The organism is Planococcus sp. FY231025, from assembly GCF_052078085.1.
Taxonomy (GTDB): Bacteria; Bacillota; Bacilli; order Bacillales_A; family Planococcaceae; genus Planococcus.
Map to the genome: position 1 here is coordinate 230687 of NZ_JBQJJG010000001.1, position 57671 is coordinate 288357.

The window sequence follows — 57671 nt, forward strand, 5'->3', positions numbered from 1 at the left end:
ACGCCGCGCGCCAGGAAGGCCGAGAACTGACCGCGGGTCGTTTTCGCATACGGCTTGAACGTGCCATCCGAGTAGCCGGCTGCGATGTTCGCATCCGCCACGATGCTGACTGGGTAGTAAGCGCGCATGTTCGGGTTCACATCTTTGAATGAGTTCATCCCCATTTCAAGGGAAGGGAAGACGTTCGCCAAGATGATTGCCATATCCCCACGCGTAATCGGCGCATACGGCTTGAAGGTACCATCCGAATAGCCGTTGATAAATCCTTCATCTCTCGCGGCTGCAATATAGCCGCTCGACTTCATGCCTTTTGTGACATCCGAGAATCCGCTCGCACGCTGTGTGCCGTCTAACTCAAACAATTTGCCGATCATGATCGCCGCTTCTGCGCGCGTCACGATTTTATCCGGTTGGAACGTACCGTCCGGGTAGCCCGAAACAGCTCCCCATTCCATCAAATACGAAATTTCTTCATAAAAACCGTGGCTTTTCGGCAAGTCGCTCGCCGCAGAAGCCGGGGCTGCCAATAAACCCAGTGCCAGGACCGTGCCTGACAACGCTGTAACCCATTTCACAAAAAATCATTCCTTTTCTATTGTAAATAAATTCCTCTAAACAATTTACCACAAAAGGAAAAATATACAATAGTATTTGTAACATTCCTGTAACAAAAGAAAACCCCTGCAGCCAAACCTGCAGGGGGGTTACCGCCTTTATTCAACTCCAACCAGCACCATACCGACCGCGCCATTCTTATCAACCGTCTTCACGTTGCCGAAGCCCGGAACCATATAATACTTGAAGCTCTCCACTTCGAACTCTGCATTGTCCGGCACGGTTACCTCCACCGCATTTGTGAACGTCCGATACGGCGTCACGACGCGGACATTCACGCCGGTGATCTGGGCAGGGGGCTGGAAGAAACTATCCGTGTTGAATTTCGTCCCAACTTTCACTGGATAGACAAGGTCAGTGAAAAACTCCGAACGCGGATAGCCGATGCCGTAAACTTCATACGACTCGAGCTCCAGGTAATAATCCTGCTGGCCTTTTGCGTGGTCCACCGACCAGACAAAGCCGAGCGGTTCGTTCATATAAGTCGGCACGTTCACGTACGTATGCTTTTGCGTGATGTTGCCCGCATATTGGTACGTATAGGCTTTCGTCTTGTCGCGCAAATACGTGCCCGCCATATGCGTGTCATTCTTGAACTTCGGCTCGAGGCCGCGCGCGAGGAACGCCGAGAACTGGCCGCGCGTCGTTGAAGCCATCGGCCGGAACGTCCGGTCCTTGTAGCCCGCGGCAATATTCGCACCCAGCACCTGATAAATCGCATCGTGCGCTTTCATATTCGTCGACACGTCCCTAAATTGGCCGGGTCCGAAGATCGGCGTTGCGAATACCCGTGACAGGATGATTGCCATGTCGCCGCGCGTGATCGGCGCATACGGACGGAACGTGCCGTCCCCGTAGCCGCTGATGATGCGCGCTTCCTGGGCGGCCGCGATGAAGCCGCTCGCTTTCTGGCCCTTTGTCACATCCGTGAACTTCGTCGCACGCTGCGTGCCGTCGAAGCCTTTCAGCTTGCCGATCATGATCGCCGCTTCCGCACGTGTCACGATCCGGTCGGGCTGCACCGTGCCGTCAGGATAGCCGGACACCACCCCTTTGCCAAGCAGATACGTCATCTCTTCGTAAAACCCGTGGCTGGGCGGCAAGTCGGTCGCTGCAAGGGCGGGGGAGGCGAGAAGCGTGAGCGCCAGCAGCACGGCCGATAAAGCGGAGAACTTTTTCACAAGCATCATCCCTTCGCGGTTTATACCAAAAACTTATCATATCCGCGAAATTATACAATAGCCAAACGGAATAAAATCTGATAATTCTCGCAAATAAATGCGAATTCACCATTTATCCCATGTAAAACCCATAATTTCTAAAAAACTTCCAAAAAGGTCTAGTCGATAAATACTGTTTAGGGTATACTTGGTGTAACTTATTTCCCTCGAATTTCGGTTCAAACCATAAAAAACAAAAAGAGAGTAGGTCGAAACGACTATGATGGACTTCGAAGGCTATAAAAATCAGTTGGAAAAACGATATAACCGTGATATGCGCGAGATCCTCCACGACATCTACATCGCCCGCGACATGGGGCCGTCCGTCGGCGCGAAGCACCTCGGCATCCCGCGCCAGGTCTTCCTTTATTACCGGAACCTTTACAACTTGAAAGAACTCAAGCACAAATTGGCTGCCCAGAACGAAATAGGCGTCGAACAATAAAAAAATGGCCGCGGCATCTGCCGCGGCCATTCTCTTTTATAGTCCGGAAGCTTTGCTGAGCAAGGCTTTTTTCCGTTCTGCTTTGCGTGCTTCGTATTCAGAAACGAACGACTCCGCATGCGATTCCGCAAGACCGTTCGCTTTCAATTCGTTCTTCAATGAACCAATCACCGCGTAGAACACGGTATCCGTGCGGTTTTCAAGCTCCGTCGCTGCACTTACATACTTATTATAGAAGTAAGCGTAATTGATGCTTTCGCCAGCCGCTTTTTTCTGTGCGTATTCCGTCTGCGCCGCGCCGATCAAGCCGCCGATGCGCGAAGACGCTTGGCCTTCGATGTCCGCTAGTGTCGGTTCGTACTTCTGTTTGATCGAAGCCACCGTCACGCCGGCTTCAGCAGGCGCTTTGCCGCCCGTTGATCCAGAACCGGAAGATCCGTTGCCCGAAGAGCCGCTGCCCGATGAACCTGATCCAGCTGATCCGCCCGTAGCTGAACCGTTAGAGCCCGTTGTGCCGGACGCTTTGTCCGTGCTGCTTCCATTTGAAGAAGAGCCTGCCGTGCCGGAAGTCGTCGTTGCTGATCCGCTAGCTGTGCTGCCAGAAGAGGCAGCCGACTCGCTTGAACCTGAAGTTGAACCGGAACCGGAAGCTGAGCCTTCAGTTGTACCGGCCGCAGCCGATCCGTCAGCTGAAGCACCGTCTCCAGAAGCTGTCGTGCCTGAAGCCGCCTCACCGGATGCTTCACCATTCGCCGTATTGCCGTCCGCATCCTCGACGACTTTGCCGTCCTTATCAACGATGATCACCGAGCCGTCCGGCAATTCCACTTCGTATTCCTCTTCGATCACTTTATCCACATTCTCATCCGCCGTCTCATATTCCTTGAACTGGAATATATACACGAGGTAACCCGCGACGCTCAAGAAGACGATGCCCAAAACCAATATAATTTTCTTCCAGTGCTTTTTCATTCAATAAAACCCTCCCAAAATAAAATCTTCTTCTTACAATAGCACAAAAACTTCTACTTTTATACAGATAAATTTATTATTACTAATATTTTACAATATTTTCTATTGTCGTAACAATCGCTATCAGCTACAATAAATAAATGCGCTCTTTGTATTTTTAAAATATATCATGCAATTCTTTGGGGATATAAAGTAGCAATTTTAATATTATATTTCTATTTATAAAGAAGTCGAACCAGCGAAGGCGCGCAAACGGGCTAGGCAATAAAATGGCCCAAAAGCAGTTTGGGCCATTTTATTTGCGACGAAGCTAGCGCAGCGATGCAGGAGCAGAAGGTTTTCGCTAAGAGACGAGTGATCTTCTCGGCTAATTGTGGGAGCCATGCCCAAAGCGCCAAAGCGGCTTCACAGATTCCGTTCCCGCATGCACAATCGCCGGGAGTATTATATAATTCACTTAACTGTTCCAACCCATTGGCACTTCCGGACGGAAGGCCATTCCCAATAAATCCAAGCAAAATCCCGATTATACGGAGGAGACCCCGATGATTGACACACACGCACATATCCTGCCAGGCCTCGACGACGGCGCCCAGACAATGGCTGAAACCATCGCATTGCTCGAAAAAGCGGTAAGCGAACAGATCACCGACATCATCGCCACACCGCATGGCTACCACCCAAACTTCAAAACCGACCTGGCGCTCATGCAGCAGCAACTGAAAACGGTCCAGGACTACATCACCGAACAAGGAATGCCGCTCAACATCCACGCCGGCATGGAATGCCGCCTGTCCGAGAACTTGCCCGAACGTTTGGCAAAAGGGGAGGCCCTCACCTTAGCCGGCTCGCGCTACGTCCTGTTAGAACTGCCATCATCCGGCATCCCGGCCTATACCGTGCCAATCATCCAACAATTGATCAGCGCCAACTACGTGCCGATCATCGCGCACGCCGAACGCAATCAGGGCATCATCGAAAAACCGGAGCGCCTCCGCAAGCTTCTCCTGCACGGCGCGCTTGCCCAAGTCACCGCAGGTTCTGTCGCCGGCAGCTTCGGCAAAGCCATCCAGAAAACCGCCATGACGCTCATCGAAGCCAACCTGATCCACGTCTACGGTTCCGACGTCCACAACATGGAAGTCCGCCCGTTCAAGTTTAACGACGGCCTCGACTATCTCGAAAAAAAGAACAGACACGAAATCGTCGACCTGCTCCTCGAAAACAACGAGCGCATCATCCAGAACCGCCACCTCATCGTCCTGGAACCTCAGGACATCCCAAAACCGAAATGGTGGAACGTCTTCGCTTAAGAATGGAATAAAACCTACAAGGCCATCCAATCTCACATTGGATGGCTTTGTTTTGTGTGGATAGCAGGAGAGTGTCAAAAGAAATTCTTAGGAGTATCGATTAAACTTCTGATAATGTCGATTAAATTTTCCGAAGCATTCATGGCGCATCACTAAGAACATCGATAAAAATCTCTAAAACGTAGATAGAAACCCCGAAAACACCGATAGAAACCGCCGAAACGTCGATAGAAACGCCTACAACCGCCGATAGAAACCCCAACAAACAAAGATAGAACCCTCCCAAATGCCAAAAGCAATAATGCCCTTTGGTATTTCGCCAAGGCGAAATGCGCTGTTGCACTTAAGGAGCCTTCCGCCGTGCGGAAGGCTCTTCATATCAACGCCCTTGAACTTAACGTCTTGGGGCGGAACTAAAAATATTTGCTCTTGAAAGCCCAATCGTATATGTAATATCCTGGATAGTTCATGTTAAAATACAAACAGCTCGTATGGTGCGATCACCTATAAAAGAGCCTATACACAAATAAAACTTACGGGGGCCCACCAGTGTTCACAATCGATCAATATATCGGCACCATCCAATCCAATCTGCAAAAACATTCAAATGAACTAACAAGCAACCTGAAAAGAGTCGTTGCCTACAAATTCTCACCAGCTATCGATCTGCTCGATTTCACCGCATCTATCGAACCGACAAATTTCGAACTATCCATCCGTATGTTCTCGATGGACCAGAACGCCAACGAAGTCTTCCATGAAGAGAACAACCCGAAACTATTCGCTGGAAGCGAAGAAGTGCTCCCAGAAATTCTGTATCAAGAATTAGATAATAGCCAGAGAGAAGCTTTCTTCGACTTCTATGAAGAACATGAAATGGAGATCCTTGAACAAGAGCAGAAAACATTCGCCAATTGGTTCAGCTCTTGCTGGAAAGAAGCAGGGGGAGACCATTTGGAACTGCCAGCTTACTTGGTGTTGCCAGAAGAATCGAATTCCTATGATCTGAAAAAGAGCGAATGGGTCGACGAAGAAGAAAAATGGACTTGAATCATTCCATATTAGCTTTGAGTTTTATGCTCAATCAATTCGAAAGAGACTTCCAATGTTGGAAGTCTCTTTTGGTTTTTCGTTCTGTCATTGCGACTCGGATAAAACTTATGCAACAAAGGGGGGAGATGAATGTCAAGCTTACTTAAAGTAGCCCTTCCTATTTTAAGAGACTTTCGTTTATACGCACAAAAAAACCGCCCTTCAGGGCGGCTATAAAGACCATTATTCCAATTCACTAACAAGCGCCTCAACCTCAGCCAAGTGCTCATCAATGTTCTCAGGCGTCACATACACCCCGAAATCCTCCGGCACATCCGCCGACTCGCCTTGTTCCACGCGCGCCGCAATCAGATCGCCGACCTCCGGGTAAAAGTGATGCCCGTCAAAATAATTCGTTATATCATTCGTCACGGTGTTGGGGTACATGAAGTTCCACACACCGCCGTACACATCCACCAAATCGCGGAGCCACGTCTCGTACTCGTCATACAGCCCAGTCGAATCCAGCGACTTGAACAGCTCGCTTGAAATCGGCGTCGTGTACACGACTTTCTCCGCTTCAGGATGCGTATCCCGCACTTTCGTCATGACTTCCTTGTACTTCGGAAAATACGTATAGCGCTCGCCGTAGAACGTCGACTCGAACTTACGGATCTTGCTCTCCGTCAGCTTCAGCGTCTCTTCTTCGTTATAACGCTTCGCAAATGCATTGCCTTCGCGGTTATACAACCGGTCTGCCGTAATCTCGTCTTCGCGCGACAGCTCGAAGTTCTCATACGACGTCTTCAGCACATCAAACGACAACAGGTTCTTGCTGCGGTAGAACGGCTCCGTCACGCGCGCCACGTGGTTCAAAATCGAACGCGGCGCTTCGGCTTCCTGCGTGCTCGACTTGAAGAAGTCGACACCCAGCACCACACGCTCGTAATCCGGATTCTCCTCAAACGCAAAACTCAGCATCGTCTGATACTCGCGCATCGACAAATTCGCAACCGAGTAATTATAGACGTTCCAGTCCGAAAACGCATCCGTATGGATATACGTGCTCCGGCTCGAGCCGATCAAGAGCGTATCTGCATCCTTCGGCACATAGATCTGGTTCGCCGTCTTCTGCTCACGCTCATCGGTCACGACTTGGACGTCGTTGAACTCGTGCGCGTGGCTGTAATGCCATAGCGGGTCGATCCAGTAATTGAATCCGGCCACCGCCGCCGTCAACGTGGCGAAAATCGCCATGACGGTAAGGGAATATGATTTATCGCTCATGGGATCTCCTCCTAGAAGTTGAAGTACAGGAACTCGCTCACTTGCTGCAGCTGCATGACGCTATAGAACAACAGCGCTGCCGCAAACACAGCCATGGCTAAATTCCGTTTCGTTTCGTACATGATCTCGGTCGAGTTTTTCGCGAACCAGGCGATCAATAGACCGATGACCAGTGTCACCAAAAGCTCCACCGAATGCGCCTGGAACGGGAAGCTCGTGAACCAGCTCTTGTCCAGCTCCGTGAACACACGTGCCAATCCGCCAGGGAGCCCGATGCCGTTGAACCCGAGCATCGCCTTCAATACCGCAATCGCGTCGCCGAAGCTCAACGCGCGGAAGAACACCCACGCGAAGTGGACAAACAAGAACGTTACAATCCAAGCCAAAATCGAATTCATCTTAAATCCGGCCAGTTTCCAGTAGCGGCAGATGATGCTCGCCAGCCCGTGCATGACGCCCCAGATCAGGAACGTCCACCCGGCGCCGTGCCAGATGCCCGACACCAGGAAGATGATGAAGATGTTGACGTAAGTCCGCACTTTCCCTTTGCGGTTCCCGCCGAGCGGGATGTAAATATACGTCGTCAAAAAATGCGACAGTGTGATATGCCAGCGGCGCCAGAAATCCTGGATGTCGCGCGCTTTATATGGCGAGTTGAAGTTCAAAGGCAGTCGGATGTTGAACAGCAAAGCCAACCCGATCGCCATATCCGAATACCCGCTGAAATCGAAGTACAGCTGCAGTGTATACGACAGCGTCGTAATCCAACTGTCGACGAACGACAGCGAACCGACATCGTTATAGCCGGCGTTCGCCCATTCCGCGAACGTATCGGCAATCGCCACTTTCTTGAACAAGCCGATCGCGAAGATCAAAAGCCCTTGTGAAATATGCTCGTAATTGATGCGGTACGACCGTTTGTCGCTGAACTGTTCCATCACCTGGCCGTGGTGGACGATCGGCCCCGCAATCAATTGCGGGAAGAACGATACGAACAGCCCGTAGTTCAAGAAATTGTATTCCTTCGTCTCCAAGCGGTACGAGTCGACCAAATAGGCAATCTGCTGGAACGTATAGAACGAAATTGCTAATGGCAACAAAATATCCTTCAGCACAAACTCTGAGCCGAACACTACGTTTATGTTCTCGACAAAGAAATCATAGTACTTGTAATAGCCGAGCAGCGCGACGTTGAAGACGATCCCGACAGTGAGGATTGCTTTTCGGAACGATTTCGCCCGGTCCTTGCCGAGGAACATGCCAATCGTGTAGTTGATGACCATCGACATAAGGATCAGCGGCAGGTAGGCCGGATTCCAGTAGCCGTAGAAAAACAGCGAAGCGACCAAAAGCCATGTCTTAGCAAATGGGATATGTATGCGGCCGAGCAGGTAATACAAAATCCAGACAATCGGCAGGAACAGGAAGATGAATTCAAACGAGTTAAATATCATGGTGGAACCCCTTTAAAAGATGGAATGTGGAACCAGAGCGGTCACTCAGCGCATTTCGCTGAGGCCGATGATCGATACGCCAAGCATGATGAAGCAGACGCCGGCGATTTTCCACACCGTGATCGTTTCACCGAAAATGAAGAATGCGCCGACGACCGCGATGACGTACGCGCTCGACTGGAGCGGATACGCGACGCTGAGCGGCACTTTGGTCAGGATGAACAGCCAAAGGATGGTGGCGAGTCCGTACATCGACAGCCCCGTCAGGATATACGGCGAGAAGAACATCTTCACGACCGACAGGACAGATGAGAACGCGTCCGACTGTTTTTCCATGCCGACTTTCCAAAGAAACTGGCCGGCGACCAGGATAAGTGTATTTGCGAATACCAATAAAAGATGCGTAACATTCATGAGTTAATTTTCCTCTTTCCGGTAATTCTTAAGTTCGCGCTGCAAGAACGCGACTTCCTGCACCAGGATGCGTGTGCGGCGCTCCTGCTTCGACAATAGCGCGGTGTGGTAGATAAGTAGGCTCAGTACCACCAAAAAGGCCAGCAGGAAAATGAGCGACGGCATATAGGCGATGCCGATCAGATGCGACAGCCGGTTCAAGTACGGCAAGGCGATTGCCATGACAACGCCGATCCCGGAGAACAGGAGCCACATGAACGCGTACTGGTCCGTAAGTTTATTTTTAGCCGTCATCGCGACGACCACCCCAAGGAAAAACAGCGCGGCGGCGAGGACGATGAAGTGTATAATATCCATGCTTACAAAAAGCCCCTTCCTATATATATGAACGAATCAGCGAAAAGAAAGTTACTTTCGCCATGTAGTAGATCGATTTCACCGGCGTGATCGACGACGCACCGCCTTGGCGGGCGTTCATTTCGACTTTCGTCTCTTCGACTGTGAATCGTTTGCGCGCGAGCTTGACGATCACTTCGACTTCCGGGTAATCAACCGGATAGTCATTTGCGAACCACTCGATGACGCGGCGGTTGACGATGCGGTAGCCGGACGTCGGGTCCGTGATGTGGACACGCGAAATCATCCGCAGCAGGTAATTGAAATACAGGATGCCCGTACGGCGCGTCAAACTGCCTTTGTAATTCGATTTTTCTAGGAAACGCGAGCCGATCAGCATGTCGACATTGCGCCGCTTCATCTCGGACACCAAATGATGCAGGTCTTCCGGGTCGTGCTGGCCGTCGGCGTCAAGCTGGATCGCGTAGTCATAGCCGTGCTGCGCTGCGTAGCGGTAGCCCGTCTGCACTGCGCCGCCAATCCCCAGGTTCACGGGAAGCGTCACGTGCGAAAAATTATGCTGTTCCAGGATCTCTTTTGTCCGGTCGGTGGAGCCGTCATTCACTACGACATAATCGTATTCGGCGAACTGCTCCAATTGCTTGACGGTGTCAACGATCGCCTGCTCCTCGTTATACGCCGGAACGATGATCAATATATTAGAAGTCATTACAGAAAAGCCCCTTTACCATAGTACGTACATTATAGAACGCTTGGGCATGGAAGTCATGCCAATATATCATTATAAGCTATTTTCCCGGCGTATGCGATAGACCGGCAGTTCAGAAAAATGCGCATTTTAATAAAAAACTGTGCTTCGTGAAGCGGTTTGCTTCAAGTGATATCGCCTGTAGCGAAAGAGGCAGGAGGGTGTAATGATTATTTAAAGATAGCGTGCAGCTAGAACTGTCTTTCAAATGAAGGGATAAAAACAGGAAATAGGACGGGGAAGGCGGTGCTAAATCGACTCAGCCTCACGGCCGAGTAAAACGAAAACCAGCAGATATAAATAAAAGATTGCAGAGAACCTTTCAGCGCCGGCGCGCCAAGGGCGAGGCGAAGCAAAGCAAGAAGACAGGCGGTCTATGCCTGGCTTCTTGCGAAAGCCCCGCCCAAAGAGCCGAAGCGGCCAATTAACCCTACATTAATTCAATGAAAAGAACTAACTTAAATAAATAATAAATTATTGATGACTTCAATAACTATACATATTCTTTAGTAGACTTAACTAGTCATAAAATCCTGTTCTAATAGTATAATCCTGTTTTTTTGCCAATTCAGGAATAACTATCTATACTTTTTTCCAAATTAAACCTCATTATCCAAAGAACTTCATGTTATACTGAGATAAACATTTAAGCCCAAAAGGAGTTTTCACGACACATGGAAGAGACCATCTCGCTACAGGAATTGTTCACCACGCTGAAAAAACGGCTCGGCCTGATTGCCATTTTGACCGTTCTCGCTGTCATCATTGCCGGTGTCATCAGCTACACCCTCTTGACTCCGATCTACGAAACATCGACGCAGATCCTCGTCAACCAGGAGAAAGTGGAAGCGTCGCAAGTGATCAACCAGAACATCCAAGCCGACCTTCAATTGATCAATACATATTCCGTCATCATTAAAAGCCCGGCCATCCTAGATCAGGTCGCTCAACAGCTTGACCTCGACTTGACTGCGGACCAATTGAACCAGAAAATTACCGTCTCGAACGCTGAGAACTCACAAGTCGTCAACGTTGCTGTTCAGGACGAAGATCCGGCAGTAGCGGTCGATATCGCGAACACTACGGCGAACGTCTTCCAGACTGAAATCACTGAACTGATGAACGTCGACAACGTCTCGATCCTGTCGCCGGCCGTGTTGAAAGACAACCCGGTACCGGTCGCACCGAACCCGATGCTGAATATGGCGATTGCCGCCGTTGTCGGTTTGATGCTTGGCGTTGGCATCGCGTTCCTGCTTGAATATCTTGACACTTCTATTAAGAACGACCAAGACATCGAAGACGTCCTCGGCGTACCGGTCCTTGGCGTCATCTCGCCGATCCAGGAAGAGACGAACATCCAGAAAGCAGCAAGCAACACCACACCTAGAAGAAGGGGAGCGTAGTCGATGGCACGAAAGAAAAAAGTACTCCAGGAAACCGCCCGCAAAGTGGTTACATATACCAACCCGCGTTCGTACGTTGCGGAACAATTCCGTACGCTGCGCACGAACATCAACTTCTCGTCCGCTGACGGCGACATCCGTTCGCTCGTCGTGACGTCCGCTGCCCCTTCTGAAGGGAAGTCGACTGCGTCTGCGAACCTCGCAGTCGTATTCGCCCAGGAAGGCAAGCGCGTCCTGCTCGTTGACGGCGGCATGCGCAAACCGACGACGCATTACACATTCCACATGGGGAACTCCCAAGGATTGTCGAGCGTCCTGACGCGCCAGACGTCGATTGAAGACGCCATCCGTCCGACAGTTGTCGAAAACCTCGACTTACTCACATGCGGCCCGATCCCGCCGAACCCGGCAGAGCTGCTCGCATCAAAATCGATGGACGCGCTCATCGGCGAACTAAAAGACCGCTACGATTTAGTCATCTTCGACGCACCGCCTGTTCTATCGGTTACCGACGGACAGATCCTCGCGAATAAATGTGAAGGCACCATCCTGGTGGTCAATTCCGGCACAACTGAAAAAGAGATGGCACTTAAGGCGAAGGAAGCGATTACATCGTCGAACAGCCGCCTGATCGGAGCTGTCTTGAACAACTTCATCCTGCCAAAAGATAATTACTACTACCAATACTATGGAGCCGAAAAGTAAAAGGGGCCTTCCCTTTTTGCTTTTCTTTTTTTGCCGATTTGCGAAAACGAGGACTTTTTACATACCATCTATTGAATTCATTAATGTTATACAAAAATACTAGGTCTTATTCATGGTTTTCGTGATGATTGCCTGCACACTAAGTCCTTCACTATCTAAAACCTACATAAAAAGTATTTTTTTGCCGAAAAAAGTCTATCTTTGCCATATATTAGTATGTTAAAATAGGTGTATTAGTCAATTGTCCTATGACAAAAGACCTTATATCCCTGGAAAGGAATGACCCCATTGTCTCTTAGAAAGCGCATATCCTTATTATTCGGGGTCGATTCGCTGATTGTCTTCTTCTCTATCTTCATCGGCTATTTCATTCTCCATCCGTGGACCAATCCGTTCGAGAGCAAGTTTCTCCTGGTGTGTGCCACTGTCATCTTCATTGCACACCATGCATTCTCACTTTATTACGGCTTGTACCGGAGAGTCTGGGAATACGCCTCCATCGGCGAATTGACCTCCATCTTTAAAGCAGTATCGTTCTCCGTCTTCACACTCGGTATCGTGCAGTTTTTAGTATTCGGCGACGTTCTATTCCGTGCACTCGCAATCACCTGGATGTTGCACCTGTTGCTAATCGGCGGATCGCGCCTATCATGGCGTTTATTCCGCGACACGATCACCGGCAAAAAGGCGCCGGAACAGAAACGCACGATGATTATCGGAGCGGGGCAGGCCGGCACGCTTGTCGCGCGCCAGCTCCTGCATAATGCGGACCGTGGGCTGCTTCCAGTCTCGTTTATCGACGACGACCGCCACAAGCGCGGCCTCGAGATTCACGGCATTCGCGTGCACGGCAGCACTGATAACATTGCGGAACTTGTCAAAGAGCACCGCATCGAAAACATCATCATAGCTATTCCGTCGCTCACCAAAGTGCGGACGGCGGAACTCATACAGGCATGTATGGACCTCGGCGTCCGCACACAAACCATCCCGCTCATCGAAGACATCATGACCGGCAAGTTGTCCGTCAGCGACATCCAAGACGTCAAGATCGAAGACCTCCTTGGCCGCGACGAAGTGCAACTCGATATGAATAAAATCAAAGACCAGCTGACCGGCAAGACAGTCCTCGTCACTGGCGCCGGCGGCTCGATTGGTTCGGAAATCTCGCGGCAGATCATGCGCTTCGGTCCGAAAAAGCTCTTGCTCCTTGGACATGGCGAAAACTCGATCTACACAATCGATATGGAACTGCGCAAGACGGTCGCAGAAGGCACCGAACTCATCCCAATCATTGCAGACGTCCAGGACTACGACCGCATCATCAACGTTATGAATGAACATCGGCCGGACGTTGTCTACCACGCAGCGGCGCACAAACATGTACCGCTCATGGAAATCAATCCAACTGAAGCCGTTAAGAACAACATCCACGGCACGAAGAACGTCGCAAATGCCGCGCATATTACAGGCGTGAAGAACTTCGTCTTGGTATCGACAGATAAAGCAGTCAACCCGCCGAACGTCATGGGCGCATCCAAACGCTTCGCCGAGATGATTGTTCAGAACTTGGCGAAACGGAGCGATACGAAGTTTGTTGCGGTCCGTTTCGGAAATGTACTTGGATCACGTGGTTCTGTTATCCCACTATTTAAAGGTCAGATTGCAGTAGGTGGACCTATTACGGTGACCGATCCAGAAATGACACGTTACTTTATGACAATTCCGGAAGCATCCCGTTTAGTAATACAAGCAGGATCCCTTGCAAGAGGCGGGGAAGTGTTCGTCCTTGATATGGGCGAGCCTGTAAAGATTGTGGATCTTGCGAAAAACTTGATCCGGCTTTCCGGTTTCTCAGAAGATGATATTGAAATCAAATACTCCGGCATTCGTCCTGGAGAGAAGTTATACGAAGAACTACTGAATGAAGATGAAATCCAAGCGGAACAGGTTTTTCCTAAGATATATATTGGAAAAGCCAATCCGATTAGTGAGTTAGAATTGTTTTATACGTTAGAGAAGCTGCCGGAGATGCCGAACGAAGAAATTAAAAAGGTTTTGGTAGCTCTTGCAAATCGGAAGAATGTTGGCGAGAAAATGCTGGTAAGTACCATGTGATTGATCCAACATTCTTTTCCATTTCATTTTGTACATCCGTAAACTAAGCAACTTTAATGATCGTTCAGAACCTGGCGAAGCGCAGCGATACAAAATTTGTTGCCGTGCGTTTCGGGAATGTACTAGGTTCACGAGGTTCGGTAATTCCATTGTTTAAGAAACAAATCGCAGTGGGTGGACCGATTACAGTGACAGATCCAGAAATGACACGTTATTTTATGACAATCCCTGAAGCATCGCGCTTGGTCATTCAGGCAGGATCGCTTGCAAGAGGCGGAGAAGTGTTCGTCCTCGATATGGGTGAACCGGTGAAGATTGTCGATCTTGCGAAGAACTTGATTCGGTTATCTGGGTATACGGAAGATGAGATTGTAATAAAGTATTCAAGCATACGTCCTGGTGAGAAATTGTTTGAAGAGCTGTTAAATGAAGATGAAATCCAAAATAAGCAAGTGTTTCCGAAGATTTATATTGGGAAAGCGAACCCGGCTAGTGAGTTGGAATTGATGTATGTGTTGGAGAAGCTGCCTGAAATGACCAATGAAGAAATTAAGCAGACACTAGTAGGGTTGGCTAATCGAATAATGTAGAAGCTTCTACTTTTTTAGTTAGCAATATATAATTCTTTATAAAATTTTGTTAGAAAGGTGATGCTTATGTTATCAATGGTTAAAAGGGTGATTACTTTTTCAATAGACCTAACCACTCTAATAGTTTTAGGAGGGGTTCTAGCTTTTCTTAAAACAAATATATTCTTTTCTAAAATTCAACCTTTTAAGAAAGATAACCAAGAATTCGGTACTTGAAATTTTCATACTGGGTGTTCACTTGCTCAAATGGATTTGACTAACATAATTTGAAAAACTAAATCAATTTATATTATTTCATTTTATTCATCTATGAGAGATTAACGGTAGCAGTAAAATTGCTGAAAATTTATATTTTAGCTGTAGATGCAATTGTTCCTGAAACTGAACTTATTAAAACATCGGAAGTAAAACAAGTGACAGATTATTTTTTATCAATGATAATATAAAGTTCTCTTAAAAAACTGTAATAATATTATTTGTAGGTAGTAGTGTCTTAAGTATATTTACGCAAAGAAGGAATTGATTTGAAACTTATTAAAAAATTGTTCTCCTTTTCTATAGGCAGCTTATTAGCTGCAATGATAGGAATTATTAGTATTCCAATTTTAACAAGGATTATTGAACCCGCTGAATACGGTGTAGCAACCATTTTTCTAACAATAGGATCTTTATTAGGAATAATTACGGTTTTTGGTCTTGATCAAGCATTTGTACGTTTTTTTTATACTTCTAGAAAAAAAAACCTACTAAAAAAAACCTTTTTTATATCTATTATGATACTAGGGTTTTTAAATCTTCTTTTAAACTTGTTTGAAGGAGAAATATCGAATTATGTATCACCTCAGGGAAACTATGCTTTTCTGTTTTCGCTTTATGTATTTAGTTATGTTTTATTCCGTTTCTCTAATTTAATTCTTAGAATGTTGCAGTTTGGTTATCGGTATTCATTAATATTAGCATTACAAAAGTTTTTAGAATTTGTGTTTATAATTAATTTCGCTTTTTTTGTTTCACCTTCACATTATTCAATTTTATTTGGTAGTATCACTACTATGTTAGTGTTATCAATAATTTCCTTAGGGCTGTCTAAATCATTTTGGTTAATTGATGATAAAGAACTTGAAAAAAAACAATCGGTTGATTTAGTAAGGTATTCTTTGCCTTTAATGTTGTCTACACTAATGGCCTTGCTATTTCAATCCTTTGATAAATTCTTTTTGAATTATTGGGGCTCAAGCGAGGAGTTAGGTATTTACTCTGCAGGATTTAAATTAATTGCAGTTCTAAATATATTGCAGACTTCATTTGCAACTTTTTGGGCACCAGTAAGTTTGGAACAATATAAAAATGAACCAAATAATCGAAAATTTTTTAGTGATATATCTAAAATTATGACTATAGTAATGATTACGGTAGCGATTCTAGTAATTCTTCTTAAGGATATACTAGTACTGTTCTTAGGAGCTGAATACAAAAATGCATCTTCAGTTATACCGGCTTTAGTACTTATGCCAATTATGTATACAATGTCAGAGACTACAGTACAAGGTATTAATTTTTCATTAAAAACCCATATACATATTTTGGTGACAGGTATTGCATTATTTATAAATGTAATTTTAAGTATTATTTTAATTCCTAAATTTGGAATGGAAGGAGCAGCGTTATCCGTTGGACTTGCCTATACTTCGTTTTATTTTAGTCGGACATATTTCGGATTAAAATATTTCAATTTCGACATTAAATTCAAGCAAACATTCACAATAATAAGTTTATTGATAATGTGGATAATTTTTGATCTTTGGATAAATAGTGATTATCTACAATGGTTAGGCGCTGCTTTTCTGTTATTTTTATTACAAAAATTATTTAAAGAAGAAATAGTTACTGCGATAAACTTTGTGAACAAAAATATAAAAAGTATTAAAGAAATATGATACCCCATTGTGTTCAATTAATTGCAATTGAAAAAGTTAAAAAAATTTTAGGAGTTAAGAAATTGGAAATACTATTGATTTCAAATCTATATCCTTCCCAAGAAAATTTAGCTGAGGACAAGAATACTAAAGCTTTGTATAACATCTTTAGAAAAATGGACGAGCTTCAAAAAATTAAAATAGAAGTAACAAGACCTTTAATGATGCCTATAGAATATAAAAAATATTTGCAAATGAATAAATCAAAAAAGCAATCAATTTGTATCAATAATACTAGAGTTCATTTACTACCTTTTTGGAAGATACCAAAAACGAATTACTACTTTCATAAAAATTTAGCGCATAAAATTCTAGAAAGAACATCTCTTACCAACATTAATGTAGTAATTGCACATAGATTACACTGTGCTAAAGTAGGGTTAGAAATTTCAAAAAAGAATAAGATACCATTAATAATCGGCCTACACCAATCGGATATTAGAATTTTAAGGAATAATAAAAAATCCTTATATTATACAGACGTATTAAAAGCAGGAATAAAGATTGGATGTAGATCTTACAGTATATATTATGAAATGTGTAAATTATTCCCGGAATACAAAGATAAGTTTTTTTTACTTTTATCTGGTATAGATAAAAAGAGAATACTACCACTCCAAGTTTTTAAAAGTAAACAACTTTCGTGGAAAAACCATAAAAGGAAAATTAAGTTTATTACAGTTGCTTCATTAATTACTTTAAAAAATATTGATATTAATTTAAAAGCTCTATCTAAAATTGAAAAAACAATAGATTGGGAGTATAAAATCTTAGGAGAAGGAAAAGAATTAGAAGCACTTAAAATGTTATCTAGTGAATTAGGAATTACCGATAAAGTGTTTTTTTTAGGGCATCAAAACACAGAAAAAGTTTATAAAGAATTAGAAGGATCAGATATTTTTATAATGGTTAGTGAACCAGAAAGTTTTGGTTTAGTTTACTTAGAAGCCATGGCTAAAGGGTGTATTACAATAGGAGCTTTTAACAATGGAATTGATGGAATAGTAAAAAATAGAGTCAATGGATTCCTATGTATACCAAGAGACGTTGAAAGTTTAAATAGAATTTTAAATGAAATCTTTAGTATGAATTCTTTGGAGATGGAAAATTTAATATCTTTCATGCATAAAACTATATCAAATTATACAGAAGAAGAAACAGTAGACAAATATCACAGATTACTCTCTGATTCAATTCATAATTAGAAAATAAGGTGGCTATAATGGAGATAATCGGAACTTCAAGAATAAATAAGATAGTCGAAGAAATAGTGGATAGTGAGGTGAATTCAGGAAATGAACATAGTGAAAAAATATATATAAACTTTGGTTTAAATCTAATTTCAAAAAAAGGTTTAAAAGTCTTTTTAAAATCTGTGTTTTTTAGGAAAAAGCTTATAGTACATTGGATTGGCAGTGACATTTATTATATAAGTGCGGGCGGGAAAAAAATTACTTTCAAAAGAAAATTACTTCAAGTAGTAAATAAATTTTTTCATATTACTAATTGGGCGGCAGCTCCTCATGTAAAAGATGAGTTAGAAGCAATAGGAATAAAGTCGGAAGTTGTTTATCTACCAACAAGGTTAATAAAGGAAGTAGAGATAAAGCCTTTACCAAAAGAGTTTTCTTTAGTGACATACTTACCGAATGAAAGACACGAGTTTTATGGCTCAAAGATTATTTTCGAATTTGCTAAAAGAAACCCTCATATGAAATTACAGATTGTCGCTAATAATGGCGAGAATATGCCTTTACTTAATAATGTTATTTACCATGGGTGGGTTAGTGAAGAAGAAATGAATCAAATTTATGAAGATTCTAATGGCGTAATAAGAATCCCAATTCATGATGCAATGGCTGGAACAGTGTTAGAGGGCGTGTTAAGAGGGCGGTATGCTATTTGGACTTATCAATCACCCTATACAATTCAAGCAAATAATTTAATTGAATTGGAAGCTGCAGTTGAAAAAATCTTGAATTTAAAAAGTCCAAATTTTAGTGGAGCTGAATTTATTCAAGAAAATTATTCATATAAAAAACTGAGAGAAGAGTTTCTATTTCATTTGAGTAATATTAAAAAATGAAATTTTAATAATTTACAAAGAGGAGAATTAGGATGTTAAAAGAAAAAAACAATTTCTATAAAGACGTAAAAGTATCTGTTATTGGATTAGGGTATGTGGGTCTTCCTTTAGCAGTGGAATTAGCAAAAAAATATGATGTAGTTGGTTTTGATACAAATCAAAGTAAATTGGATCAATATTTAAGTGGAAGAGATGTTACTGATGAGGTGGGAGATGAAGCACTAAAAAATTCAACAGTAATATTTACTTCTCAAGAGGATATGCTTAAAAATTGTAATTTTCATATTATAGCGGTACCAACTCCCATTAATAGCGATAAAACACCGAATTTAGACCCTGTAATTGGAGCAAGCAAGATTGTAGGTAGAAATTTGCAAAAGAATTCAATTGTAGTTTATGAATCAACTGTTTACCCTGGAACTACTGAAGAGATATGTTTACCTATTTTAGAAGAAGAGTCTAACTTAGTTTTTGGTAAGGACTTTACAATTGGTTACTCCCCTGAGCGTATAAATCCAGGTGATAAAGTTCATAGATTAACTAATATAGTAAAAATAGTTTCTGGATCAGACGAAGTTACTTTAGAAAAAGTAGCAAGTTTATATGAATCAATCATAGAAGCTGGTGTCCACAGAGCTCCAAGTATCAAAGTAGCAGAAGCAGCTAAGGTTATTGAAAATTCTCAACGCGATATAAATATCGCGTTTATGAACGAACTTTCCATGGTTTTCAATAAAATGGATATAGAAACTGGAGCAGTCTTAGAAGCTGCAAATACAAAATGGAATTTCCTGAATTTCACACCTGGTCTTGTTGGCGGGCATTGTATCGGAGTGGATCCATATTATTTTGTTTATAAGGCAGAGCAGTTAGGTTATCACTCACAAATCATCTTAGCGGGTAGAAAAATTAATGATAATATGGGAAAATATGTAGCTGAAAATTTGATAAAAAAATTAATCAAATCAGGTAACCCAATTAAAGGAGCAAAAGTAGCGATATTAGGAATAGCCTTTAAAGAAAATTGTGGAGACGTTAGAAATTCTAAAATTATTGATATTATTAACGAATTAAAAGAATACAACGTAGAAGTTGTGGTACATGATCCATTGGTTTCTGCAAGCGAAGTAAATAGAGAATATAACCTAAATATTGTTTCTAAAGAAGAACTGCGTCAAGTTGATGCAGTAGTTCTGGCAGTACCTCATAAGGAGTTTATTGAGAATTATAGTATCAATGATTTTAACGGATTTTATAATGGAAAGGAAAAAATAATTATTGACGTTAAAGGCGTTCTTAATAAATCAGAGTATCAAAAAGAAAATTATGTTCATTGGAGTTTATAAAGAAACTATATGGAGATGAATAATTTTGAAACTACTACATATATGTTCATACTATATAGGAAATAAATTATATAGTAATTTATTTAACGAAATTTATAAAGAAGGAGTTTCACAAGAAATCTATATACCCATTAAAAATGAAATGATGATTGGGAAAAATAAGCTAAACCTAGATGGAAATATTAGTTTTCATTATGAGAAGATATTAACTCCTTGCGATCGCATACTCTACATGAAGAAGATAAAAAAACAATGTTTGAATATTGAAAAGAAATTAAATATCGAAAAAGATATAGACTTTATACATGCACACACTGTTTATAGTGATGGGGGAACTGCATATTTACTTAATCAAAAATATGGGAAAAAATATATTGTCAATGTAAGAAATACTGATATTAATATTTTTTGGAAATATGGCTTGCATCTTAGAAAGTTTATGATTGAAGTGTTGTTAAAAGCAGAAGGTATTATATTTTTATCTCCTGCTTATATGGATAAAACGATGGAATTACTTCCTAAACATATAGTTAATAAAATTGAGTATAAGTGTAAAGTAATACCAAATGGAATTGACCAATTTTGGTTAGACACAAAAGAACCAGAATTTACATTGAAAAATTTTAATCCTATAAAACTTATATATATTGGTGCACTTAATAAGAATAAGAATATAGAAGCAATTTTAAAGGTTTGTTCTTTATTAAAACAAAGAAAGATAAATGTCTCGTTGAACATTGTAGGATCTGGGGATTATGAATTTAAATTGAAAGAAATGGTAAAAAGCTTAGAGATTCAAAAACAAGTTAAATTTCATGGATTTAATGAAAATAAAACATATTTAAAAGAGTTAATGGATAAGAGTGATATCTTCATTATGCCTTCTATAAAAGAAACTTTTGGATTAGTATATATTGAAGCGATGAGTAGGGGATTGCCAGTAATTTATTCAGAATCTCAAGCTATTGACGGTTATTTCCCAGATGGAAGTATTGGTTATGCAGTTGAACCATTCAATATAAAGATGATTGCAAACAGAATAATAAAAGTACAAGAAAACTATACTCAACTTTCGAAGAATTGTCTTTTTTATAGTAAAAAATTTAATTGGAAGAATGTAAAGAATGAATACATAAATATGTATAATAGCAATTCTTTCAAACTGTCTTCCTCGAAGGGAAGTTTTCTTTCTTGAATATTTGGATCTTAAAACATGGGGAACAACTTCCTTTAAATGAAAAAAGTAGAGTTTATAGGATGGGTATGATTGCATTTGCTTGTATAAATAGAGAGGATTCAGTCACCTGGTGGACCTCTAATTTCAATCATGCTTTGAAAAATTTTGAAGAAATTAGTAGTATTTCTAACAAAGATATAAATTTTATATTTCTTAATGGAAATACTTATTCTAAGAATTTAAGTATTAAAAGAGTCATAAATCATCATAAAATCGGAAAACAGTTAGAAGAAAGAATGAAATTATCGGAAAATCAGCCAGATATAATAATTTCTTCAATGCCAACTATAGATTTCGCTTATAAAGCGGTGAAATTTGGTATAGAAAATAATATTCCAGTAATAATAGATGTAAGAGATCTATGGCCGGATGTTTTTAAAGATTTAATTCCTATATCCTTTTTCCGTAAAGAAATTTTTTTTAGAAGTTTTAATGTCAAACTTAAATGGATATTCCAAAATGCTACAGCAATAACTGCTATAACAGAAAAATATTTAGAATGGTCCCTAGAAAAGGGTGAATTAATTTATAACACTGAGAAACATAAAGTTTTTCCAATCGGTTATCCTAAAGTTATAAATACAGATGCAAAGAATCCTTTAGAAGAAAAATATTTTAATCTAGTTTTTGTAGGTACAATAGGTATACATTTTGATTTGGAAACAATTATGGAAGTAGCTAAAAAAACGGGAGATAAAAAAATTAGGTATTACTTCATTGGAGATGGGGACAAAAGACAAGATTTAGAAAAACGGTATCCATTGTCAAACGTTTATTTTACGGGATGGTTAGACGGTAAAACATTAGCAAGCTATTTGAAATACGCAAATATTGGAATTGCACCTTATAAAAATACTAAAAATTTCTTAATGAATATTCCAAATAAATTTTACGAGTATATGGCCAATGGTTTGCCAGTCCTCTCTTGTCTGCCTGGCCCTTCTTCTGACTTAATAGAAAAGCACAACATTGGTTTAGTTTATAAAGAAAAAGATGTGATGGGCCTTTATAATTGCGTAATAAAATTATACGAAAGTAAAGACATATACAATCAAATTTCTATGAATGCAAAAAGAACTTTTGATGAAAACTTTTCTTCAAACGTAATATATTCTGATTATCATGATTTAATAAAAAATATTGTAAATGAAAAAAAATTAGCATACAAAGGTGTTCTAAATGAATCAAACGAATAACTGGAGTTTCTCATGAAAAGAGCTTTTGATATTGTTATAAGTTTTATCTTGTTAGTTTCTCTTTCGCCAATTATTATTTTAACTGAATTTCTTATATTAATTTATATAGGTAGACCGGTGCTTTTTAAACAACAGAGGCCTGGCATAAATGGAATTCCTTTTTATCTTTACAAATTCCGATCAATGAATGATGAGCGGGACGAAAACGGTAATTTACTTTCCGATGATGTTCGTTTGACTTCGTTAGGCAAGGTTATTAGGAAGTTAAGCCTGGATGAATTGCCCCAGTTATGGAATGTCTTTAAAGGAGACATGAGTTTTGTAGGTCCACGTCCTCTATTAATGGAATATATTAGTCTATATAATGAGACTCAAATGCGTCGTCATGAAGTACCTCCTGGCATTACCGGATGGGCTCAAGTTAACGGGAGAAACACCATCACATGGGAGAAGAAGTTTGAGTATGATGTCTGGTATGTGGATAATCAATCTTTTCTGTTGGATATGAAGATTTTAATCATGACTGTCATGAAGGTGTTTAAGTCAGAAGGCATTTCTCAAGATGGTCAGGCAACAATGACGAAGTTTAAAGGAAATTCAACATCCAGGAGGCCCTAAAGTGAATATTATATTAATAGGAGATAGCGGGCATGCAAGAGTGATTGCAGACAATGTTACTTCAAATGGAGATAACGTTATAGCACGTCTAGATGACAAATATGCCGAATTGTTTCAAGAAGATGGATGCTGGCTTGGGCCAGTTTCTGAAGTTAAAGGGTTGATTGAAAAAGAAAAGGCCAAAGTCGTCATTGCCATTGGATCCAATGCAATTCGAAAGAAGATTGTGGACCGTCTCGCTTTAGATGACGATCAATATGCAACAATCATCCATAAAGAATCCATCGTCAGTCCAAGTGCTAAGATCGGCCATGGAACAGTTGTAATGCCAGGAGTTATTGTGAATGCCGCTGCTACTATCGGCAATCACACCATCTTGAATACACGTCTTGTCATTGAGCATGACTGTATCGTTGGTGATTATGCCCACGTTTCTCCTGGTGCTATGATAACCGGTGGAGTTAAGATCGGTGAAGGGGTTCATATTGGCGCGGGTGCCACTGTCATTCCGACGAAAGTGATTGGCCAGTGGAGCGTAGTTGGTGCAGGATCCGTTGTAATTGATAACGTGGATGAGCATTCGACTGCAGTAGGTGTCCCTGCACGTACGATTAAAACGGAACAGAACGCGGCGAAAACCATAAACCGATAAATTGGGAGCGAGTGCGATAATGACAGAACGAATTTTCTTATCTTCTCCGCATATGAGCGGGAAAGAACAGTCTTATATAGAATATGCATTTGAAACAAATTGGATTGCACCGCTTGGGCCGAATGTTGATGGTTTTGAGCAGGAGATTGCTGACTATGTAAAAATGACTGATGCAGCAGCCACCAGTTCAGGAACCGCAGCACTTCACTTGGCATTGGAACTATTAGATGTCCAAAAAGGTGATATGGTATTTTGTTCTACATTAACTTTTATCGCAAGTGCGAATCCGATTCTATATATGGGAGCAATGCCAGTCTTTATCGATTCAGAAGAAAAGACTTGGAACATGTCGCCCGTTGCTTTGGAAAGAGCATTGAAGGATGCTAAGCAAAGGGGCAAATTGCCAAAAGCTGTTATAATTGTGAACTTATACGGGCAAAGCGCCTTGATGGATGAATTGGTTGATTTATGTGATGAATACGGAGTTCCAATCGTAGAAGATGCAGCAGAATCATTGGGTACTTTTTACAAAGGCCAACCAAGTGGATCATTTGGTAAGTTTGGAGTCTTCTCGTTTAATGGCAACAAAATCATTACCACTTCAGGTGGTGGAATGCTTGTATCGAATGATATAGAAGCATTGAAACAGGCAAGATTCCTCGCTACTCAAGCGAGAGACGCTGCTGTTCATTACCAGCACAGCACCATGGGATATAACTATCGTTTAAGTAACATCCTTGCAGGGGTGGGCCGTGCCCAACTTGAGGTGTTGGATGAACGGGTTAATGCAAGAAGAGCAGTCTTTAACCGTTACGTAGAAGCTTTTGGCAGTGTAGAAGGAATCGACTTTATGCCGGAACTTGAAAACACATACGGCAACCGTTGGCTTACGACTTTGACGTTGAATCCAGAAAAAATCACCACAACTCCATATGAGTTGATTGAAGCGCTGGGCAAAGAAAATATCGAAGCCCGTCCTGTTTGGAAACCTCTGCACTTACAGCCATTATTTGAAGGCAGCGCTTTCTATGCGCATAGTGAAGATAATGTAGTAAGTGAGCGCTTGTTTGAACAAGGTATTTGCTTGCCGAGTGGATCCAATATGACGGTTGAACAACAGCAACGAGTAATTGATAAAGTGATTGCAGTTTTAGGCATAGAGAAATATGCATATCATTCTGCTGAGTAAAATGTAAAATAGGAAGGCGTCTTTCATTTAGTCATTCATCGGCTGATTGAAAGACGCTTTTTTTCTTTATATTATTTAATATTCAGATACTTTAACTTCTTTTTAACCTGCTGCGATTAGGATGGAATTATCATATAAAAATTCTATTTATATCAATCCACTCTATAGCAGAAAAGAGGGCATACTATTGGAAAACTTATTTATCGATCAAGATTATTCTTATATAGATGAAACTAGAATCGATGGGAATGTTAAAGCCTTTGAATTTAATCATTCTAAGGGTAGAATTAAACATCAATTTTTCAAAAAAGAAATTCCCGTAAAAATTGATGGGAAGACATATTATGATTTAACTACACCATTTCACTATGGCGGCCCGAAAATCTCGGATTGTAATGAAGAAGATAAATGGGAACTAGTAGATGAGTTTCAGCGTGCTTTTCAAGTTTATTGTGAAGAGAATAATATCATAAGTGAGTTGGTATATTTTAATTCGGTATTCTCGAATATGGTTGATTTTGTTTGTTGCTATGAAGTAGAGTGCATCGAAGAAACTACTGATAGTACTAATATATGTACTGGAAAAAAGATTTGGAATTCACAACTTTACGAGAATGCTTGTATTGCGATGAAAGTAGGTTTAGATGGAGATTTTTTTCCGGCTTATCGTAGAAAAAAATTTTTTTAGCAGTAAATGGAAGAAAGTAAAAAGAACTTAAAATTTATTGAGATTTAATAATCTGTATAAAATCAGAATAATTAGACTAATTATTGATGCTAGTGACATCTATTTAAGTAATCATTATTTTTAATTAACTGATAGGCGATTACTAAACTAACTATTATTGCTAAAAACAAAATTCTTAATATCCATTTTTCATAATTATTCCTCATTTCTTTTTTAAAAACATGTTACTTTATTAAGAATTTGTCAAGGTAGAAGGTACAAGAGACTCACGCTACTATACCGGTTCTACAAGGAGTAGTTAGAGTCGCATGGATTTTGAGATACTTATAAATGATATATCTTTAAATATTGTAACTATACCAGCAAATAACTATAAAGATGTAGCAATTAACAGTTCTGTTTATTATAGTAGGAAAGAATATGATGAGCCCCATGTTACATTGCGCGGTGGCGTTTTATTCATTTGTCGGATCAATGCTGCTGGTATGGTTACAATGAGGTTAATTAAAGTCACAACTAAAGCAATAGATGTTGGGACTATAGAATAGAAATTTAAAAGCGTGAGTAACTTGTAAATATTTTCTTTTTTCATTGTATTGTTTTGACCATTGGTTTAGTGTAGATTAAGAATAATCAATCGTAAAAGAGGTTTAATTCAATGGTCAAAACAGAAAAGTATCAAATTCTTACTATGGCGTTTTTTATCGCTGTATTATTGCTTGTCATATCACTATATGATTTAAAAATATCTTTCTTAGTTATAGGGGGGGTAGCAGCAATTTTATTATATTTCTTTTTTTTAACTGGAAAAATTAACTCAGTATCATATCTCTACATAATGATTCCTTTCATTATCTTATCGCCCATTATACCTTTACCGGGACTACCGGCTGTAAAGCTTGACGATTTATGGTTAGCTTTTGGAGCGTTGATCTTTTTAACTATGCTCAGTCTGAAGAAAGATAAGAACTTCACTTTTCAATTACCGATATTTGCTAGGTTATATTTATTATTTATAGGTTGGATTGCAATATCAATTTTGATTACAAGTTTTCAATCACCTGAATTATATTCTCACAGAGATTGGCTGGAAGTTTATAAAAATGTGAAATTATTGCTTATTCTTTTGGTTGCAGTAAATATTAAAATGGCGGTTCCTGAAAAACAAAAATCTTTAAAGATTATTTTAAGTTCCATTCTTATATCAGCGATTTTTGGAATACTGCAGTTTTTTAATGTATTAGCAATTAATACTTGGCTAACTCCTTATTTCGTTTCTAATATAGACAAATACGGCACAGAAACACTTAGCAGAGTAGTCGGAACGTTTGGAAATCCTAATATATTTGCTGCAGCTCTATTAGTTGGGATTGCTTTAAGCTACAGTCAGTTCTTTAGCAGTTACAAAAAACGCTACCTTGTTTTATTAACCTTCTTTTTTGTAGTAATGACATTTACTATGTCTCGAACTATCTTAATTGCAACTATCGTTTTAATCTTATTCCTATCGCTTTTTATTTTTATTAAGTCAAAACGAAAAAAAACATTTCTTAAATCATTATTTTTTGTTCCCCTGATAATGATTGTTGGATTGCAATTTGCACCGGACCGATTCTTTTTCAGGATTGGTGGTTTAGATGACTTATCAACAGATAGTAGTTTCCAAACACGCCTTCAAATCTGGGGAAATATCTTTAACGATTATACTAGAGATCACATTCTTTTAGGGATGGGACCAGCAAGCAAGTTAAACATCACATTTGATAATGAGTGGTTGTTAATATTAACTACTTATGGTGTTGTTGGTACGTTCTTATTATTGTGCTTCTTTATCGCTATGTATCACAGATTAGGAAAAATGAATAGCTCTGAAATAAACTTTCAAAATAATACAGTACAAGGATTGCTGATTGTATTTGCGGGGGCTATGATTTCAATGTCAGTCTTCCAACAATTGCAGTTAATGCCTCTAATAATTCTTGTAGTAGGAATCATTGTTAGCAAATCTGGCAATAATAATGAAGATACCTCAAGAGTTGCAGCTATTGAAAGGCAACAAAAGAGGAATATGAAAAATTCTCTAATTCCGAAAAACTTTAACAAGATTTAATTTCAAAAGTATTTAAACTTTTTTTGAAGATTTTCTTAAGAAAGAATAAAAAAATGAGAGGATTAGAATATTAATATTTTATCGTACAAAAAAAACAACCTCATTAAACAGGTTGTTTTTTGCGGATTTTATTTCTTTCTTTTTTCTAAAGTTACTTACAAAAGCTGCGGTGTTGTAGCCGATTTCACTTGAAGGTAATTCAATATACTTGTGATGTAAGTAAGAAGCTAACCTAATGATAAGGAAAACCATGGTAATCAACAAGTATGGGTTTGGAATAATAGTATAAAATACTGTAATTAGTATCTAACCAATGACTGCATGGATAACATACATTGGATAACTTATATTTGCAAAGAAATTGAGCAAAGGATTATACGAAAGCTTGTCTCTTAGCAAATAGAAGATGGAAAATATTCCTAAAACTAACACATAATTTACAGAATAAGAAGAGAAGGAATCAGGAATTCTTAAATACATATTTGAAATAGTTAAAGCAAGTAAAAAGAAAACCATAGTAATAAATTTGACTGATTTCTAGTTTGATTTGAAGTAGTTATAATAACAAATTCCAATCATCATAAACGTAAGGTATATAGCAGAATTCGATAATACAGATAAAATTTGAGTGATGTAAACATTTATGGAATCTGAAGTGAAACTAAATAAAAGAGAACTGGTAAATAACAAAGAGGATGAGATTATCAGTGCTTTGCTACTTCTGATACCGAAGAATATCGAGAGGATCGCTATTAAGAAATAAAACTTAAATTCCATTTCTAAAGTCCAGTTGATACCATCAATCGTCAGTAAACCTGTCCAATCTCTTAGTAAAGAGAGATTAGCAATAAAGTCTACAACCGTATAAGGGAATTTCAAATTGTTTACTCTTGAATAAATCAATACAGTCAGTGTAGTTAAAATCAAACCTACAGCATATGGCGGCAGCACTCTAAAGAAGCGCTTAATTAAAAATTCGATTTTCCCTGAATTTGCTAACGAAAAAGGGATTACAAAGCCACTAATTATAAAAAACAAAGATACTCCGACAGCACCAAGGTTTATATTCAATCCTTCTAAAAAACTAGATATGTCTAAAATGAACAAATTAGAACTGAAACTAGTCTGATTTACATTTGCCAATTCGATGAGCCTATCGTGCTTGGACCAAAAAAGGTCGAAGTAATGAAAATAAACAATGATAAGACAGGCAACCCCCCTTAGCATTTGAGCGAACCATATCTTATCTTTTTTACTGTTTGACAATACAGAAAAGCTGAACCCTTTGTGGTGGTCACCATGAACAATCAGGACCTGAAATGGGATTATAAACGAATAGAAGAAGACCCGTTCGAATACATCATGCCTTATGTTGAAGCGAACTACCATGTATCGGATGAGCCCGCGGGCCGTGCTTATGCTGGGTTATCGATGGGTGGAATGACCGCTAACCGGATGTACTTCAATCATGCGGATGACTTTGCGTATTTTGGCATTTGGAGTTATGCCGTAACAGGGGATGAACTGAGCAACATCGGAACATACCGTAACCTGGACAATCCTTCCGTCATGGTAGGCGTCGGTATTTGGGATTACTTGATCGAACCTGTGCAAAATCTTCATACTGCGCTGAATGAAGAGGGGATTGAACACGCCTATGTTGAAGTTCCTGCTGCGCATGACTGGAAAGCTTGGCATCTGCTCTATGCTACTTTTGTAGAGAATCATCTGTGGAAGAAGGAGAAAGGGAAAGGAAAGAACAAAAAAGAGAAAGTAAATTGAGTCACACCTGCAGGCTGCACTTAGAAACCTCAATGTTCCTTGTCTAAAGAAGCCTTTTCAGCAGACACCAACTGCTTGAGGAAAGGCTTCTTTGGCTTTTTCAAGATCAGCAATGTTATTGTCGAAATATTCTTTTCAAATATGCAATATATTGTGTTAGAGTAAGGAAATACTAAATTAAGAAGGTGACATCTATGGCTAGAAGCAACATCGAAGAATTGGAAAGAAACACAACGTTGTCGAAAGTATCTGTGGAAGAGATTATGGTGGCAAATCAGGCGCTTAAAGATGTCGTGATCAAAACGCCGCTGCAGCGGAACGACCTTCTTTCTGCCAGATACGGCTGCAACGTCTATTTGAAACGGGAAGATTTGCAAGTGGTGCGCTCGTTCAAGCTGCGTGGCGCTTATAACTTCATCCGCAGTCTGACGCTCGAAGAACGGAAAAAAGGAATCGTTTGTGCGAGCGCCGGCAACCATGCCCAAGGTGTTGCGTATTCTTGCTTTGCGCTGGGAATCGAAGGGAAGATTTTCATGCCGCTGACCACGCCTAGCCAAAAAGTTTCCCAAGTAAAGCGCTTTGGCGGCGAGTATGTATCGGTGGTGCTCACAGGTGACACGTTCGATGATTCCTATACAGCGGCTATGGAATACTGTACAGCCGAGGAAAAGGTCTTTGTCCATCCGTTTGACAACAAACTGGTTGTTGCCGGCCAAGGCACCGTTGCCGTGGAGATCTTGAACGACATGCAGGAGCCTGCGGATTATGTGTTTTGTGCGATCGGCGGCGGCGGATTGGCGTCCGGCATCGGAACGTATTTAAAAGGAATCAGCCCTTCTACGAAACTGATCGGCGTGGAGCCGGCGGGAGCTGCCTCTATGAAGGCATCGCTCGACCATGGCAAAGTGACCCGGCTCGATTCGATTGATACATTTGTAGATGGCGCAGCTGTCAAGCAGGTCGGTGAGTTGCCGGTGGAGATCTGCAGTGGCGTTTTAGATGATATCGCCCTTGTGCCAGAAGGGAAAGTTTGCACGACCATTCTTCAATTGTATAACGAAAATGCGATTGTCGCGGAACCGGCGGGGGCATTGTCGGTGGCCGCGCTGGATTTCTATCAGGAAGAAATCAAAAGGAAAAACGTAGTCTGTGTCATCAGCGGCGGCAACAATGATATCGAGCGGATGCAGGAAATCAAAGAGAAATCGCTGATCTATGAAGGACTGAAGCATTACTTCATCGTCACCTTTCCCCAGCGTGCCGGCGCGTTGCGCAAATTTATGGACCAGGTGTTGGGGGAGCAGGACGATATCACGCATTTCGAATACACCAAACGGACCAACCGCGAAGCCGGCCCTGTTATCGTGGGGATCGAACTGAAGTGCCGGGAAGACTATGCGCCCCTTTTAAAACGGATGAATGAAAACGGATTTCCGTATAAGGAAATCAATAATGACCCAACGTTGTTCAACTTGCTGATTTGAAAGTAAGTCATCTTCAAGTGATAGTGATATAGCATATGATTTGAACAAAAGGCATTTCCGGCTCCTTAGAGGGGTTCAGGAAATACCTTTCTTTATGTTCTGTTCCAATGCTCCCTTACACCTGCTTCAAGTTTTCTTCATATTTTTTAAGGAATTTCTTAATTCAAGTTTAAAGTATCTTTCCCAAGGGAAACATTTCATATACTGAAATATTATAGGGGGAAAGAAGTTGAATCGTTTTTTACAAGGAGTCGCTGATTTCTCGGCATGGTTATGGGGCATCCCGCTCATCACGATGTTGCTGTTATCAGGTCTTTACATGACATTTAAACTTGGATTTTTTCAATTCCGTTATTTTGGCTATATCGTCGGACAGACGTTCGGCAGTGTGTTCAAGAAACCGAAAGGGGAGGGGACGGTTACGCCGTTTCAGGCGCTGACGTCTGCTCTTTCTTCCACGATTGGCGCAGCGAATATTGTCGGTGTGCCGGCGGCGATCATGTTCGGCGGGCCCGGCGCGGTGTTCTGGATGTGGGTCATTGCGCTGATCGGCATGGCGCTCAAATTCGCTGAAAGCGTACTCGCTGTTGAATACCGCGAGAAAAATGCCAAAGGGGAGTTTGTCGGCGGGCCGATGTATTACATGACAAAGGGCTTGAACTTGAAATGGCTTGGCGTCTGGTTTTCATTCGCGTTGATGATCGAATTGATTCCGAGCATCATGGTGCAGGGGAATTCCATCGCCCGCACGGTGGAAACGACATTCGCGATTCCTGCCCTTTGGACGGGCATTGCAACCGCTGTGCTGATTTCAGTTGTCGTCTTCGGCGGCATCCAGCGGATCGGCAAGGTGACGGAGATTTTCGTTCCGTTCATGGCGTTGTTCTATGTCGGTGGCGCAGTCGTAATTCTCGTGATGAACGTCAGCGCAGTGCCGGAATTCTTCAAGCTGATTTTCAGCAACGCCTTTTCTCCGGCGCCTGTCATGGGCGGATTTGCCGGTGCAGCGATTGTCGAAGTGATCCGCTGGGGCTTTGCCCGCGGACTTTATTCCAATGAGGCAGGGCTTGGGACAGCACCGATTGCCCACGCAGCGGCCATGACAGACCATCCCGTGAGACAAGGGTTCTGGGCCGTCATCGGCGTGGTCGTCGATACGCTGATTGTCTGTACTGCGACCGCTTTTGTGATTTTGTCATCTGGTGTTTGGACGGGCGAAGGGGCAATGGACAATTCGTCTGCGTTGACGAGCCTGGCATTTGAATCCTATTTCGGTGAATTCGGTGCAATTCTTGTCACCATCGCCTTGATATTCTTTGTCCTCTCAACGATCCTGGTCGTTGTGTTCTACGGTGCCAAGCAGGCAGAGTTCCTGTTCGGCACAAAAGCTTCTCACGGCATGCAGGTGGTTTATATCCTTGCTGTCATCTTCGGAGCTGTCGGTGCAGCCGAAGTGATTTGGGGCTTCCTCGACATCATGCTCGCGGCGATCCTCATTCCGAACGTCATCGCCATCCTGCTGCTGAGCGGGAAAGTGAAGGCGCTGACGACCGAGTTTTTCACATCGGAAGAGTATTATAAGAAAGACCAGAAAAAGAAGAGACGGAAAAAAGCGAGAAAAGCAGCGAGAGAGGGTTATGAATATTAACGCGATCCCAGCTGAATAAAAAGTATGAAAGCCTTGAACTCCCGAGTAGGAGGGTTCAAGGCTTATTTTGTGTCAGGAACCTGAGAGATTCATCGTTTTCGGATGAGTGCGAGGAGGGGAGCGGTTTCCATCGGAAAATAGCGCTGCTGATGGAAGGGGGGGACATGACAGTGTCTCTTCCCGTTTAAGGCTCGATTTAAAAGGCATTTTATGAGCATGTTTCCAGTCGGTTAGGGAATAAGAAAAGAAGAGGATGCATCGTAGCTATGCAGACAATTCGATTGTGGAAAGAGGGATAGGATGGATTTAAATACACAAGCGATTGAAGATTTGGTTAGTGCGGAGGAGTTAAGCGCAGTGAAGGAGTACTTCGAAACCAATGAGTCTGGAATACTGAATGAACTTGCTGAAATCGATCAGCACATCGCATTACGTCCTTTAGCGATCATCTTCGAGGAGCCGGACGGAGAACTCCAGAAGCGTTACCAAGCGATGAGTTTTTCGAAAGAGGCCAAAGAAGATGGAAGTGAAGGAGTAGTTGTTGAGCTGGTAAAATAAGTAGAGTGAAGAGCGTCCGTTGGGACGCTCTTTCTTATTTGCTATAATATGGAATAAAAGAGGTGAGTGTAGATGAAGAATAAACTGCTAACCTGGTTTTTAGTCATTTCATTAATGGCTAACGGGTGGTTTCTCTATAAGTGGCAGAAGGCGGAGGATATATATGAAGGGAAATTGGCTGCTAACCTTGAACAAACTACCCGTAATGCCGGATTTATGATGGGGGTGAGTCCGGCACAGATTTCAGCTGACCCTACATATATTAAGCTTAAACTGGAGGCGCTATCAGATGCCTTCGCAGCCGCTTCTGATATGTCGCATCCCGAGATGGACGTTTCGGTTGAGGAAACCGACTTCCAGTATTTTTGGGGCGCCCATCTCATCCTTGAACGGAACTACTTGCCGATCATTGAAAAGCTGCAGTATACGGATCAACCTCTTTCTATAGATGATCAAGAAAAACTGATGCAGCTTAAAACTAGTTTATTCGAATCCGGTTTGATTGGTGAATATGAACATCCAAGCGCCACGGATTCCTATATGCGGGCGGTTAAAGAATTCCTGAGGTTAGAAGGCGCCCTTACTGATGATGGGAATCTTAAACTATAAGCGAGCTGCTTCCTTCATGGGTAACAAAGAAGAACTCTAAACTAGAAAAAAGGGAGAATTGTTTGCGTGCCTGGCACGCAAACAATTCTCATTATTAAACAAAATTTTAAAATGAAATAAAAGGAAATAAAAAAGGTCTTAAAACCTATTCTACTTTTACCTTCTCGGAGTAAAATAGAATTAGTGAAAGAAAGGTTTTTCTAGATGCCGAAAGCAAGGGCAACGTAAACGCCATTCTTCATTTCAATAAAGGCAAAGCTTTCGAAAGAAAGTGACGCAAAGTCTCAGGCCTAAAGCCTTGTGCTACGGCGGCTGGACTGCTGAAGAATGATGAATGAAAACTTTCCCGGTTGATTTCTTAATTCTTCTGATTCAAATACAAATTTGATTTGGGAGGTTTTATTTTGGTTAAGGGTAAAAAGAAGATGCAGCGTTATTTCGCGGTGGGGTTGGTGTCGACGGTAACTGCGTTCGGTTTGGGCTCGACCCTCGTTTTCGCAGACGGGCACGAGGCAGAAGAGCAGGAAGCAGTAGAGACTGAAGGGATTGAAACGCCTGACGAAGTTGAAACGGACGAACCTGCCCAGCTGCCGGGGGACTGGTTCTATTTTATTAAAAAGCTGCAAGAGAATGTGCAGCTTGCGTTGACGTTCGATGACGTGAAGGAAGCTGAACTCTTTGCTTCATTTGTGGAAGAGCGGATTCAAGAAGCCGAGGCTTTGTTTGCCCAAGGCGAAGTAGAGCTCGCAGTTGAAACGCTGGAACGGGCGATTGCCCAGCAAGAGGAAGCGTTAAAGGCGTATGAAGAGGCAGCACCAGAAGAATCAGCTGCTGATGAAGAAAGCGCAGAAGATGAGGCTGGTGATGAGCCGGCAGATCCAGAGGCAGAAGAAGGCGAAGCTGCTGAGGAATCCGAGGAGGCACCGGTCGACGAAAACCGTGCGGCATTGGAAGCAAAATTCAGTTCCAACCTTCTGGCATTGCAAGCTGCACTCGAGAAAGTGGAGAATCCGCAGGCCAAAGAAGCACTGGCGAAAAATGTGGTGAAGGCCCAGGAACGCTTGGAACGTAAAATTGATAAGAAATTGGCGAAGCTTGAAGAATCTGACGGAGAAGAAGCTCCAGAGGAAGAAGAAGCGACAGAGGAAGAAACAACTGAAACAGAAACAGAAACAGGAGATGTCATCACAGAAGGCCCTGAGGAAGAAGCTGCCGATTCGGCCGAGCCGGAGGTAGTAAAAACAGAAGAAGGTGAAAGCTTCTCGGTAATGGGCACAGCTACAAAGAAAAATGTATCCGCTGAAAAACCAGCACAACCCATTGTAAAAAATGAGACAACGAAGAAAGCAGAGCCGAAAGCAGCTCCGCCAGTGAAAAAGGCAGAACCAAAAGCGGCTCCACCAGTAAAGAAGGCGGAACCGAAAGCCGCTCCACCGGTGAAGAAAGCGGAACCGAAAGCGGCTCCTCCGGTGAAGAAAGCAGAACCGAAAGCGGCAGCGCCAGTGAAGAAAGCAGAACCGAAAGCCGCTCCGCCTGAGAAGAAAGCAGAACCGAAGGCAGCTCCGCCGGTGAAGCAAGCAGAACCGAAAGCCGCTCAACCCGAAAAGAAAGCAGAGCCAAAAGCAGGTAAACCCGAGAAGCAAGAGTCACAGGACAAAGGGAAAAGTCCTAAGGATTGATTGAGGGTTTGTAAGACGAAAAATTCAATTGATAGAACATGCAGCCCTTAGCCGGGAAACCGGCTAGAGGGCTTTTTCTTTGTTGGCGCATGTAATCCAATGTTCGAAAATTTGCTGGCATAGAGTCAGGCTCTCCTGCTGGTGCTCACTTTATTTATTTTAGGTAGAAAAAAATTAACTTCCTTTTAACCTTGTTTCTATAGATTGAAAATTAAAGGGAAAGTTTTCCTATTTATTTCGGCTCGGAAAATTAAATAGGACAAGAGAAGCTTTTGGTGTGGTCGCAGATTGGTAGAAACAAGAAAGCCGGCAGAAGAAATCGGTATGTTATCAAGACACTTTTCAGAGGAGACGGGGCCATGAAGGACTTATATTTCGAAGAGAATTACGGGAAATTGTATGAAGCGATGGAAGGCGGGGAAACGGTGGTTTTCGATTTTTCACACCCTGCTGGACGGATCAGGCATCTGTTCATCAAACGGGAAATTCCATATCCGCTGCAGGGCGGCCCCTATTATGACCTGGTGACGCCATACGGGTACGGCGGACCTTTGATTCTCTATGCGGAAGCAGAGCGCAAGAATGAGTTGGTGGCAGAGTTCGAGCAGGCCTTTCAGTCGTATTGCAAGGAGAATAAAGTGGTCAGCGAATTTGTCCGTTTTCATCCGCTCGTTGAAAATGCGACGGATTTTACGGGGGGTTATGAAGTGGTTTTTTACCGGCATACGATCATAACGAATTTGGCAGCCTTTGAAGATCCGATCCAGCAGGAATACTCCAGCTCGTGCCGAAGAGATATCCGGCATGCGCTGAAGGCCGGCGTGGACTACCGAATCGTCCAAAAACCTGAGAGCCTGGCGCTGTTCAAGACCCTTTACTATTCCACGATGCAGCGCAATGAAGCAACCCGGTACTACTATTTCGACGATGCGTATTTTTCCAAGTGCTTGGAGCTGTTCAAAGAGAACCTTGTCCTGGTGGAAGTGTGGTACGAAGGACAAGTGATTGGCATGAGTTTGAATTTTACCAGTGGCAAGATTCTTCATGCCCATTTGACCGGAACGTTGAAGGAATTCCATCATTTATTTCCTGCGTTGATCCTGCAATATGGCTTGGCTGTGTGGGGGAAAGCGAACGGCTTTGCATTGGTCCATCATGGAGGTGGACGGACCAACCTGCCGGACGATACATTGTATTTGTTCAAAAAGAAGTTCGGCAGACAAGCGGAAGGTGAATTTTTTGTTGGCAAGAAAATCTGGAACGCGGATGTGTATGGGGCGTTATGTGAAGCGACGGGGAAGCTGGGAGATCAAGCATTTTTCCCGGCGTACCGGGCGGAAATAGAAGAGAAATCGCACACAGTGTAGCAGGGGAAGAATCTTATTTATGACATGCGTGTTTCTCGTACTTATAGGATATAAAATCACCTGAGCAGCTTGTTGACCGATAAAAGCCGTCTGGAATGAAGCATTCCAGACGGCTTTGCCATTTTCTTAATCGGCTAACTTCGCTTAATCGCTGTGTCCCATGCCTTGGCCTTCCATGCCCATGCCTTGACCTTTCATGCCCATGCCTTGGCCTTCCATGCCCATGCCTTGGCCTTTCATTCCCATCCCTCGGCCTTTCATCTTCATCCCTTGCCCTTTGGTTTTGCAGCGGCTGCCCATGCGCATTTGCCCTTTTTTATTGTGCTCCATGCGGCCGGGCTTGTCCTGGTTGGAAGCCATCATAAACGCCAGGCCGACTGTCATGAGCGGCAGCAGGAGGATGAGCTCAATCGGGACGATCGGACGGTAGACAGCTTTGTCATTGGTCACATCATAGATGCCAACTGGCTTGATCTGGAACGCACCGCCAGCTCCCTCGCCTTGGCCGCCTTCCAGTTCCTCTGAGCCGGGTGACCCTTCATCGCCTTCCCGCTCAAAGCCGAAGCCGGCCCCTGCACCGACGCTGTATTTGACTTTGGCTACCGGGATGATGGTTCGGCCTTGCATCTCGATCGGGTCGCCGTAGACGAGCGAGACGTCGCGTACTTTTGAAAACTTTTCGAAAATCGGAAGAAGCGGAGACGATTTGAACGGTGTAAACACTTTTTCATCCATGTTCTTCATTCCTTTCAAATAGGTTGCTCCGATGGCTGGGTCAAAGTTTTCCGTGAACGAAGCGGAGGGCGGCAGTGACACGATTTGCCAAACTAGTGTATAGATTCGCTCTCTCGGTAAGTATCCCTCTATTTTATTTCAGGGATTGCCGGTTTTCTTTTTCGGGCGCATACTAAATGAAACGAAATTATAGGCAAGAGATAGTAAAAATACATACAGTGGATGGAATAAGATATTTACAATGGAAAGGGGATTTGCATGAAAATTTTTCAGAGCTGTTTATGGCAGACGAACGCGACGCTGATCGAAGGGAAGGAAGCGTGCTTTCTGTTTGATCCGACCTTCTATCCGCATGAATTGGCGCAAATCAAAAGAGCGCTTCCGGACAAGCCGTTGAATGTGATTTACACCCACGCGGACTGGGATCACATTGCCGGGTTCTCGGAGTTTTCGTATGGGCACACGATCGGCCATCACAAGATCAAGGAACGGAAAGATCCGATGGAGAAAGCGCGGGCGTTTGATCTGCAGTGGTATGTTGCACGGGACAAAGCGCTTGGGGAGCTAAGGATTGACGAGGAAATCACGGAGGAGACGATCCAATCATTTCCGGGTGACACGCTCCTTTTCCTGCCGATACCGGGGCACACCGATGATATGATGGCGACGTTTTTCCTTGAGCGCAAGTTAGTGGTAGCAGGAGACGTGTTATCGGATCTGGAATTTCCGTTCGTCTTTTATTCCGGCGGAAAATACATCGAGAGCTTGGAAAAGATGAAAGAAAAAATCATCGAGCATGGGATCCATACACTGGTTCCGGGGCATGGTCGTACGATTGTGGATTCGCAGGCGGAGATTCTCCAGCGGATCGAGGAGGATTTGGAGTACCTTCAAGGGTTGATGGCTGGCAGGAAGGATGCGCTTTACCGGGGACAGCCGATTCCGGGACATTTGATCGCGCGGCATGAGGCGAATGTTGAGTTTGTTAAAAAGGAATTAAAATAGCTTCCGTTTTTTACGGAATTACCAAACGGCAGTGGTTGCACTAAAATAGAGCATTAATGTAGAGGAGCTGTATCGAAATGGACAAGATAGAAGAAACCAACCACCCGGTTCCGCAAGGGAAGTATGTTCCGGCCACCCGGTTCGGCAACCTGATCTATACCGCTGGGATGACGCCAAGGGATAAGGGCGTGCTGATCCAGAGAGGGAAAGTCAGCACCGGTCAGCCGGCTGAGGCGTATAAAGCGGCAGTCAGGCAAGCGGCTGCCAATGCACTCGCTGCAGCCAGGAACCTGCTTGCGGATGGGGAGCGGTTCCAACAAATCGTTTCGCTCACCGTGTATCTGAACGCAGACGACACCTTTGAAGCGCATTCTGCTTTGGCGGACTTTGCTTCCGAGTACTTATACGAACAATTGGGCGATGCCGGAATCGGACCACGGGCAGCGGTGGGCATGGCATCGTTGCCAGGCGGTGCACCGGTCGAGATTCAATTGGTTGCTGGTGTTGCTGTTAACGGGAGAAATTAATTTCTATATATGCAAAAAGTGAAACAGCCATCTTCGATTCCGAAGATGGCTGTTATTAGTTTTACAGGAAAAAGAAGTGGACGATAAAGAACAATTTAGAAGAATTAAAAGGTCGGTTTAGGAGAATTTATTTCACGAGAAGGGTTCAGTGATAGATGGCAGATGTTAATCAATAACTTCGTAGACTGTTTCGAAATGGTTCTATAAAGAAGACTTTTTCTTCAAGGTGTAGAAAAATGTCTTTTCTCTTTAACAAGAAGATTTACTATTAAAAATAGTTTGACTTACGAAATATCGACGGATATTATTACACTTAATTGAATATTCATTGCTTTTTGGAGCGGTGAATCTTTATGAACAGGAGAAGGGAGGCGCAAGAGAACTGCATTCCGAGGGAGGATAGCATTTAGGGTTATCCAAGAAAAGTAGACGATGTGAAGGACTTTATTCATTAAATACCAAGGAGGAAGAAAATGAATAAAACGTTGTCATCAGCGAAAGCAATTGCACTTATTGTTGTATCGATCGCCATTGTATTTGGCGGAATCATCTTCGTGGACGCAGAGTCTACGATTGTCCTGCTTGCTGCGGGGACAGCGGTCATTATCCTCAGTTTGTTATGGGGAGTCAAATGGGACGATATCGAAAGGGGCATTTTAACGAATTTGCGCGCCATGTTCATCCCGATCCTCATCTTGCTTGCGGTCGGCCTGATGATCGGGGTCTGGATGTTGGCAGGCACGATCCCAATGATTGTGTATTACGGATTGCTTCTGATCCACCCAAGCGTGTTTCTGTTTGTGGCATGTCTCGCCTGTGCGCTGATGTCTGTGATGGCGGGAACTTCTTGGGGGACCATCGGAACCATCGGTGTGGCATTCATGGGGGTTTCTGTCGGTCTGGATATCCCACTTCAATATACGGCGGGGGCCGTTGTTGTCGGAGCGATATTCGGTGACAAGCTGTCCCCTTTATCGGACACGACAGTCATGGCAGCGGCCGTGACGGATGTGAAATTGGTGGATCACATCAAGCATATGCTCTATACGACGATTCCGGGATTTGTGATTTCATTGATCTTATTTCTGATCCTCGGCTTTCAAGTCAGCGGCCAAATCGAGAATGAGCAGATTGCCAGCATCTTAAATACACTGGAAGCCAATTTCAATTTAAATCCCTTGCTTCTGCTTCCGCCTGTGGTCATCCTGTTTTTGATTTACCGAGGGAAACCGACTCTGCCTGTTTTCGGTGTCGGGATCTTGCTGGGTGTCCTGCTCGCTGCTATTTTCCAGGGGAATGGATTGGCTGAAATTGCTGCGGCTTTGAATGACGGCTACACAGCTTCAACGGGAGTCGAGATTGTAGATAGCATGCTTCAGCGCGGCGGTCTCGCCAGTATGCTCGGAACCGTCGCTTTGCTGATCGCCGCCGCTATTTTCGGTTCGCCTCTCCAGACGGCCGGAGTGATTGATGTCATCTTGAACGGCATCCAGAAGGTGGTCAGCACTGGAAAAGGGCTCATGCTATCGACTCTATCGCTCCATTCATTCCTTTTTATCATTACGGGCAGCTATTATGTGACGTTTGCAGTACTGGGTCCGATGATGAAATCGATGTATGACAAATACGGCCTGCACCGCAAAAACTTTTCCAGAACTTTGGAGGACTCAGGAACCGCATTGGCTCCATTGGTCCCCTGGAGTGTAACAGGGGCATTCATTGCGGGGACCCTTGGAGTACCGGTTGTGCAATACGCGCCATTCGCACCGATGCTTTACCTCGGAATCGTCTTTGCGATCATCTATATCATGACCGGCATTGGTATAGCAAAAGCGGATGAGCCTGAAAAGCAGACAGGGAAAACGGTTATTGCTAAGAAAGCGTTGGAAACTGAGATTTAGATACGGATGAAGAAACAGCCATATTTATCGAAAACGGACTGTACCTTAATTGTGAGAGTAACTCGCAAATGAGGTGCAGTCCTTTTTACTGGAATATAGGATTGAAACAGCTTAAAGCTGCTCGGAACTACGATGGATAGATCGTGTGCTCCAACTAAATATGGATGGAGTCCACAATAAAAGACATGAACCCGGTAGAATACCGGCTTCATGTCATATAGGACGCTTGGGTTTTACGGGGGATTTTTAATATCCCTTTCAAGAAAGTAAACTTGGTTTTATTCGAAAAACTGAACTGCCGCTCCTGTCGTACCTTGCTTCTGATATGCCAGTTAATAGCGAGTGGTCAAATACGGTTCACAGCTTGCAGCCTTTCCAGAATCATAGCCAAGCAGGAAAGCTTTGGTCCGCTCTTTCGGTGTCCCGTGCGTCGGATCAGTTACCGACGGGTCTTGGCCGATATCCGCCAGCGTCCGCTTCACTTCCTGGATGTCTGTAGCGTCGAGAAGGCGGCGCGCGTTTACCGAATGGACCCATACGCCCGTCAGGCAATCGGCGTTCAGTTCAAGGCTGCGGGAAGTCGCTTTTGGCTCTTCGTCGCCGTTTTCCGGCAGCCAGCCACGTTCGGTCTGCAGGTTATGGGCGTATTCGTGTGCCAGGACAAACGCCACCGAGAAATCGCCGGCCTTGTATTTACTTGGGGGTTCCGCATTGGTTTTATAGGTTCCTTCTTTTAGCTGTGTGGCCATTTGCAGGGTCATGACGATCCGGTCATCCGTGCTGCAATAGAAGGCCAGCGCCGGCTCATCCGGTGTGTCAAGAATGCATTCGGTAAGAACGGGCTTTCCAGCAGCCGGGAACGAATACCCGGCATCCGGTTTTGCATAGCCATCCTTCACCATAAGCGGAGACCAAAAAGCTTCGACATCCGCCAGGACGTAAACAAGAAAATCATGCATCGAGTAACCCTTTGGCAGACCCTTGGTGAACGCTGGGCTGGCGGAAGGCGCTTCTTTCGCTGCCAAGGCGGCAGGTTGGGGAACGACGGTTTCCTGATTTTCTGCCGCTTGCGTTGGGGGCTGAAGGGTGTTCCATTCAGGGATTAGCAGGCAGACGACCATGGCTAGTAGGATCTGGGATGTCTTTCTCAACATGATGATCATCTCCTCGGTTGCGATTGGAAAATCCAGAGGTGCGGGGGTGTATTAATTTCAGAATATTTTATTAAACATTTATTATTCTATCATATAATTGATAATTAGATGAACTTTTTTTATTTAAAAAAACACAAAAAGGAAGTGATCCATTCGCGGATCACTTCCTTTTTTGATTGGTTAATGACAAGTGTGGGCTACGGTCAGAGCTCTATGGATGGAACAAATGAATTTATTGCACTAAAGAGGTTTTTGGAAGAGGTTTTATTCAGCAAGTTTAACTTCCTTTTAACCTGCCAGGATTAGGATGAAGGCATTAGATGGAATACGTATACTTTTCCGCTCCTGTACATAAAGGAAAAGAGGGGATTTCAATGAGGGATCTATTCTTTAACCAGCCGGGTGGCCGCTCCTATGAAACGGTCGGCGACGGCGCATGTGAAGTGTTCGAGTTCCAGCACAGCAAGGGGACGGTGAAGCATACGTTCCTGAAGCGGGAAATCGCAGTGAAGGTCGACGGCGAAACCTACTACGACCTGGTCACGCCGCTCATGTACGGCGGGCCGGTCATTTCGGACTGCAGCGAAGGGGACAAATGGGAGCTCGTGGACGAGTTCCAATGGGCGTTCCAGTCGTATTGCGAAGAGAACAACATCATCTGCGAGTTTGTGCGTTTCCATCCGGTGCGCTCCAATGTATTGGACTTTGTCGGCTATTACGATATCGATTACGCTGGCGAAGGATTTGCGACGGACCTCGCCTCGTTCAAAAGCCCGGAGCACGTGGAATTCTCCGAGCCGTTCAAATCGATGATCCGGAGCGGCCTGTGCGCAGGCGTCGAGTATTCGGTCAGCACCGAACCGGCGCAGTTCGAAAAGTTCAAGCGGTTCTACCTCGCCTTGTCGAAACACGCGGATAGCATCAGGCCGACGGATCTCGACGGACCCTATTTCAATAAATGCATGGAATCGCTCGGCGGCAATTTGGTCGTAGTGGAAGCGACGTACAAGCACATCACCATCGGCATGAGCCTGAGCTTTATCGATGAAAACGAAATCTGCTGCCACCTGTCGCTGACGCTCCCGGAATTCGAAACGCTGTCGCCCGCTCACGTCATGCAATATGGCCTGACGTTGTGGGGGAAAACGCACGGCTTTGAACGGATCCACCTGGGCGGCGCGACCCCGAAAGAGGGGCTTTATTTATACAAAAAGCAGTTTGCTTTGAACACGAGCTTCCGGCAATGCGTGGGGAGCAAGGTTTGGAATCCGGAGGTTTACCGGAGGGTTTGTGATGGTGTTGGGGTGGCGTATCTGCCAGGGTACCGAGTTAAAGCTGGCGGATACCACCAGGGGGGAGAACCGCTTCCGTCGTAGAGTTAGGATGCATTATACACGAAGACGGTCGAGGACATCCGGTTATGCGGTAGTCCTTGACTCTTTTTATTTGTGGAATTTGAAATGTCATGCGTAGAAGAGGAGAAATAGAGATTACTAGAGAATGTATAAGGTAACTTATTGCTAGTGGAATGACTTTTTTATCAATTGCTATATATATTATTGAGGATTTTGGAGCAACTTAATCTAACAAATTCTTCTCGAAGGCGGTGTTCCCCCATGGTTGCCCGAAACGATCCATGCCCATGCGGCAGCGGCAAGAAGTACAAGAAATGCCACGGGAAAGAAGGGACCGAAGAGCTTCAAAGCATAGTGGATCATGAAATCGATGCTGTCCGGGAGCGCTTCATGAACAAAGGCATGGAGCGCCGGAATTTCAGGGAGATGATGGACCGGGTGGAGGTCTGGTTTCCGCCATTGCTCGATATGCTGCCGCATCAAACGATCGATACCTTATCATTTGATACGTATATCTATATGGATAACCTGGAGAAGTGGCAGGCTTTTTTGCAGCGGGAGCTTGCCCAGCAGCCGCGTACACAAGTCAGGAAGATTCTCGAGGCGTGGATGCATCCATTTTGGCTATTGGGAAAGGTGGTCGATGTGGATGCGGAAGGATTCTGGCTCCAGGATGAAGTGACAGGAGAGCGCTTCAGCCTTCCGCCGACAGAAAAGATCGCGTTAGGGGAGTGGGTATTCGGCATCGCTTTTCATGACCCGGCATCGGCGGATCGCCTCTTGTACAAAACCAAGGGAGCAATTGTCATTGCCCCACATGAACATGCTGCCATCGAAGTGCTTCGGCGCAAGATCGAGGAGTTCGACGGGGACTCGCTCGGCCTTTATTTGGCGCTCAAGAAAGTGTTGGAGGAGAGTGAGAAGGGGGAGAAGTAGACATCGGGATGAAGAGGAGTGCATAGATTAAAGGGAAAAACCTGCTTTGAGGAAAGGCAGGTTTTTTGGTGTTTTCGAATTTTATGGGATGAAGGGTTTCTATGAGCGGTTCGGGCAGTTCTATGAGCGTTCGCTTACTGGTTATGAGCGTTCAGCTTCTGGCGATGAGCGTTCAACAAAGAGTTATGAGCGTTCAACTCACAATGATGAGCGTTCAACAAATGATCCGAGTCAACTGTCCAAAAGCAATCGGCAAAAACGGACATTCTCCCATATAACTGCCGCCAGTCCATATGTTAAGCTAAAAAGAAAAAGAATGGATGAGTCGATGAAGGCGTATATCTTGAATATTGAATTGATCGGGTTGAAGTCTCCGGTATGGCGGCGAGTCGTGGTGCCGGCGGGGGGACATTCCAGCGGCTGCATGCCATTATCCAAGGGGTGACGAATTTCAGGAGCGCGTACTTGGATATGCCTGTTCATCTCCATGAGTTCCGTCTGCCGGAAGAGAATTTATTGGTCACCAACGAACCGGAAGCGTACGAACGGGCGAAGAAGAATAAAAAAGGCGATGGGCTGAAGGTACGCAAGCCGCAGTCGATCAAGATCGATGAGTACCTAGAGAAGTATGGCAAGCTGTCGTATACGTATGATCTCGGCGACAATTGGCAGTTCGAGATCCGGCTCGAGAGAGTGGTCGACGATTATCATTTCGGCTACCCGACCCTGCTGGACGGAGCGGGCGATGCACCGCCGGAAGACGCAGGCGGGGTGCCTGGATTTGAGCACTTGCTGGAAGTGCTGGCGAATGAGTCGCACCCGGACCACGAACATATGCTGTTCTGGAGCCGGGAGCAGTTCTTCAGGCCGTACGACCGGAAACGCATCAACGGGGCGTTGAAATATCACAAGATCAAGAAGACGGAATGGGACAAGATTCACCATGTGAACCACGAGATCGTTACGGATAAGTACTATATACAGGAAGAAACGACAGATGTTCATACGCTGCCGGAAGGCTTTGATGCTGAGCTTTTCTGGAAGTATGTCCGTGCCTGCACGAACTTGTACGGTGTGGTTCCGGTGCAGGAAGTCATCAGCATCTTCAACCGGCAGAACCCGAAGATGTACCTGGAGCTTGGGCCCGCCTATGGGATCGTTTACGGTAATAAATGGCCGGTAGCGATGCAAGAATCATATGCCGAAAAGGAAGGCTCCGATTTTGCACATTCCTGGCTGATCGAAGAAGGCAAGGTTGAAGCGATTCAACAAGAGCAGGACGGCAAGGAATGGTATGCGCCGTCAAAGGAAGAACTGCTGAAGTATGCGGACGACCGCTACGTGGAACGGTCAGCTGCCTATAACGGGCTGCGAAAAGTGCTGGCGCCGTATTTCCCGAAATTGCATCCGCTTGGCGTTGACGGAGCCATCCGGATGTTTGCGCAGAATCTGCAGTTTGACCCTTCGTTCAATAAATCTTTTGTCACCCTGCTTTCGCATATTGACCTCGAAGGCGAGAAGGAGCTTAATAAAATCGTGCAGCAGGCGGTCCAGTTCTCAAACAACCATCGCTTGTGGGCGAACCGGGGGCATGCACCTTCGGAAATCTCCGGGCGCGGGCAGGCGATGCCGATGCTTGTCCCTGCTGCTCAAGGAGAGAAGATGATTGCTGGAAGAAATGATCCATGCCCATGCGGGAGCGGCAAGAAGTTCAAGAAGTGCTGCGGGAAGTGAAAAAAGTTTGCGCTTGCTAGCTTGAAGTTTTTATTATGTCCAAGTGCCGTCCAATTTATCCACAAATTAAAAAAGGTTGTCCTGAATGCCGAAAGATAGCGGCAACAGGACAACCTTTTTTGGTGCGGAGGAAGGCCAGCCTGTCTCCACTTGAATATGGCAAGTGCCAGCCACCTCAAAAAAGTGTTTTTATTAACAGAATCTTTAAAATTTACGTTGACATAGGGACCCATAAGAAATAAACTAGGATTATTCGTAAAACGAAAGGAAATTAGAAATGATGTAATGCTTTCGTTATGAAAGCACTTTCAATAATTTCATGTTCTTTTGTTCAAGAGAGGGAGGCGAGTACGTACATAGAAGAAAATCTGGTTTTGCAGGGATATGAAAGAAATCATCGGTTCACCCTGCGCCAGCTGCACCGTTCTCAACCCAAGAATTGCATACGAAAGAGGAGGAACGAGAGATGAAGAAAAGAGCGCGTTTTGGATTTATTTTGGCATTGGTTCTTGTTTTATTGCTGGCCGCATGTTCTGGCAACAACGAAGCTACCACCGGTGAAGGGGGCAAAGCTTCGGAAGGCGACAAGCAAGGCGGCACGCTCGTCTACGGCCGCGGCGCCGACTCGGTCGGGCTCGATCCGATCAATGTGACGGACGGCGAATCGATCCGGGTGACGCACAATATTTTTGAGACCTTACTGGAATACGACCAGAACCTGGAACTGCAGCCGAAACTGGCGACTGAATACAGTTCGAGTGAAGATGGGCTGACGTGGACGTTCAAGCTGCGCGAAGGCGTGAAGTTCCACGACGGCACCGATTTCAACGCAGAAGCGGTCGTCTTCAACTTCGACCGCTGGATGGATCCGGAAAACCCGTACCACCAAGGGGATTTCCCGTACTACCCGTTCCTTTACGGCGGATTCAAAGGGGACGAAAACCATTTGATTGAGCACGTGAAAGCGACCGGCGACCATGAACTGGAAATCAAGCTGAAGCGCAAGACGGCGCCGTTCTTGAGCTATTTGGCGATTTCGATGTTCGGCATCGCGAGCCCGGCAGCGATCGAGAAATACGGAGACACGCTGAATGAAAACCCGGTGGGGACGGGTCCGTTCATGTTCGAGGAATGGAGCCGCAACAACACGATCACACTCGCGAAAAATCCGGAGTACTGGATGGAAGGGAAGCCGTATCTGGACAAGGTCATCTTCCAAGTGATTCCGGAAAATACAGCGCGCCTCAATGCCCTGCAGACCGGGGAAATCGACTTGCTCGATGGCATGAACGCTACCGATACGAGCATTGTGGAAGACACGGACGGGCTGGAATTGCTGAAGCGCCCAAGTTTCAATATCGGCTATATGGCGTTCAACACGGAAAAAGCGCCGTTCGACAACCCATTGGTGCGCCAGGCGATCAACATGGCCGTCAACAAGGAGAACATAGTCGATGCGTTCTATAACGGCCTGGCCGACCCGGCCACGAGCCCGCTGCCGCCGTCGCTCTGGAGCCATGACGATTCCTTGGAGAAATACGACTACAATGTCGAAGAAGCGAAAAAGCTTTTGAAAGAAGCCGGGTTTGAAAACGGGTTCAAGACGAAATTGCATACGATGAGCAACCCGCGCCCGTATATGCCGGAGCCGATGAAGATAGCGGAAGCGATCCAGTCGGATCTTGCGAAAGTCGGCATCGAAGCGGAAATCGTCTCGATGGAATGGGCGACATACCTGGAGGACACGAAAGCAGGGGCGCACGAAATGGCGCTTTACGGCTGGACCGGCGTTATGGCGGATCCGGACAACTTCCTGTATCCGAACCTCAGCCAGACGAATGCCACCGTTCCGGCGCAAAATATCGCGTTCTATAAGAGCGATGAATTCACCGCATTGATTACGGAAGCGCGCGAGACGATCGATCAGGACAAGCGCATCGAGCTTTACAAGCAGGCGCAGCAGCTGTTCCAGAAAGATGCGCCGTGGCTGATGCTCGCGTATACAACGCCGCCTCTCGCGCAGATGGATTACGTGGAGGACTTCGTGCCGCATCCGATGAGCAACGATTTGCTGACGGATGTTTACCTATCAAATCAATGACCTGGAGTGATTCTGTGTATCAACTATTAAAGGAACTATGTGAACTGGTGGGACCGAGCGGATTCGAACAGGATGTCCAGCGATTTATCCGGGATAAGGTGAAAGACGGAGCGGATGAGGTGCAAGTGGATGCCCTGGGCAACTTGATTGTCAAAATTAACGCCACCGATCCAAAAATGCCGTCGGTTTTATTGGCAGCGCATGCAGATGAAATTGGGCTGCTCGTCAAAAAGATCGAGCCGAACGGCACGCTCCGGTTCGAGAAGCTCGGCGGGTTCGATGACCGCATCCTGCTGGCGCAGCCGGTGACGATCAAAGGGACCGAAGGGTATGTGGAAGGTGTGATTGGGACGCTTTCCATGCATTACGTGAAATGGGACGACCCGAAGCGCATCGATTCTCACCGGGAACTTTATATCGACATCGGCGCGACAAGCGCGGAGGAAGTACGGGAGATGGGTGTGAAAGTCGGACAGCCAATCTCTTACGGCAGCGGATTGAAACTGATCGGTGACCAAAAGCGCAACCGCGTCGTCGGGAAAGCACTGGATGACCGGGCAGGTTGTGCGGTGTTGATCCAGCTCATCCAGGAACTGAAAGGCAATCCGGAGCGGACCCATGGTGACGTCTACTGCGTTTTCACCGTTCAGGAAGAAGTGGGTCTTCGGGGAGCGTCGGTGTTGTCGCCCTCCATCCAGCCGGATTTTGCGCTCGCGATTGATACGACGCCGACAAGTGACACGTACGACGTACTGATGACCGGGACGCGCATGCTCGGCGGCGGCCCGTGCATCAAGATTGCTGACAAGTCCTTGATTGCCCACCCGCTTGTGACGGGGCTGCTTGAGAAAGTAGCGGAGGAACGGAACATTCCGCATCAGATGGAAGTCTTTATGGGCATCGGCACCGATGCCGGCGCGATCCATATGACAGGTACCGGCGTCTCTTCCGGTGTGGTTTCCATTCCATCGCGCTATACGCATTCGCCGGTGGAAATCGTCGATATGGATGATTTGGAAAACACCGTCAAGCTGGCGGCTGAATTCATTTTCCATTCGGATGAACTGGTGGGGAAGAATTTCTTGGATACGTAAATATGGGTTCCGTACGAATATGCCTTGTTGAACAGTAAATAGAACAAACGAAAGAATCCATTCCCGAAATTTACGGGAATGGATTCTTTGTTATTGTGTAAACTAAAGGGCAAACTCGCTGTGCAAGGCGGCCACTATCTTTTTCATCTTTTCGTTCATGGTTTCGCTTTCCTGAAGCTCGACTGGCATCAAACAGGAGGAGGGTTCCTCCGCTGGAGGATGGTTGATCAGCAAGACCCTGTCAGAAAACTTTCCTTCTTCCTTCGTGGAAATGATATAGATTGTATACAGCATGGTTTCCATGACTTTCTTCTTGATGTGGTAAGGGTGTTCGCATTCGGCGTTTATTGCGGCGAGGGCAGCTGTCAGATCGTTGTCTTCCATTGAGGCAGCCATGGGAATTCTCTTCCTTTCGAAAATAGGTTGTATAAAATGTCTTCCCCCAGATACGCGGAATTAATCTTATGTAGAAAAATTTTGTATAATATGTTTTGGTGCTTAAGTATTATTATTCTCTATAATTTAGAGCTGGAAGAAACCCATTCCGCGTCTGCAAGAATTACGAATTTTCATTTTCTAACTTGAAAGAATATTTTGACTTGTAAGAATTATGCTGTTAAAGTTGGAATATAAAAGGCAGAGGGGTTTACCTGCGGATTTTAGGGGAATAATGGCAATAGAAACAGCGCATAAGAGATGTGCAGACCGTTGGCGGATAGACGCCAAAGGAATGCTCAGCCCGTGCGCGGAGCAAGACAGAAAAGAAATTGATTTTGGAGGGAAGAACATGAACAACACAATTCAAGCGAACACAATGGACACACGCACACGAAACAACCAAGTGATTTTCTACAAGAGCCAGGAAGAATTCGTACAGGCATTGCGCGAAGCAGGAAGCCTTGAGGAAATCGGCTCAGCTGAAGATCTATTGGAAGAGGAATAACATAACGGGGCAGCTCCAATCGGGAGCGCTTTTTTATTTTCCGGGATATTTGGTGGGATGATCAATCAATCTACTGATAGAGGGGATGACATTTTATTCCTTAACTAAAATAAAATTGTATAGCAAATGAAGGCAGCCGGCTCTTTTTACGAAAGAGCCGGCTGCCTTTTTGGGTTTATTGACGTGAACGTTTTTTGCTGGCTAGCACTACGAGTGCGGCCAGGACAGCGGCGCCGATTGCGGCGCCGTATACGGAGCCCCAGCGGAGCGGGATGCTTTTCGACCCCGGAGGCAGCGGTTCCTTTTGGCCGTAAGTGTATGCGGCGAGCTGGTCGATTGCCGGCGTCGGCGTGTGCCCGGGCCGGATCAGCGCATAAAATTCGTCGGTCAAATGCTTTACTTCGTCCGGCACGGTATCGAGGTGGCCCAGGACATTCTCAAATGTGGCGCTTTTCGCCATTTTGGCTAGCGCCAGCACAAAGAGCGGCTCCGGAATCCGGTCGATCGCCTGGAGCCCGGGCGGCGTGATCGGGACGCCAACGTTCTGGATGGCCGTGAATGCTTCGTGAAGCGCGCGCTTCATCAGGACATGCGCGTCCCGTGTTGCGGCAAAGCGCTCAAGGTCCGTATCGCAGGCATAGACAGCCGGCGCAAGCGTCGGGACAAGCAGCGCGACGTGGGTTTTCAGCCAGTCATCGATATCCGTCTGGATCTCTGCCCGGTAGCCGCGCATCGAATCCAATATGGCTGCTACTTCACGGGTCCGGGCCGTCACGCTGCCGTCCGGTTCGCCGATCGGCAGCGCCATCGGCTTTTTGCCATCGACCGGCAGCATGTGCATAACGTGCCCTTTCTTGAAGCCGCCCGGGAGCGGAAACCCAGACATGACACGCTCCTTGCCGAGGGCATTTACCAATTCCTCCTGCCCGGCCGCATTGTTCATCATGAACAGAAACGTCGGCACGCGTTTGTTGGCGGCGAGTATGGGCAGGATGCCGGAAATCAGGTTTTTGCGCACCGGCAGGATGACGAGATCGTACGCGGCGTCTTCCTCGAGGCGGTCCACCACAGGAAGGCGGGTGACCGTCTGCATTCCAGTCTTCGTGTTTTCCGTGACGACGCCGTACGCCTTCAATTCCTCCTGCCGCTCCCCATGGTCGAGTAGGGAAACGCTGTGCCCGGCTTCAGCGAGGCGCTCAGCGAACAGGCTGCCGAACGGCCCGACGCCGTAGATCAGGATGTTCTTTTTCATGGTGGTGCCTCCTTTCTTGGATATGTTTATTCCATTCGTACAAAATGGCTCTGTCTGTACTGGGAGAACGCCAAATGACAAAGGGTGGATATCAGCTATATAAATCTGGAAATCCATTACCCATTCTTTATTCTGAATATTATGATAATTTTATATCATTTTATCATATATATGATAAAATGAGTTTGTAGAACCGGACATACATAGACGGCCAAAGGCTGTTCATACAAGAGAAATAGGAAAAGAAAAAGGTTTCTGGAGAGGAGGGGCAGTGCTCAAAACAGGCGCAACAGGCAGCTAAGGTTTAGCAGTCATCATTCAGGAGCTGGCGATAGGTTTTCCATTAACCGGATGGGAGTTGTCCGGACTTAAGGAGAGGCTCGTGATGAAGATCAGGTTTCGCAAGATGATTGTCCTTCTTTTGATTCCGCTTATGCTAATCAATTGGAGCGGTGCACCCGCAAATGCCGCCTCTGGAAGTGAACAAAAAGTTTCTCCAGAATCTGTATCAGTCGTGCATCCGAATACTGTATGGGCAGTAGAGATGCCTACGCTGGGTGCATATCTCTCACATGTGGCTCAGGACGTTGAAAACTATTGGATTAAAGTTATAAATGACCGGAACGGAATATTCCCGCCGCCAGATGCGGAATTCTATTTCCCGATGCGTGGCGAGTCGATGGGGCTGGTTTTATGCGACCCTTACACTTCAACCGATGACATGACGGCTATTTTCTGCCCCTATCTAAGCCGGGTTATCGTACCTCAGGTGCTTGCTACCATGTATTGGGAAGGCACGTACAAACGCAACAATGATCCATCCCAGCCTTATCCGGCCGGTGATTTTTCCGCCGCCATCTTGGTTGCGCATGAGTTCAGCCATGCCGTGGAAACGTATTTTAGAAACGATATTACCCTTCTCAGAACCAAGGAACTGCTTGCGGACTGTCTGACGGGCGTATGGACCAAATCGATGGCTCAGCGCAATCAATTGGAAGGCAACGATTTATATGAAGCCATGAGAACATTGCATGACGTCGGTGACTATTCAAAACTTCCTACGGTGCATCGAGGAACGCCGTCCCAGCGGTATGCTGCCTTTACGACAGGGTATACCCAAGGAACGATGGCAGGCTGTACCTCATATGCAAACGGCTACGCCGGGAATTAAAACACGCAAGCCGCCAGCACTGCTGGCGGCTTTTACATTGGCCTGCTGCATCTGGAGCAAGGTTGTCTCAATACACGGCCTTCAAGTAATGGTCACAGCTAGGAGCCAATCCAGAATTATAGCCCAACATGAACGCATCAGTCCGCTCTTTCGGGGAACCGTGCGACGGTTCGGGGGCTGTCATATCCTGGCCAACATCGGCAAGGGTTCTCATAGCTTCCTGAATGTCGTCGGAATCAAGGCGGTTCTTGGTATAAGCAGAGTTTGCCCAAACCCCTGACAAACAATCGGCATTCAATTCAATGCTTCTTGAAGTCGTTTTATAGCCGGTATGGTCAATCCAGCCGATTTCCGTCTGCAAGTTATGGGCAAACTCGTGCGCTATGACGACAGCGACGGAAAAATCGCCCGCGCTGTATTGGAGTGGTGGATCGTTATTGCTTCTCAGCGTCCCTTCCCACAGCTGCTTGGCCATCTCCAAAGTTACAACAATCTGGTCGTCCACTTGGCAGTAGAAAGCTTGTGCAGGTTTTAGTAACGCATCCGGCACGGTGCACTTTGTGCGGATAGGTTCGCCGAGTGCCGGAAAAGAATAGGTGACGGCGGGGTCCTGATAGCCGCCTTGCACCATGATCGGCGACCAGAACGCATCCATTTCATAAACAAGATGCACAAGATATTCATGCATGGTGAAATTTGGCGGCAGACCGCTATTGTAGCTTGGTCGGACGGCAGCCGCTACGGCGGATGAAGGGCCGAAGAATTGAGAAGGACTAGAAACTACTTCTTCGGCTTCTGTGTACCAAGGCGGAGGAATCGGATTGTCGTCGGGCACCAAAATCGCCACGATCCCAGCCAATAAAAGCTTTAGTAATTTTGCGAACATTGTAACCGTCTCCTAGCAACTCATAGTTAACGAGCCGTTGTGCAAGCAATGCACTTTTCAGTATTCACTTTCATGGAACAGATATTTTAAATTGCACAGGAATTCGGCGCCCAGGTCATATGCAGATGGCCGTTGCTGTCCCATTGGATAATGTTCAGTACTGTATACGTGCCTGACGGAAGGCCGGGAAACGCAAAAAATAAATATTGGCCATGGCCTGTTGAACTCCGCCAGCCTGGATTGATGCCTTGATAGAAGCCGTTAGAATGTACATAAGCGTAAGCAGGCGCAATTTGCGGCGCTTGCCACTTGATGAATTGATCGCCTTGTTGCCGGTAGAGAACCGGCGTCCACCGAACGACATCGTCCTTCAATCCCCACCAGGCAGTTACATGATTTGGCGGGAAAGCTTTTACGCCGGTTTGTCCGTAACCCGTCAAAAACTCACACGAAACGCCCCTCACAGAATGAGGGGGAGAACCGTCGCCGTTATTATGTGCCAGGCTATTCACCGGAAATGCACTTGCCGCCAAGCCAAGGCAGATGAAAAAAGCAGCCGCTGCTCTTTTAAATTGTTTCATCGGATTTCACCTTTCTGAAAGATTCTTCCATGCCTTGCCGCTGCTATTGGAATCCATCAAAACGGAAGTGAAGTGAAAGGGCAGACCTCCTGTCAAGTTGAAGTGAATGATAAAAAGGCGCTTTGAACAAAATCGATTAGACTTGAAAATATGCGCTGGGCCTTAATTGTGAAGCGTTTAAGAAAATTGTTCAGCAAGTTTTTATATTGTATTGATTCTGATGGAGAGTGAAGGCTACCCGGGTGTTCTATGTAATCACCTATAGTATCTACCTGTTGTAAAAGAGAGTCAATTAAAATTCTAAATATTCTATTAATTTATTAAAAATCTGATATCATAAACTCATAAAACGAATGTTTTTAGAATAAATGCTCACTTGCTATTTTGTGCCAATATTCATAGAATTAAGGTAGAACCTGTAAATTGTGGGGAGTGAGAGAAATGAAGCTGAATGTGGAGCAGCGGCGGATTGTTGAATTAGAACCGACAGGCCCAATGCTGGTAAAAGGTGTGGCCGGATCTGGCAAGACGACAGTGGCGATCCGCCGGATCCATTTTCTGTTGGATCATTATTGCCACGAGGATGATGACCGGATTTTAATGGTGACGTATAACAAGACATTGCTCCATTACATAAAGCATCAATATGCGCGGCTGGCAGAGGCGGAAGAGGCTGCAGCTGCCCGTCTGTTTACGTCGGATGCGGAAGCGGAGATCGTGACGATCGACAGCTTGATGTACAAAGCGTTTATGCGCTATCAAAAGCGGACCGGGAAAAAGCTGGAGTTTGCATCGCCTGAACAAAAGAACAAAACGATGATTTTGGCCATCCATCACGTGCAGAAATCCCATCCGGATGTGAAAGTGCTGTCGCCGAAAAACAGCAAGTTCCTCCTCGATGAGGCGGAGTGGCTGTTGGCATGTGCGATCAAGCATGTCGAAACGTATCAATCTGCGGACCGCATAGGCCGTTCTTCAGGACAAGACGGCACGCCGCAGAAGCTCATGAAGAACTCCCGGCTGCGGGAAGCGATTTTTGAAGTGGCACAGCATTTTAACGAACTGCTCGAGAAGGACGGACTGACGACGTTCAAGAAGATGAATTTGTATGCGTTGGAAGAAGTCCAGCGCAGCAAGCCCGACGCCTATACCCATATCATCATTGATGAAAGCCAGGATTTGACGCTGGTCCAGCTGCAGTTCCTGAAAGAGCTGTACAGAGAGAAGCGCCATTCTTCGCTGATGTTCGTGGCGGACAATACCCAAAGCATTTATTCGCAGTCATGGCTCGGAAAAGGGCGGCCTTATACGACCATCGGCTTTGACATGAGCGGGAAATCCCGTGCGCTCAGCAAGAACTACCGGACAACGACAGAAATATCGACGGCTGCATTTCACTTGATCGAAGCGGACGAAAGCATCCGCTCGAATGTCGATTTCGTCAAACCGGCATTGATCGACCGGCACGGCCATCCGCCGATTTACCGGTTCTTCTCGACGCCCCAGCAGCAGCTGGAGTTTTTGATTGATGAAATCGAGGTGTTGCAGGGGGATTATTCGTTATCGGACATTTGTGTGGTGGCACGGGAGAACCGGCATATCGAAAGCGCGGCGCAGGGGTTGGAAGCGGCCGGGATTCCGAGTGATATCCTGCAAGGGAGTGAACCGGATTTTGAAACTGACCGCGTGAAGCTCGTGACGATGCACTCGATCAAAGGGCTGGAATTTAAAGTGATTTTCCTGATCGATTTGAACAGCGGGCTGATCCCGCAGGAACGTTACGCGGACGCAGAGGACCAGGAGTCGCTCGATTCGGATGAACGGCGTCTGTTGTATGTCGGCATGACTCGGGCAAATGAGCTCCTGTATATGAGTTCTGTTAAAAAGCCTTCTAAGTTCATCAAAGAGATCAACCGCCGGCATCTGCGGATGAAAAAAGACGCATCGCTTCGGCCGTTCGAGTCGATTCCGATGACGGATTACCAATTAACCGACCAGCTCGTCGACCTGCATTCTAAAGAGGAGGTCATCCGCCAATGGCTCGTCCGGGAATTGCGCGAGACATACGGCTATCCATATGAATTGCTGGAACTGGAATTCGGGGTGCAGCAGTTCTCGAAGAGGGGCTATTGCGACATCGCGGTGATGGTTTATTCCGGTGGGGAAGCGCGGCCTTATATTCTTGCGGAAGTGAAGCGCTTCGGCAGCGGAATCGACGACGCACTTGTCCAGTTGAAATCCTATATGGAAGCAGACAGCCGGGTATATTACGGTATTGCGACGGACGGGCTCCAAGTGAAAATCATCGACCGTAACGGCGAAGAAGTGCAGGACTTGCCCAAATGCCGGCCGCAGTTTCTGCCGGAGACAAAAAACCGCCGGCGCTACAAGAACTTGCGGATGGGCCGGGACTTTGACTATGCTGTGGATGCAGATTCCCCGGAAAACATAGAAGTGAACGAAGCGGGGCAAGACGTCCAGCTGCAGGTGCATGAGAAAACGGCGGTGCCGCTGATCGGCAATGTCGCTGCCGGCATTCCGGAACTCGCTTCTGAATCATTTGAGACATTTTATTATTTGCCGCGCGATTGGGTGATTTCTCCGCGCGAGACCTTTTCGCTGACGGTCACCGGCGACAGTATGACCGGCGACAGTATGACCGGCGCCGGGATTGATAAAGGCGACATCGTCATCGTCAGCCAGCAGAACACGGCAACAAACGGCGACATCGTCATAGCGGTGATCGACGAGGAAGCGACCATGAAAAAGTACATGGCGATGGGCAATGAGATCCTACTGCTATCCGAGAACCCGGCGTTTGAGCCGATCTTGATGCGGAGTGAAGATGTGCGGATCAACGGAAAAGTGATTGGGGTATTAAAGAAATAGTTTATAAGTATGGCACAGAAATTCTTTAAATCGATTCCAAAGCGAAAAATCTATAAAAAAGCAGCCGTCTTTGAAATTTGAATAGACCTCACTATTCAAATTTCAAGATAGATGGTTGGCTTTTTTGTTTTATGTTTAACTAGTGAAGCGTTTCTAAAAGTTTCAATTGATTCCTCTGAAATCGTCAAATAATTCTTGTGAATTTGTTGTATAAACAAATATTGTAAATTCTATCCTTTTCACACCAGAGTGAGAAAAACTTATTGTAATATGTTATTATAGAAGTGTAATCCTCGCTTAATATCTACTTTTAATTGGAGGAGCTTACGAAAAATCTCTTATAATGAGGCGTTGAAAATGTGGGCTATTATTTTGAGCAGCATTACAATTTTTTTAACTATCATTTTCTCTTTAGCAAAAGCCAGCTCACGTGGTGAGGAGATGTCTAAAAGGCATCGCGAAGAACTACAGGAACGTGCAATTAAAAATCAGGATACCGAAGAGTT

Annotated in this window: 52 protein-coding genes, 1 pseudogene and 1 riboswitch (2 of these 54 running past the window's edge); of the genes and pseudogenes, 38 read left to right on the forward strand and 15 right to left on the reverse strand. The window is 44.8% G+C overall.

Features of this window, described 5'->3' with window-relative positions; translation table 11 throughout:
* Both ACTL32_RS00985 and ACTL32_RS00990 read right to left on the reverse strand, forming a co-directional pair.
* Positions 1 to 575, reverse strand: the 5' portion of a protein-coding gene (locus tag ACTL32_RS00985; RefSeq protein ID WP_441339723.1) for an S-layer homology domain-containing protein. Its footprint begins 499 nt before the window's first position; the window shows 575 of its 1074 coding nt (coding positions 1-575); its start codon is at positions 573 to 575; its stop codon lies off the left edge, out of view.
* A gap of 138 nt (positions 576 to 713) precedes the next feature.
* On the reverse strand, positions 714 to 1796 hold the full coding sequence (locus ACTL32_RS00990; RefSeq protein WP_441339724.1) for an S-layer homology domain-containing protein: 1083 nt from the start codon (positions 1794 to 1796) through the stop codon (positions 714 to 716).
* 259 nt (positions 1797 to 2055) lie between these two features.
* On the opposite strand from ACTL32_RS00990, the gene ACTL32_RS00995 reads away from it, so the two are divergent.
* Positions 2056 to 2280, forward strand: coding sequence for a hypothetical protein (locus ACTL32_RS00995; protein WP_441339725.1), 225 nt, complete (start codon positions 2056 to 2058; stop codon positions 2278 to 2280).
* Between the two features lie 36 nt (positions 2281 to 2316).
* On the opposite strand, the gene ACTL32_RS01000 is transcribed toward ACTL32_RS00995, so the two are convergent.
* On the reverse strand, positions 2317 to 3252 hold the full coding sequence (locus tag ACTL32_RS01000) for a hypothetical protein (RefSeq protein WP_441339726.1): 936 nt from the start codon (positions 3250 to 3252) through the stop codon (positions 2317 to 2319).
* Between the two features lie 545 nt (positions 3253 to 3797).
* On the opposite strand from ACTL32_RS01000, the gene ACTL32_RS01005 reads away from it, so the two are divergent.
* On the forward strand, positions 3798 to 4565 hold the full coding sequence (locus ACTL32_RS01005; protein ID WP_441339727.1) for a tyrosine-protein phosphatase: 768 nt from the start codon (positions 3798 to 3800) through the stop codon (positions 4563 to 4565).
* Positions 4566 to 5114: 549 nt separating this feature from the next.
* Entirely contained in the window at positions 5115 to 5615 is a 501-nt protein-coding gene (locus tag ACTL32_RS01010) for a hypothetical protein (RefSeq protein ID WP_441339728.1), read from the forward strand.
* Positions 5616 to 5840: 225 nt separating this feature from the next.
* On the opposite strand, the gene ACTL32_RS01015 is transcribed toward ACTL32_RS01010, so the two are convergent.
* From ACTL32_RS01015 to ACTL32_RS01035, 5 genes are read right to left on the reverse strand one after another with little or no spacing between them, the layout of a single operon-like run.
* A complete protein-coding gene (locus ACTL32_RS01015; protein ID WP_441339729.1) occupies positions 5841 to 6884 on the reverse strand; it encodes a hypothetical protein in 1044 nt (347 codons plus the stop codon).
* Positions 6885 to 6895: 11 nt separating this feature from the next.
* Entirely contained in the window at positions 6896 to 8338 is a 1443-nt protein-coding gene (locus ACTL32_RS01020; RefSeq protein ID WP_441339730.1) for an MBOAT family O-acyltransferase, read from the reverse strand.
* A 45-nt stretch (positions 8339 to 8383) separates the two neighbouring features.
* Positions 8384 to 8752: a hypothetical protein gene (locus ACTL32_RS01025; RefSeq protein ID WP_441339731.1), complete on the reverse strand. Its 369-nt coding sequence runs from the start codon at positions 8750 to 8752 to the stop codon at positions 8384 to 8386.
* A gap of 3 nt (positions 8753 to 8755) precedes the next feature.
* Complete coding sequence (locus ACTL32_RS01030) at positions 8756 to 9109, reverse strand: DUF2304 domain-containing protein (protein WP_204890984.1); 354 nt, start codon at positions 9107 to 9109, stop codon at positions 8756 to 8758.
* A gap of 19 nt (positions 9110 to 9128) precedes the next feature.
* Entirely contained in the window at positions 9129 to 9818 is a 690-nt protein-coding gene (locus ACTL32_RS01035; protein WP_204890983.1) for a glycosyltransferase family 2 protein, read from the reverse strand.
* A 713-nt stretch (positions 9819 to 10531) separates the two neighbouring features.
* Between ACTL32_RS01035 and ACTL32_RS01040 the strand changes: the two genes are divergently transcribed.
* The 16 genes and pseudogenes from ACTL32_RS01040 (at position 10532) to ACTL32_RS01115 (ending at position 27774) form a co-directional block, all read left to right on the forward strand.
* Positions 10532 to 11263 carry a YveK family protein gene (locus ACTL32_RS01040; RefSeq protein WP_441339732.1) on the forward strand — a complete coding sequence of 244 codons (732 nt, stop codon included), beginning with the start codon at positions 10532 to 10534 and terminating at the stop codon, positions 11261 to 11263.
* A gap of 3 nt (positions 11264 to 11266) precedes the next feature.
* Positions 11267 to 11968 carry a CpsD/CapB family tyrosine-protein kinase gene (locus ACTL32_RS01045; protein WP_441339733.1) on the forward strand — a complete coding sequence of 234 codons (702 nt, stop codon included), beginning with the start codon at positions 11267 to 11269 and terminating at the stop codon, positions 11966 to 11968.
* Between the two features lie 288 nt (positions 11969 to 12256).
* A complete protein-coding gene (locus tag ACTL32_RS01050) occupies positions 12257 to 14086 on the forward strand; it encodes a polysaccharide biosynthesis protein (RefSeq protein WP_441339734.1) in 1830 nt (609 codons plus the stop codon).
* Between the two features lie 56 nt (positions 14087 to 14142).
* A pseudogene (locus tag ACTL32_RS01055) lies at positions 14143 to 14708 on the forward strand (polysaccharide biosynthesis protein); the annotation flags it as partial.
* Positions 14709 to 15200: 492 nt separating this feature from the next.
* Positions 15201 to 16613 carry a lipopolysaccharide biosynthesis protein gene (locus tag ACTL32_RS01060; protein WP_441339735.1) on the forward strand — a complete coding sequence of 471 codons (1413 nt, stop codon included), beginning with the start codon at positions 15201 to 15203 and terminating at the stop codon, positions 16611 to 16613.
* Between the two features lie 62 nt (positions 16614 to 16675).
* Positions 16676 to 17857, forward strand: coding sequence for a glycosyltransferase (locus ACTL32_RS01065; RefSeq protein ID WP_441339736.1), 1182 nt, complete (start codon positions 16676 to 16678; stop codon positions 17855 to 17857).
* Positions 17858 to 17874: 17 nt separating this feature from the next.
* Positions 17875 to 18738 (forward strand): hypothetical protein, encoded by an 864-nt coding sequence (locus ACTL32_RS01070; RefSeq protein ID WP_441339737.1) that lies wholly within the window; start codon positions 17875 to 17877, stop codon positions 18736 to 18738.
* 32 nt (positions 18739 to 18770) lie between these two features.
* A complete protein-coding gene (locus ACTL32_RS01075; RefSeq protein ID WP_441339739.1) occupies positions 18771 to 20084 on the forward strand; it encodes a nucleotide sugar dehydrogenase in 1314 nt (437 codons plus the stop codon).
* 25 nt (positions 20085 to 20109) lie between these two features.
* Positions 20110 to 21279 carry a glycosyltransferase family 4 protein gene (locus tag ACTL32_RS01080; protein WP_441339740.1) on the forward strand — a complete coding sequence of 390 codons (1170 nt, stop codon included), beginning with the start codon at positions 20110 to 20112 and terminating at the stop codon, positions 21277 to 21279.
* Positions 21276 to 22517 carry a glycosyltransferase family 4 protein gene (locus tag ACTL32_RS01085; RefSeq protein WP_441339741.1) on the forward strand — a complete coding sequence of 414 codons (1242 nt, stop codon included), beginning with the start codon at positions 21276 to 21278 and terminating at the stop codon, positions 22515 to 22517. The genes ACTL32_RS01080 and ACTL32_RS01085 overlap by 4 nt, the downstream gene beginning before the upstream one ends.
* A gap of 12 nt (positions 22518 to 22529) precedes the next feature.
* Positions 22530 to 23135: a sugar transferase gene (locus ACTL32_RS01090; protein WP_441339742.1), complete on the forward strand. Its 606-nt coding sequence runs from the start codon at positions 22530 to 22532 to the stop codon at positions 23133 to 23135.
* Between the two features lies 1 nt (position 23136).
* The gene (locus tag ACTL32_RS01095; protein WP_441339743.1) at positions 23137 to 23787 is read left to right on the forward strand and encodes an acetyltransferase; all 651 of its coding nucleotides are present in this window, start codon (positions 23137 to 23139) and stop codon (positions 23785 to 23787) included.
* 19 nt (positions 23788 to 23806) lie between these two features.
* Positions 23807 to 24976, forward strand: coding sequence for an aminotransferase class I/II-fold pyridoxal phosphate-dependent enzyme (locus tag ACTL32_RS01100; protein WP_441339744.1), 1170 nt, complete (start codon positions 23807 to 23809; stop codon positions 24974 to 24976).
* Between the two features lie 187 nt (positions 24977 to 25163).
* Positions 25164 to 25664 (forward strand): hypothetical protein, encoded by a 501-nt coding sequence (locus ACTL32_RS01105; protein ID WP_441339745.1) that lies wholly within the window; start codon positions 25164 to 25166, stop codon positions 25662 to 25664.
* Positions 25665 to 25972: 308 nt separating this feature from the next.
* Entirely contained in the window at positions 25973 to 26212 is a 240-nt protein-coding gene (locus ACTL32_RS01110) for a hypothetical protein (protein ID WP_441339746.1), read from the forward strand.
* 110 nt (positions 26213 to 26322) lie between these two features.
* Positions 26323 to 27774: an O-antigen ligase family protein gene (locus ACTL32_RS01115; RefSeq protein ID WP_441339747.1), complete on the forward strand. Its 1452-nt coding sequence runs from the start codon at positions 26323 to 26325 to the stop codon at positions 27772 to 27774.
* Positions 27775 to 28311: 537 nt separating this feature from the next.
* Here the strand turns inward: ACTL32_RS01115 and ACTL32_RS01120 are convergent.
* Positions 28312 to 29163: an acyltransferase family protein gene (locus tag ACTL32_RS01120; RefSeq protein WP_441339748.1), complete on the reverse strand. Its 852-nt coding sequence runs from the start codon at positions 29161 to 29163 to the stop codon at positions 28312 to 28314.
* On the opposite strand from ACTL32_RS01120, the gene ACTL32_RS01125 reads away from it, so the two are divergent.
* The 7 genes from ACTL32_RS01125 to ACTL32_RS01155 all read left to right on the forward strand — a co-directional run bounded on the left by ACTL32_RS01125 (position 29074) and on the right by ACTL32_RS01155 (position 36901).
* Positions 29074 to 29556: an alpha/beta hydrolase gene (locus tag ACTL32_RS01125; protein WP_441339749.1), complete on the forward strand. Its 483-nt coding sequence runs from the start codon at positions 29074 to 29076 to the stop codon at positions 29554 to 29556. The genes ACTL32_RS01120 and ACTL32_RS01125 overlap by 90 nt on opposite strands.
* A 194-nt stretch (positions 29557 to 29750) precedes the next feature.
* A complete protein-coding gene (ilvA, locus tag ACTL32_RS01130) occupies positions 29751 to 31040 on the forward strand; it encodes a threonine ammonia-lyase IlvA (protein ID WP_441339750.1) in 1290 nt (429 codons plus the stop codon).
* A gap of 229 nt (positions 31041 to 31269) precedes the next feature.
* Positions 31270 to 32688 carry an alanine/glycine:cation symporter family protein gene (locus tag ACTL32_RS01135; protein ID WP_441339751.1) on the forward strand — a complete coding sequence of 473 codons (1419 nt, stop codon included), beginning with the start codon at positions 31270 to 31272 and terminating at the stop codon, positions 32686 to 32688.
* A gap of 300 nt (positions 32689 to 32988) precedes the next feature.
* Positions 32989 to 33246 (forward strand): hypothetical protein, encoded by a 258-nt coding sequence (locus tag ACTL32_RS01140; protein WP_441339752.1) that lies wholly within the window; start codon positions 32989 to 32991, stop codon positions 33244 to 33246.
* A gap of 72 nt (positions 33247 to 33318) precedes the next feature.
* Positions 33319 to 33855: a hypothetical protein gene (locus tag ACTL32_RS01145; protein WP_441339753.1), complete on the forward strand. Its 537-nt coding sequence runs from the start codon at positions 33319 to 33321 to the stop codon at positions 33853 to 33855.
* 241 nt (positions 33856 to 34096) lie between these two features.
* Positions 34097 to 34180: riboswitch (cyclic di-GMP riboswitch) on the forward strand.
* Positions 34181 to 34259: 79 nt separating this feature from the next.
* Entirely contained in the window at positions 34260 to 35534 is a 1275-nt protein-coding gene (locus ACTL32_RS01150) for a DUF5667 domain-containing protein (protein ID WP_441339754.1), read from the forward strand.
* Between the two features lie 359 nt (positions 35535 to 35893).
* A complete protein-coding gene (locus ACTL32_RS01155; protein ID WP_441339755.1) occupies positions 35894 to 36901 on the forward strand; it encodes a GNAT family N-acetyltransferase in 1008 nt (335 codons plus the stop codon).
* 144 nt (positions 36902 to 37045) lie between these two features.
* Here the strand turns inward: ACTL32_RS01155 and ACTL32_RS01160 are convergent, their stop codons facing one another.
* Complete coding sequence (locus tag ACTL32_RS01160) at positions 37046 to 37636, reverse strand: spore germination protein GerW family protein (protein WP_441339756.1); 591 nt, start codon at positions 37634 to 37636, stop codon at positions 37046 to 37048.
* Positions 37637 to 37894: 258 nt separating this feature from the next.
* Here ACTL32_RS01160 and ACTL32_RS01165 point away from each other — a divergent pair, with 258 nt between their 5' ends.
* The 3 genes from ACTL32_RS01165 to nhaC all read left to right on the forward strand — a co-directional run bounded on the left by ACTL32_RS01165 (position 37895) and on the right by nhaC (position 41069).
* A complete protein-coding gene (locus ACTL32_RS01165; RefSeq protein ID WP_441339757.1) occupies positions 37895 to 38641 on the forward strand; it encodes an MBL fold metallo-hydrolase in 747 nt (248 codons plus the stop codon).
* Between the two features lie 77 nt (positions 38642 to 38718).
* Complete coding sequence (locus tag ACTL32_RS01170) at positions 38719 to 39168, forward strand: RidA family protein (protein WP_441339758.1); 450 nt, start codon at positions 38719 to 38721, stop codon at positions 39166 to 39168.
* A gap of 473 nt (positions 39169 to 39641) precedes the next feature.
* Positions 39642 to 41069 carry a Na+/H+ antiporter NhaC gene (gene nhaC / locus ACTL32_RS01175; protein ID WP_441339759.1) on the forward strand — a complete coding sequence of 476 codons (1428 nt, stop codon included), beginning with the start codon at positions 39642 to 39644 and terminating at the stop codon, positions 41067 to 41069.
* Positions 41070 to 41401: 332 nt separating this feature from the next.
* Here nhaC and ACTL32_RS01180 read toward each other — a convergent pair whose 3' ends face one another.
* Complete coding sequence (locus ACTL32_RS01180) at positions 41402 to 42223, reverse strand: neutral zinc metallopeptidase (protein ID WP_441339760.1); 822 nt, start codon at positions 42221 to 42223, stop codon at positions 41402 to 41404.
* Between the two features lie 374 nt (positions 42224 to 42597).
* On the opposite strand from ACTL32_RS01180, the gene ACTL32_RS01185 reads away from it, so the two are divergent.
* From ACTL32_RS01185 to ACTL32_RS01205, 5 genes are all read left to right on the forward strand, one after another.
* Positions 42598 to 43599 carry a GNAT family N-acetyltransferase gene (locus ACTL32_RS01185; protein ID WP_441339761.1) on the forward strand — a complete coding sequence of 334 codons (1002 nt, stop codon included), beginning with the start codon at positions 42598 to 42600 and terminating at the stop codon, positions 43597 to 43599.
* Between the two features lie 240 nt (positions 43600 to 43839).
* Positions 43840 to 44514: a YecA family protein gene (locus tag ACTL32_RS01190; RefSeq protein WP_441339762.1), complete on the forward strand. Its 675-nt coding sequence runs from the start codon at positions 43840 to 43842 to the stop codon at positions 44512 to 44514.
* A 378-nt stretch (positions 44515 to 44892) separates the two neighbouring features.
* Entirely contained in the window at positions 44893 to 46248 is a 1356-nt protein-coding gene (locus ACTL32_RS01195) for an IS1096 element passenger TnpR family protein (RefSeq protein WP_441339763.1), read from the forward strand.
* A gap of 466 nt (positions 46249 to 46714) precedes the next feature.
* Positions 46715 to 48349 carry an ABC transporter substrate-binding protein gene (locus ACTL32_RS01200; protein WP_441339764.1) on the forward strand — a complete coding sequence of 545 codons (1635 nt, stop codon included), beginning with the start codon at positions 46715 to 46717 and terminating at the stop codon, positions 48347 to 48349.
* Positions 48350 to 48363: 14 nt separating this feature from the next.
* On the forward strand, positions 48364 to 49443 hold the full coding sequence (locus tag ACTL32_RS01205) for a M42 family metallopeptidase (protein ID WP_441339765.1): 1080 nt from the start codon (positions 48364 to 48366) through the stop codon (positions 49441 to 49443).
* A 102-nt stretch (positions 49444 to 49545) separates the two neighbouring features.
* On the opposite strand, the gene ACTL32_RS01210 is transcribed toward ACTL32_RS01205, so the two are convergent.
* Positions 49546 to 49839, reverse strand: a complete 294-nt coding sequence (locus ACTL32_RS01210; protein WP_441339766.1) for a hypothetical protein — start codon at positions 49837 to 49839, stop codon at positions 49546 to 49548.
* A gap of 391 nt (positions 49840 to 50230) precedes the next feature.
* Between ACTL32_RS01210 and ACTL32_RS01215 the strand changes: the two genes are divergently transcribed.
* Positions 50231 to 50386 (forward strand): hypothetical protein, encoded by a 156-nt coding sequence (locus tag ACTL32_RS01215; protein WP_441339767.1) that lies wholly within the window; start codon positions 50231 to 50233, stop codon positions 50384 to 50386.
* 175 nt (positions 50387 to 50561) lie between these two features.
* On the opposite strand, the gene ACTL32_RS01220 is transcribed toward ACTL32_RS01215, so the two are convergent.
* Complete coding sequence (locus ACTL32_RS01220) at positions 50562 to 51638, reverse strand: ketopantoate reductase family protein (protein ID WP_441339768.1); 1077 nt, start codon at positions 51636 to 51638, stop codon at positions 50562 to 50564.
* Positions 51639 to 52023: 385 nt separating this feature from the next.
* Here ACTL32_RS01220 and ACTL32_RS01225 point away from each other — a divergent pair, with 385 nt between their 5' ends.
* Positions 52024 to 52809 (forward strand): neutral zinc metallopeptidase, encoded by a 786-nt coding sequence (locus ACTL32_RS01225; protein WP_441339769.1) that lies wholly within the window; start codon positions 52024 to 52026, stop codon positions 52807 to 52809.
* 67 nt (positions 52810 to 52876) lie between these two features.
* Here the strand turns inward: ACTL32_RS01225 and ACTL32_RS01230 are convergent, their stop codons facing one another.
* Together ACTL32_RS01230 and ACTL32_RS01235 are read right to left on the reverse strand one after the other, a co-directional pair.
* Complete coding sequence (locus ACTL32_RS01230) at positions 52877 to 53695, reverse strand: neutral zinc metallopeptidase (RefSeq protein ID WP_441339770.1); 819 nt, start codon at positions 53693 to 53695, stop codon at positions 52877 to 52879.
* Positions 53696 to 53781: 86 nt separating this feature from the next.
* Entirely contained in the window at positions 53782 to 54276 is a 495-nt protein-coding gene (locus ACTL32_RS01235; RefSeq protein ID WP_441339771.1) for a hypothetical protein, read from the reverse strand.
* Positions 54277 to 54717: 441 nt separating this feature from the next.
* On the opposite strand from ACTL32_RS01235, the gene lexA reads away from it, so the two are divergent.
* Entirely contained in the window at positions 54718 to 57165 is a 2448-nt protein-coding gene (gene lexA, locus ACTL32_RS01240) for a transcriptional repressor LexA (protein ID WP_441339772.1), read from the forward strand.
* 357 nt (positions 57166 to 57522) lie between these two features.
* On the forward strand, positions 57523 to 57671 hold the 5' portion of the coding sequence (locus tag ACTL32_RS01245; protein ID WP_441339773.1) for a hypothetical protein. 40 nt of this gene lie beyond the right edge of the window; only the first 149 of its 189 coding nucleotides appear in the window; its start codon is at positions 57523 to 57525; the stop codon falls past the right edge of the window.

Bases quoted from the DNA above. Each gene is read 5' to 3' on its own strand.
- ACTL32_RS00995 (WP_441339725.1), top strand. From the start codon at position 2,056: ATGATGGACTTCGAAGGCTATAAAAATCAGTTGGAAAAACGATATAAC.
- ACTL32_RS01000 (WP_441339726.1), bottom strand. From the start codon at position 3,252: ATGAAAAAGCACTGGAAGAAAATTATATTGGTTTTGGGCATCGTCTTC.
- ACTL32_RS01005 (WP_441339727.1), top strand. From the start codon at position 3,798: ATGATTGACACACACGCACATATCCTGCCAGGCCTCGACGACGGCGCC.
- ACTL32_RS01015 (WP_441339729.1), bottom strand. From the start codon at position 6,884: ATGAGCGATAAATCATATTCCCTTACCGTCATGGCGATTTTCGCCACG.
- ACTL32_RS01020 (WP_441339730.1), bottom strand. From the start codon at position 8,338: ATGATATTTAACTCGTTTGAATTCATCTTCCTGTTCCTGCCGATTGTC.
- ACTL32_RS01025 (WP_441339731.1), bottom strand. From the start codon at position 8,752: ATGAATGTTACGCATCTTTTATTGGTATTCGCAAATACACTTATCCTG.
- ACTL32_RS01030 (WP_204890984.1), bottom strand. From the start codon at position 9,109: ATGGATATTATACACTTCATCGTCCTCGCCGCCGCGCTGTTTTTCCTT.
- ACTL32_RS01035 (WP_204890983.1), bottom strand. From the start codon at position 9,818: ATGACTTCTAATATATTGATCATCGTTCCGGCGTATAACGAGGAGCAG.
- ACTL32_RS01040 (WP_441339732.1), top strand. From the start codon at position 10,532: ATGGAAGAGACCATCTCGCTACAGGAATTGTTCACCACGCTGAAAAAA.
- ACTL32_RS01045 (WP_441339733.1), top strand. From the start codon at position 11,267: ATGGCACGAAAGAAAAAAGTACTCCAGGAAACCGCCCGCAAAGTGGTT.
- ACTL32_RS01070 (WP_441339737.1), top strand. From the start codon at position 17,875: ATGGAGATAATCGGAACTTCAAGAATAAATAAGATAGTCGAAGAAATA.
- ACTL32_RS01075 (WP_441339739.1), top strand. From the start codon at position 18,771: ATGTTAAAAGAAAAAAACAATTTCTATAAAGACGTAAAAGTATCTGTT.
- ACTL32_RS01090 (WP_441339742.1), top strand. From the start codon at position 22,530: ATGAAAAGAGCTTTTGATATTGTTATAAGTTTTATCTTGTTAGTTTCT.
- ACTL32_RS01100 (WP_441339744.1), top strand. From the start codon at position 23,807: ATGACAGAACGAATTTTCTTATCTTCTCCGCATATGAGCGGGAAAGAA.
- ACTL32_RS01110 (WP_441339746.1), top strand. From the start codon at position 25,973: ATGGATTTTGAGATACTTATAAATGATATATCTTTAAATATTGTAACT.
- ACTL32_RS01115 (WP_441339747.1), top strand. From the start codon at position 26,323: ATGGTCAAAACAGAAAAGTATCAAATTCTTACTATGGCGTTTTTTATC.
- ACTL32_RS01125 (WP_441339749.1), top strand. From the start codon at position 29,074: ATGAACAATCAGGACCTGAAATGGGATTATAAACGAATAGAAGAAGAC.
- ACTL32_RS01120 (WP_441339748.1), bottom strand. From the start codon at position 29,163: ATGGTAGTTCGCTTCAACATAAGGCATGATGTATTCGAACGGGTCTTC.
- ilvA (WP_441339750.1), top strand. From the start codon at position 29,751: ATGGCTAGAAGCAACATCGAAGAATTGGAAAGAAACACAACGTTGTCG.
- ACTL32_RS01140 (WP_441339752.1), top strand. From the start codon at position 32,989: ATGGATTTAAATACACAAGCGATTGAAGATTTGGTTAGTGCGGAGGAG.
- ACTL32_RS01145 (WP_441339753.1), top strand. From the start codon at position 33,319: ATGAAGAATAAACTGCTAACCTGGTTTTTAGTCATTTCATTAATGGCT.
- ACTL32_RS01155 (WP_441339755.1), top strand. From the start codon at position 35,894: ATGAAGGACTTATATTTCGAAGAGAATTACGGGAAATTGTATGAAGCG.
- ACTL32_RS01160 (WP_441339756.1), bottom strand. From the start codon at position 37,636: ATGGATGAAAAAGTGTTTACACCGTTCAAATCGTCTCCGCTTCTTCCG.
- ACTL32_RS01165 (WP_441339757.1), top strand. From the start codon at position 37,895: ATGAAAATTTTTCAGAGCTGTTTATGGCAGACGAACGCGACGCTGATC.
- ACTL32_RS01170 (WP_441339758.1), top strand. From the start codon at position 38,719: ATGGACAAGATAGAAGAAACCAACCACCCGGTTCCGCAAGGGAAGTAT.
- nhaC (WP_441339759.1), top strand. From the start codon at position 39,642: ATGAATAAAACGTTGTCATCAGCGAAAGCAATTGCACTTATTGTTGTA.
- ACTL32_RS01180 (WP_441339760.1), bottom strand. From the start codon at position 42,223: ATGTTGAGAAAGACATCCCAGATCCTACTAGCCATGGTCGTCTGCCTG.
- ACTL32_RS01185 (WP_441339761.1), top strand. From the start codon at position 42,598: ATGAGGGATCTATTCTTTAACCAGCCGGGTGGCCGCTCCTATGAAACG.
- ACTL32_RS01190 (WP_441339762.1), top strand. From the start codon at position 43,840: ATGGTTGCCCGAAACGATCCATGCCCATGCGGCAGCGGCAAGAAGTAC.
- ACTL32_RS01195 (WP_441339763.1), top strand. From the start codon at position 44,893: ATGGCGGCGAGTCGTGGTGCCGGCGGGGGGACATTCCAGCGGCTGCAT.
- ACTL32_RS01200 (WP_441339764.1), top strand. From the start codon at position 46,715: ATGAAGAAAAGAGCGCGTTTTGGATTTATTTTGGCATTGGTTCTTGTT.
- ACTL32_RS01210 (WP_441339766.1), bottom strand. From the start codon at position 49,839: ATGGCTGCCTCAATGGAAGACAACGATCTGACAGCTGCCCTCGCCGCA.
- ACTL32_RS01215 (WP_441339767.1), top strand. From the start codon at position 50,231: ATGAACAACACAATTCAAGCGAACACAATGGACACACGCACACGAAAC.
- ACTL32_RS01220 (WP_441339768.1), bottom strand. From the start codon at position 51,638: ATGAAAAAGAACATCCTGATCTACGGCGTCGGGCCGTTCGGCAGCCTG.
- ACTL32_RS01225 (WP_441339769.1), top strand. From the start codon at position 52,024: ATGAAGATCAGGTTTCGCAAGATGATTGTCCTTCTTTTGATTCCGCTT.
- ACTL32_RS01230 (WP_441339770.1), bottom strand. From the start codon at position 53,695: ATGTTCGCAAAATTACTAAAGCTTTTATTGGCTGGGATCGTGGCGATT.
- ACTL32_RS01235 (WP_441339771.1), bottom strand. From the start codon at position 54,276: ATGAAACAATTTAAAAGAGCAGCGGCTGCTTTTTTCATCTGCCTTGGC.
- lexA (WP_441339772.1), top strand. From the start codon at position 54,718: ATGAAGCTGAATGTGGAGCAGCGGCGGATTGTTGAATTAGAACCGACA.